Genomic DNA, 57,671 nt, shown 5'->3' with positions numbered 1-57,671 from the left:
ATTAATCATCGTTATATTCCCCCAATATAGCGGCTATATGAAATAACAATTATTACTATATCATACAGCTGCGCTATTCTAGACAAAAGCATTTGAGAGAGATAGATAGGGGGGAATAAGCACTCATGATGATGCAATTATCTTTGTATGCCATGTTTACAATGAAATCATTCCAGCAACATTTTGTTTACCGTGCAAATACATTAATTCTTATGCTTGGCTCATTTCTTAAGCTGTTTGTACTCATTAGCGTTTGGAGGGGACTGTTCCACGGCCGCGAAGAAATTGGGGGCGTAACGTATGACCATATGATTCTATTCGTCCTCATTAATCTGCTCGTTGGAACGCTAACGCACTCCCGAATTGGCGATACAATTGGAGAAAAAGTCATTAGCGGCAATATTAGCACCGACCTACTTAGACCCATTTCCTTCAAAACATACATCATTGCAGATCAATGGGGTGAAAATCTATTCCGATTTCTGTTCAGCGCTATCCCAGCTTGTGTCATCTATTTTGTATTTATGAGCATTCCAACCGTTCCAAGCGAACCTTCACGAATCATACTTTTCCTCATCAGTGTAACGAGCGGCATCATCATCATTTACCATATCCACTACTTGCTTGGTTTAACGAGTTTCTGGACTGGAAACTCCTATTACGTCGATTGGTTCATGAGGGCCTTCTTTGAACTATTTGCAGGCACCTTCGTCCCCCTATGGTTTTATCCGCAGTTTCTGTTGCAAATCGGCACCTTTCTTCCATTTCGCCTTGTCACCTTTGAGCCAATTGCTATATTGGTTGGGAAAACGAGTATTTCGGGAGCTATTGGCATCATCGCCTTGCAATGGGGCTGGATTGTAGCTCTTGTGCTACTGGAGAAATGGGTTTGGCAAAGGGCACAAAATAAAGTGTTTATACAAGGAGGTTAGTTATGGAGCATCTGTCCCTTTACTGGAGATTTGTACAGATCAATATAAAAGCCAAAACCGAATATCGTGCTGCATTTCTACTCACATTCCTATCCAGAGGGGTGCTTTGGAGTACGGAATTTGCCCTGCTTTGGGTACTTCTGTATCAATTCAAATCAATTGCGGGATGGGGACAATATGAGGTTATGTTTCTGTACGCACTAAATTTGACATCCTATTCGCTTGCCGCTTTTTTCTGCTTCCATCCTTTTACTAAGCTGCCCGCCAAAATTCAATCCGGCGAGTTCGACGAGCTGCTCACAAAACCGCTAAATCCGATGCTATACCTCATGAGCAGAGAGTTTACCGCATCTTATTTCTCAAATGTTACATTCGGACTGCTTTTTATTGGTATCTGTCTCTATAAGCTGCAACTAGCACTACATGTATGGGACTATCTGTTTCTAGTAGTGGTGCTGCTTGGCGGAACGCTGATTCAAGCTTCAGCCTTTATCTATACCGCCATTCCATCCTTCTGGATGGTTCGCAACAATAGCTTGATCAATCTATTTATGAACGATTTCAAAAGCTTTATTCGTTACCCGATTTCCATCTATCCAGCATCTATTCAAGTTTTGTTAACGATAGTGGTTCCTTATGCATTTATTAACTTCTACCCTGCACAATATTTTTTGAAAAAGGATAACTTTCTTATGTTCCACCCATCATTCCAATATTTATCCATTGTCGTCGGCGGGATCATGTTTGTAGGCGCTTGTCTATTATGGAAATTTGGCATCAAACATTACCACAGTACAGGTTCTTAGGAGGGAATGCGGCAATGATTGAAGTAAACGGCGTATCTAAGGATTACAAAATGTATCACAGCAACAACGGCTGGCTTGCATCTGTCAAATCGTTATTTACGAGAACCCATTATTGGAAAAAGGCTGTGACGGACTTAAACTTTCACATTCAAGAAGGCGAGTTGGTCGGCTTCATTGGGCCAAATGGTGCGGGCAAATCAACAACGGTAAAGATGTTGTCCGGCGTACTTACACCTACACGCGGATCTATACGTGTGAATGGAATTATACCTAGTGATGACCGTAAGCATAATGCGATGCATATTGGAGTTGTTTTTGGACAACGGTCACAGCTTTACTGGGACTTGCCTATGGAGGACACTTTCCAGCTGTTTCAACGTATGTACCACATTCCTGCACCTGAATTCCGTAGAAACACGGAGTTTTTTGTGGAATTGCTTGAGATGCAAAGCTTCTACCGCACACCTGTCAGACAGTTAAGCTTAGGACAGAAAATGCGAGCTAATTTGGCGGCTGCTCTGCTCCATGATCCGAAAATTTTGTATTTGGATGAACCTACGATTGGTTTAGATGTCATCGCTAAGACGAAGATTCGTCGATTCCTAAGGGAGCTAAATGAGGAGAAAAAAACAACCGTCATCCTGACCACACATGATATGGACGACATTGAAGAGGTATGCGATCGACTCATGATGATCGACGATGGTCGTATTATTTATGATGGAGGACTGCCCGAATTTAAAGATAGATTTAGCGGCGGAACGGTGCTTGAGGTGGATTTTGCTACGGATGACTTTGTACTTACGGATGATCGCATTCAAATAGTCGGCAAAACGGATTCCTCAGTCACCTTTATGTTCCACAAAAGAGACATCGGCGTAGGCGAAGCAATCAGCCTTATTACTCGCAAGCATGATATACGAGATCTTCGGTTGAAGGAACCCGAACTAGAAAAAACGATTGGAATGATCTACGAAAATAACAAAAGGGGACGGGAACAATTGTAGAGGGGGCATCCTCCCCCCTGATACTGCAAATAGCTGCTGCTTTCATGAGAAGACTGCTACTTTTTAAAGAAGACTACTGCTTTCTAGGGAAAACTGCTACTTTTTAAAGAAGACTGCTACTTTCTATCGCCTGCCGGACGAACCAGCTATGTCTCTTTCTCATCCTTGTTTCCGTCTCCTTGCCGAGCCCCCAATGGGACAACTGTGAAGCTGGTCGAAGGGCAGCACATAAATCCCAATAAGGCAGATGATTCATATCAATATTAGGCATGAAACGAGTATAAGCTACTGTGAATGCAGCCATCGCATCATGCCCGAACGCCCATAGTACTTCCAATCTAGCGTTACCAACATCAGATAGCGGATCTCCCCATGCTGCATCCTCCCAGTCAATAATGGCGATCAACTCCCCATTCTTCCACAGGATGTTCCCCGGCCAAAAGTCACCATGCAGAAGACAATCTCTATTTGTTCGTGACAACGGCCACACTGAATTTAAAACATTTCTAATGATGCCTTCATCCAATGTTTCATCTAGTGCTACAGGTGGCGTCTCTAATTTATTCGCAATCGCAGACTGTTGGTTGCCAAGAAAAGACACCTCTTCCCTTGTACATTCAACGCCATGAATCCGAGCTAATCCCATTGCTAATTTCTCTACATAATCGCGCGTTTGTTGGGGATTGACGTTTGTTTCTCCTTGGGCAAAAGACATGACGATATAGGGATCAGCGAACACTTCCCCAGAATCATCAACAAAATAAGGCTCTGCTACAGCAATTCCCTGCTCCCTTAGCATACTTAGCAATTGAAATTCGTGACGCGCTATATGCGGGTCTCTCTGGCGATCCGCTATTCCATGTCTGCGCACAATTAACTTCACATTTTGATTATCCCAAGTTTCCATCTCAATCGCTGTTACCTGAGCGGACACTCCTCCATCCATATGCCAGAATCGGAGCAATTTGCCGCGTGCATCCATTTTAGTTACGATTTTTTTATATGGTGTAGCATTTTCTTCCTGCATATCTCCGTCTCTCCCTGCAGAGTTGTTAATTGTTATTTCTATAATAACCGACTTTCAACCCGCTGTACTCGTAATTTCGATAGTTGCTCGTCCACCACGTAATACACCAATTTCCGCGAATATCCAATACCTGAATCTGTTTTAGAAACCCATTCTCCACTAGCTTTCAGTTAACTTGCCTTTCTATATCCTTTCTATTACAACCATGTTTGTATTATACTTTGCAGTATGAACAGAACAGGAGCTGAGCTATCAATGTCTATGAAACAAGAGCTAATATCAAGGTTTACTACATATGTTAAAGTTGATACCCAATCCGATGAAAATAGCACGAACTGCCCTTCTACTCCGGGTCAACTCACTTTCGGACTTATGCTTGTTGATGAGCTGAAAGCTATTGGTATGAGTGATGTTACCGTTGACGAAAACGGCTACGTTATGGCTACATTACCTTCCAACACCGACAAAGATGTTCCAACTATCGGATTCCTTGCACATCTGGACACAGCTACCGATTTCACTGGAACGGATATTAAGCCGCAAGTAGTAGAAAATTACGATGGACAAGACATCGTTTTGAACAAAGAGCAGCGCATCGTGTTGTCGCCTCGTGATTTCCCAGAACTTACTGGCTACAAAGGGCATACGCTCATTACTACTGACGGCACAACGCTGCTTGGTGCTGACGACAAAGCTGGCATGACAGAAATTATGACGGCACTCGTTTATTTGATCGCTAATCCCGACATTAAGCATGGGAAAATTAGAGTTGCCTTCACACCCGACGAAGAAATCGGAAGAGGTGCACATCGATTTGATGTCGAGGCATTTGGCGCGGCATATGCTTATACGATGGATGGTGGCCCGCTTGGCGAGCTGCAATACGAAAGCTTTAATGCGGCTGGTGCACGCATTACGATTAAGGGCGTCAATGTTCACCCAGGCACTGCAAAGGGCAAGATGGTGAATGCTACTAAAATCGCTATGGAGCTAAACGGCAAGCTACCTGTTCAAGAAGCACCTGAGCATACTGAAGGTTATGAGGGCTTCTATCACTTATCCTCTCTAGAGGGTGATGTTGAGCAAGCTCTGCTTAAATATATTATTCGAGACCACGACAGCGAACTCTTTAACCAAAGAAAAGAAACGCTTCGAAGGATCGTAAACGAACTGAAGGCAAAATACGGCGAAGATCGCATCGAGCTTGAGATGAATGATCAATACTACAACATGCGCGAGCGCATTGAACCCGTTATCCAAATCGTGGATATCGCTCATGAAGCTATGGTGAACCTCGGCATTACGCCAATTGTTGAGCCTATCCGCGGCGGTACTGACGGTTCTCAGCTTTCCTTCAAGGGGCTGCCTACACCAAATATCTTTACCGGCGGAATGAACTATCACGGTCGTTACGAATATGTATCTGTTGACCATATGGAGTTAGCTGTTAACACGATTGTAGAAATTGTGAAGCTATACGAACAAAAAGCGTAAGAACATATCCTATTTATAGGATGTTTGAACCGAGTAATGATTGTAGATAATAAGGGTGTTTACAGGGTTGTCGGTAAATCCCAACTATGATAAACTGTATGTAATTTTATGAGGGGAGTTGAACGGATACATGTAGAACTTTCTTGCTGCGAGATTAAGAATAGAATGGACACAGCCATCGGCTGCGTTTATTTATTCGTCTCTGCAAGGAAGGTCTGCATCCCGTTTGCTCTCCAATACGGACTAGTTGTTCGGTCTCTTTAATGAGGCTGAATTTACTCGTATGGATTTGAGCCGCGAGAGGGTACCTTTCTTGCGGCTCTTTATTTTTCCATATGAAAGGATGACTGCCATGACTGCCATTCAAGTATCCAATCTCACTTTTGCATATCCGGGCAGCTACGACCCCGTTTTTGAAAATGTTCATTTTCAAATCGACACTGACTGGAAACTAGGGTTTACAGGGCGGAACGGCCGAGGCAAAACGACATTTCTAAACTTGCTTCAAGGTAAATACGAATACAGCGGAACAATCTCAGCACCCATCGAGTTTAATTACTTCCCATTTTCACTAGAACATCCGGAGTCTTTTACCGTCGATGCCGTCGAAGAGATTGTACCAGGTTATGAGCCATGGAAGTTGTTGCGCGAGCTAAACCTGCTGAAGGTATCGGAAGACGTCTTATACCGCCCTTACCAAACGTTATCCCAAGGCGAGCAAACTAAAGTACAACTAGCAGCATTGTTCATCAGGGACAACAACTTTTTACTGATTGATGAACCTACCAACCATCTTGACTTGCATGCCCGCAAGCTTGTTGGCGATTATTTAAATAAGAAGCGCGGTTTTATTCTTGTATCCCATGATCGTTCATTTCTCGACCGCTGCGTCGATCACATTTTGTCAATAAATAAAACGAATATAGAGATCCAAAGGGGCAACTTCTCGAGTTGGTGGACGAACAAAACCCGGCAGGACTCGTATGATTTGGCGCAAAATGAAAAGTTGCACAAGGACATTCAACGGCTCTCCGATGCTGCCAAACGTACTAGCGGCTGGTCGCACGAGATTGAAAAATCGAAAAATGGTACACGCAACTCCGGCTCCAGGCTAGACAAAGGTTACGTCGGGCACAAAGCCGCCAAAATGATGAAACGTGCAAAATCCATCGAGCAGCGGCAGCATACTGCAACAGTAGAGAAATCTAAATTGTTGAAAAACATCGAGCAGGCAGAAAACCTTGCGATTTCGCAGCTTGCGTATTCAAAATCCGAGCTATTCGCATTGGACGACGTCACGATTTATTACGGGGACAGACCAGTATGCGAGAACATTCATTTGACGATCGAGCAAGGGGATAGGCTTGCGATATCAGGTCCAAACGGATCGGGGAAGTCAAGTCTGCTGCGCCTACTTTGCGGAGAGGAACTATCCTATACTGGCACGTTCCGGCGGGAACCACACCTGAAAATTTCGTATGTATCCCAGGATACATCTCATCTGCGTGGTTCGTTAAGCGATTATGCTGCCGAGCACAATGTCGACGAAAGCTTATTCAAGGCTATTTTGCGGAAACTCGATTTCGCCCGAATTCAGTTCGAAAAGGATATGGGGGCGTTAAGCGGCGGGCAGAAAAAGAAAGTGTTGCTCGCGAGGAGCCTGTGCGAAGAGGCACATCTGCATATTTGGGACGAACCACTCAACTTCGTTGATTTGATTTCCCGGATGCAGATTGAGGAGCTCCTGCTCCAATATGCGCCAACTATCGTGTTCGTAGAGCACGATTCGGAATTTCGCGACCGTGTCGCTACCAAAGTGATTGAGCTAAGCTGACAGTGTCGCGAACAAGAACAGTCCAACTTTTTATACGTGCAACTTAACACACAAGGCGCTGACTTCTAAGTAGAGAATTCTACCTAGAAGTCAGCGCCTTGATCATTTTTTATATAAGATTAGGACGGGATAATGACTTCACTACTAGCCTTCATTCCTACGATAGACCCGTTCCGGTCTGCCTACCGTTCCGTACGAAATATCAGCGATTAATATACCTTTATCGACAAAATATTCTAAATATCTGCGAGCAGTCGTACGACTAAAACCACCTCTTCTGCCTAACTCCTCTGCTGTCCATACTTCTTCTCTTCCCTCTATATAAGAGAGAATCTTTTCACTCGTAATTTTATCAATTCCTTTGGGCAAATATGTTTCCTTATCCACTCGCTCGCCAGCTGTGCCCCAAAGCAGTTGGTCGATCCCTTGCTGATCCACATGTTTGTTCGCACCGCCAAGTAGGTTCATCTGCTCATGGTACTTTTGATAAGTTTTTAGCTTTTCTTGGAACCTATCAAATACGATCGGCTTGATCATAAAGTCGTAGACGCCACCACGAATCGCTTCACGTACCGTTTCGAATTCCTTCGCCGCTGTTATGATCATCACTTCAGTTTTCGGATAATTCCGATGTATATGCTGAAGCAGATCAAGACCGTTCATATCCGGGAAAAATATATCGAGAAGAACCAGATCTGGAATTAGTATTTCCAGATGCTCGTACGCCTGCTGCTTATCTGTAGCGATACCTACTACTTCAAAGTTTTCAACTTTCTCAACAAACCGTTTATTGATCTCAGCTATACGAACATCGTCCTCAATGATTACGACTCGAATCATGAGAAACCCCCCTCACCTTTGGAATGACAACCGTAAATATAGCGCCACCCTGATTGGCATTTCTAAAATGGATCTTACCACCGAGTTGCTGCACAGCCCCGCTTACAATCGAAAGCCCAAATCCCCGATTACTCTCTTTCTTCGTAGAAAACCCTAGTTCAAATACACTATGGGCAACTTCTTCAGAAATACCTTCTCCACTATCAGCCACTTCAATCAACAACGTGTCCCCTTTATCGCAAAACAACGTATCTACCCATTTGTCTCGTGAACTAGAAGCAAGTGTGGCCTCTAATGCATTATCAATTAAGTTACCAATTATCGTAACTAGATGATTTCTACTAATAAAACTCGGTATATCTTTAAACGTACTATTTTCGTCTATTTCTAATCTTACCTTAAGCTCTTTAGCGCGATTAAATTTTCCAATCACTATTCCCCCAACGATTGGATCGGGAATTTCCTTCATTAGAAAATGAATCAGATTCTGGTGCACATTAGATTCATGCGTGATGAGATCCATCGCTTCCTGATAAGATTCTAACTGAATAAGCCCATATATTGTATACAGTTTATTAGAATATTCATGTGTCTGTGCCCGAAGCGCCTCCGTATAGCGCTTAACCTGCGACAGTTCCTCTGTCAACCTTAGCAGCTCAGACTTATTTCGGAAGCTGGATACTGCACCAACAACCTGATGCTGATGGTCGAAGATCGGCAATCGATTAACAACAACGACGCTGTCTCTAATCATCATCTCTTGATCCTTTTCTGCTTTCCCAGATTGAATGACTTCGAGCAGTCTTGAATCAGGAATCACATCTCTAATATGCTGTCCTGTTACTTCCATACTCTCTAGAGGATCAATTAGTTTCTTCGCTGTTTGGTTCGCTTGTGTAACGATTCCTTCCAAGTTGATAGCGATGATTCCTTCATGAATCGTTTCTAGAATCGCCCGTTTCTCTTGGTACAGCAATCCGATTTCCTTCGGCTCAAGACCGTGGATCGATCGCTTCACTCTTCCCGAAATCCAGATCGCACCTAAACTTCCCAGCAGTAATGCCATTCCCGCGAATAAAATAACTCTAGTACGATATTCATAAGCCGAAGCTTCTACATCTTCTAATAGTATACCGACGGAGACGATACCAATAACTTCATTTTTATCATTATAAATTGGTGTTTTCCCTCGCAGAGAAGGTCCCATCGAGCCGACAGCCTTAGAAATGATCGACATTCCATCGAGAACTGGACCATTGTCTCCCCCAACCATCTTTTGCCCTATTCGTTCTGATATCGGATGTGCATATCGGATACCATCCTTATTCCCAATTACGATATATTCCGCATCTGTCTCCAACCTAATCTTCTCAACAATAGGCTGAATTGTATGCGACGGATTTTCATCATTAAAGGCGTCCCGGATTACATCCATTAGCGCAACCGTCTTGGCCAGCTTCAATGCTGAAGTTCCAATATTTTTTTCTAATGTATTCACAAGTAACCGTTCAAAGCTGAAAGTTAACGCGATTATGACGATAAACAGAAGACTTCCAATTAGCAAAATCAGCCTCGTTTGTAACCGCATTCATTCGCCCCCGTACTCAATATGCAAAACTCAACTTCCTTATTGTATTCTACATACTTCTCGGAACAAAGCAATTATATATTATTATAACGTAAATTTTATGAACAAAATTAGTAAAATGATCATTTTTCAACTTATGCGGGTATTCTGTTCATTAATAATTTCCAATGATAGTATAAATATATTCCATACGAAAGCGCTTTCAGAAATGTCACGGAAGCGACATTGTATTGATTCCAAAGGGGGCATTTATCTATGAAAAAGATGAACGGTTGGAAAATGATAGCTGCAGCAGTAGTTCTTGTCGTAAGTTTAACTGCTTGTAGTTCATCAGGCGGTAGCGGTGGAAGTTACCCAAGCAAACCATTTGTCGTAACAGCACCATCAGGCGCTGGCGGTGGATGGGACAAAACTGCAAGATCCCTAGTAAAAGTTTTGACGGAAACAAAGCTTGTTGATCAAACGATGACAGTAGAGAACAAACCAGGCGGCGGCGGTACCGTATTCCTAGCAGAATACGTAGCGAAAGACAGCAAAGACCCTTACAAACTGTTCGTTAGCTCACCACCAATCTTAATTAATAATCTTAAAAAAGAAGGCAACAGCCCTTACGGGTACAAGGATGTAAAACCTCTTGCACAACTGACAAAAGATTTTGGCGCTATCGCAGTTGCGGCTGATTCCAAATTCACAGATCTACAATCACTTATCGATGCATTGAAAGCTGATCCAAAATCACTAACGCTTGCTGGTGGATCTGCTCCTGGTTCAATGGACCATTTGATCAGCGTATTGCCAGCATTCAAATCTGGCGTTGATCCTAAAGCAGTAAACTACTTGTCCTATGATGGCGGCGGCGAAGCTATCGCAGCCCTACTTGGCAATAACGCAGATGCAATCGGAACTGACATTTCTTCACTTGGCAGCTACTTGAAAGCAGGCAAGATCAAAATTCTTGCTGTTACTTCCCCTGAACGTCTAGGTGGAGATTTCGCAGATGTTCCAACTATGAAAGAGCTAGGTTTGGATGCTGAGTTCTTGATCTGGCGCGGCGTATTTGGACCAAAAGAAATGACTGATAAAGAACTTGCTTACTGGGACAAAACGCTTAAATCTCTTTCCGAAAACGAAGCTTGGACGAAAGAACTTACTGCAAACGACTGGGCAAGCGAGTACAAAAATTCAGCTGACTTCTCAGCTTACCTAGCTGAGCAAGAAAAAGATGTTCAAGAATTGCTTACAGCTCTAGGCATGCAAAAGTAAAAATAAGCATAGTGCCTTGAGGAGAGGGCCTTGTTCTCTCCTCTTCTTTATCCTTAAGGAGGTGTCACTTATGAATAAGACTTTCGATCGATATGCTAGCTTTGTCTTCTTACTTCTCGGAATCGGATTCATGTGGCAGAGCGCGGAGATCAGCTCCTCCGCCTACGGAAGCTCAGTTGGTCCAAATATTTTCCCATTTGGACTTGGGCTTGCGCTAGTACTGCTTAGCATTCGGTTGTTTTATGAGGTGCTGAAATCCAAAGCTCCTAGCAAAGAAAAAGCTAATTTGGATTACAAACGGTTTTTCATTATTTTTGGTGCAGCTTTCCTCTATGCCTTCTTCCTTGAATTCATCGGTTACATTATAGGTACGTTCCTTTTCCTATTAATCGGATTCCAGGTAATCGAAAAAGGGAAAATGCTGCGGTCTATCATTATTGCCGGCTTATTCTCTGCTGGTGTATACGTTATATTTGTCGTTTTACTTGAAGGCACAATGCCAGGCTTCCCGTCTTGGCTATCATGAGTGTGGGAGGAACTTGAATGAGCATCTTGGATTATTTAGCAGACGGTTTCGCCACAGCCTTTCAATGGCATAATCTCCTTTTTGCCTTAATTGGTGTAATCATTGGCACTTCCGTTGGCGTTCTACCTGGTATCGGTCCTATGAGCGGTGTCGCTCTATTGATTCCGGTTACAGCTTCTATGACAGGCGGGTTGCCCGCAGAGGCAGCTGCAACAAGCTCCATCATTTTGCTTGCTGGTGTATATTATGGCGCTATGTACGGAGGTTCAACGACCTCAATCTTACTCAATACCCCCGGGGAATCATCATCAGTTGTGACCACCCTCGATGGTTATCAAATGGCGAAACAAGGTCGTGCTGGAGCAGCATTGTCCATTTCCGCAATCGGTTCGTTTGCAGCAGGACTATTTTCCCTTGTTGCCCTTATCGCACTTGCTCAGCCGTTATCGGAACTTGCGATCAGGTTCGGACCGGCAGACTACTTTTCTCTAATGTTGCTTGGACTTTGCGCAGTTAGCGGTCTAGCAGGCAAATCCATTACGAAAGCATTAATTATGACCGTATTTGGTTTATTGCTCGCTACAATTGGCATGGATACTGTATCGGGTGTAGCCAGATTTACATTCGATATTCCTATACTCTACTCCGGTTTAGAATTTCTAACGATTGCTGTTGGTCTATTCGCTCTCGGTGAAGTATTCAAAACAATTCTTGAAAAAGACTATTCAGCAGGCCCTACTGCAAAGATCGGACGTATTCTTCCAACTAAAAAGGATCTTAAGGACAGCGCAGCTCCAATTGCTCGTGGTTCCGTTCTTGGTTTCTTTATCGGTATATTACCTGGTGCTGGTGCAACGCTAGCTTCCTTCTTCAGCTACATTTTGGAGAAAAAAATAAGCAAAAACCCTGAATCCTTCGGAAAAGGCAACATTGCAGGTGTTGCTGCACCAGAATCAGCTAATAACGCTGCATCTGGCGGTGCGATGATTCCACTTCTTACACTTGGTATTCCTGGTTCGGGTACAACGGCTATTCTAATGGGTGCCCTAATTATGTACAACGTTCAGCCAGGTCCCTTGTTATTCGAAGAGCATCCACAAGTTGCATGGGGATTGATTGCAAGTATGCTAATCGGTAACCTGTTGTTGCTCATATTGAATATGCCGCTTGTAAAAGTGTTTGCAAAAATTATTCAAACACCACCAAAGTATTTGATTCCGATTATTGTTGCTATTTCTATCTTTGGTGTTTACGCAGTTCAAGCACAAATCTTTGACTTGATGCTAATGCTAGGTTGCGGAGTTGCAGGTTTCTTGTTAGCTCGTAATGATTATCCGCTTGCTCCGTTAGTCCTTGGCCTTGTACTTGGTCCAATGATCGAAAACAATATGCGCAGAGCGCTTACAATTTCTAATGGCGACTTTATGATATTCCTGCAGAAGCCAATGTCACTAACTTTTTTAATTATTGCTGTTCTATGGATTACAGTACCGATTCTTATTAAAAGAAAAGGTAAAGAAGTTATTGTTAACGACGAAGGCTAAACGCAACCTATTCCGTATATGTAATGGAGGCAGCCATGAATTCTAACAAACTGGGCGGTAAAAGTATTATCGCAAGGATCGAAATGGATACGAACGAGGCAAACTTCGGTCAAGTTGCTTCCGCTATATTCGAAGCAGGTGGAGATATTGTAGCCATCGACGTTATTCAAACCAGCAAACATATAACCGTCCGTGATGTTACGATCACAGTTGTTGATACCGTTGATATTGATATCATTACCGAAAGAATTCGCAGCATGTCAGGCATTCGCTTAGTCAACCTATCAGACCGTACCTTTTTGTTACATTTAGGCGGTAAGATCGAAACGAAGCTGAAAGCCCCAATTCAAAACCGTGATGACCTATCACGTGTGTACACACCAGATGTTGCGCGCGTATGTATGGCTATTCACGAAGAGCCTCGTAAAGCTTTTACATTAACTGTTAAACGCAATACGGTCGCTGTTATATCTGATGGCAGCGCAGTTCTCGGGCTAGGCAATATTGGTCCGTATGCTGCTATGCCAGTAATGGAAGGAAAGTCGATGCTGTTCAAGCAATTAGCAGATGTTGACTCCTTCCCAATCTGCTTGGACACACAGGATACAGAAAGTATCATCGCTACTATTAAAGCGATAGCTCCTGCATTCGGCGGAATCAACCTTGAGGATATTTCCTCACCGCGTTGCTTCGAGATTGAAGAAAGACTTCGGGAAGAGCTTGATATTCCGGTATTCCATGATGACCAACATGGCACAGCTGTTGTTGTATACGCCGCCTTGATTAATGCACTGAAAGTCGTAGGGAAATCCCTTCCCGACATAAAAGTTGTATTCTGTGGAATTGGCGCAGCTGGTATAGCTTGCAGCAGAATTTTATTGTCCGCAGGAGTAAAAAACATTATCGGTGTTGATCGTCACGGAGCACTCTCCGCAGATGTCACTTATGATAATAAGATGTGGAACTGGTACGCTCAGAATACGAATCCTGAACGCATTCAAGGATCGTTACAAGAACTTATTCAAGGAGCAGATGTGTTCATCGGGCTCTCGGCTGGCGGGTTGTTGAAGCGTAAAGATGTAGAGTCCATGGCAGATCAACCAATTGTATTCGCAATGGCTAACCCAACACCTGAAATTCAACCAGATGAAGTTGAAGATATTGTTGGTCTTATCGCAACTGGTCGCTCAGATTATCCGAACCAAATTAACAACGTATTATGTTTCCCAGGCATCTTCCGTGGGGCTCTGGATTGCAGAGCTACCGAAATTAATGAAGAAATGAAGCTGGCAGCAGCTGAAGCGATTGCATCTGCTATCTCCGATGATGAGCGAAGCAAACATTATATTATTCCTAGTGTGTTCAACCAGCAAGTCGTAGCCGGCATAAGAGATCTGGTAATCAAAGCTGCGATACGAACAGGGGTAGCACGTAGAATTCCAAGAGAGTTCAGATAACAGGAATATTCCATAACTGAAACGGAGGATTATTTTATGGGCAGCGGTATTCGAGCTATTGTGGATATTAACATGAAGGCTAATGAATTTTCTTCCAGCATCGTTCTTGTCGTTAGCCCAGACCATTTCATCGATGCAAAGAGCATTCTTGGTCTGAGCATGACCTTGTATCAAAATCAAGAGTATCGCCTTTATGTGCATGGCCCTGATGAGGTTGAAGCAAAAGCAGCTTTGCTTGAGGTGTTTGCCAAACATAATCTACAAGTAGTTTTGCACAAAGAATAAACTAATCTTCTTATTACAGGGAGAGCCTGCCGAACTCGGTTCAGCAGGCTCTCCCTTTTTGTTGTACCCTTTTATTAAAAGTAAGTGGTGCTACATTGTCCTTGCTTTCCCTACATTGCCTGATACTTGGCGTATGTGAAATGAAAATCCAGCAATACTAGCCGCAATGAGCAACTGTGCACTAAAATATGTCGCCATAATCCAAATGCCGGAATTCGCGACTGGTGTAGCAAATTTGTTCCATGCCAAGATTGAGTCCGAGACGACAAATAGTGCTGCTCCAATACCAGCTAATACATTTCCGCTCATTATTGCTGTCCAGCACATTGCCGCGATAACGATAATGTACACAAGAACCGGAATCCATAATCCACTATTATTGCTGTCTTCAATAATATATCCATGAAGCTGACTGCCAAGTACAAATGAATAGGTGACGATTGGAATGACTGATAACCTCGTCAGCCATGAAGCTTTCATGTGCTTCAACATCGCTATCGTATAGAACACATGGCCAATGAGGAACGAAGCAAGTCCAAACGTAAACCATTCATCATCTGGCATCAGCAAGAATGTATCTCCACCAATACTAAAAACAAGTCCAGTCACAATTAGACCTTTATAGGTTATTGGAGCTTCTGACTTAGGTGTGCTTACTGCTAAAACAATAATAAGAATCATTGGGACAAGCTTGAAAATCCAGTGAAGCAGCTCACTATCGAGAGATAACGTCGCCAGATGAACTGACCCTGTCACGATAATAAGTGCTATCAACCACTTTGACAAAACAATTCCTCCTCCATCTCTTAGCTCTTTCGATGCTAGTCTAATCTCTACTAATATATCGAGTATACCTAATACCATTAATTAATGATAGCGTTTTCACGTTGCTGTTGGCAAACAATGAAAATACCCCTGTACTGAGATTATTCCAATAATCTCAACCCATGGGGCATATTTTTAGGGAGCTAAAGCATCCTCTGTATTGGGATCACTATAGGTAATTTTATACCCACTTAAGCTAGAGACATAACCTTTGATCTTCTATACGCAGACACTATTCTGGAACAAACGGATTATCTACTTTTGTCTTATGCTCCATTAGTTCGGTAATGGTAACTAAGCGATAACCTTGATCGTAAAGAGCAGGCAATATTCTCTCAAGTGCTCGCACCGTTTGTGTCGACCCGTTAACATTATCATGCATCAATATAATGTCTCCATTACGGGCATTCTTCAGTACTTTGTTAACGATACGATCCACACCAGGTGTGTTCCAATCCTGTGTATCCTGATGCCATGACCACATAATAACCGTGTATCCATTCTCGCGAGCAACATTAATAACTGTATCATTATAGTAACCGCCAGGAGGTCTAAACCATTTCGTATGTTGCCCTGTCAGCTCCGTTATCTTTTTTTGTGTATCGATGATTTCATTCGCTATTACCGATTTACCTATTCTTCTTGTAAAAAAGACATGATTATATGTATGGTTCGCAACTTCATGTCCTTCAAGCGCTTCACGCTTAATAATCTCTGCATATTTATCCATACGATTACCCACTACAAAAAAAGTCGCTTTCGCATCATATTGCTTTAATAAATCCAGTATTTGAGGTGTTGTATTCGCATTAGGACCATCATCGAACGTAAGAGCAATCAGCTTGTCATCCATGGGTACTTCCCATACAACTTCTTTGCGAGCTTCATAATAACTTCTATCATGTTTCTCAGGCTGCTGGGAAAATCCTGTCATGAGAACAAAACTGGTCAAACAGACTATCCCCTTCAAAAGCTGATTCATATCGTGCTCCCCTCAGCGAGTTTTAAGTAGTGTGCTCAAATGAGGGGCTGCTAATGTATTCATTGCTCAAAACAATATAAGAATTGTGACTTTACCCATCTTATATACGTAAAGCGCTAGTGACTAAGCGATTTAAAGTAGCTATATATCTGGTCTAGTTTCTTATCATGTTTACCTTTTGGACTCTCCATATTGCCGAACTCGAAAAACTTCACTTTTTTGATCCCCACATAGTTAAATAACGCCTTTCTCATAAGCACCTTATGCGAATTATTGAGCCAATATAGTGGATACAGTGTCGGTCCCTTCATTGAAGAAATACAAACAACCGACTTTCCTTTCAGCAGTCCCACAGGCAACATCTTGCCGACCTCGCGATATGCAAAATTTGACGAAAACATTTGATCAATATAACCCATTAGCATAGCAGGAGGACGGCCCCACCAAATTGGATATACGAACACCAATTGATCTGCCCATAGTAGCTGTTCGCGATATTTCTCTAACTTGGGATCACGGTGCATATCTCTTCTACGTTTATTTTCATTAAAAACGAGTACAGGATCAAATCCCTCCTCATACAAATCGAGCACTTTTATATCCTTTATTTGCGGATTTTCTTTGCTGCCCTGAATGACCTTTTGCAAAAATGAATAGCTTAGGCTTTTGTGATTTGGATGTGTATAAATGATTAATGTTTTCATAACTTCCACCTCTTTAGTTGTCATATGATAACTAAAGAGTACCACTGCATTATTTAGTTGTCAAATGATAATTGTTTTATGATAATTAATTTGCTATTGTTCAATTAAGAGGTGTTTGCTGTGGACAACAAAAAAGAGCTTTTCCAAAAATTTATAGCTTTAACGACTTCCGTACATCAAGTTACTTATGATTTCACAAAAGATATTAAATACGATGACATTACTCCACTTCAATATCGCATTCTTGAATACATGGCTGTAAGTCAGCCTTCAACCCTTAGTGAAATTAGTCTGTGTATGCATATGTCCATGCCTAACACTAGCCGAGAGATCAAGAAGCTGAGTGAAAAGCAGCTTATCGAAAAATTTGATGCAGCCGATGACAAGCGCAAACAATATATTCAATTATCCAAAAAGGGACAAGCGTTAATGGATGACGCCTTCCTGCATATTGAAACACTCTTTCTGGAGCGTATTAATACTGCCAGTGAAGAGGACCTAGAACAGCTAAGTAAGGCGATAGATATCCTTCAGGCTAAAGTATTTTTTTGAACCATATGAACAAATAAGCCAACACCCCTCACAAATGCGGAGGTGTTGGCTTATTTACTCTATCGCTTAATCAGCTTTATTACTCGTTGAGAGAGCTCTTAACGGTATAAAAAATGAATCCTCTACTTCATCAGCCGGAAGAGGTTTACTATAATAATATCCTTGAATTTTTTTGCAATCGTAGTCAGTAAGAATATCGAGCTGTTCCTTCGTTTCAATTCCCTCAGCAACAACATCCATACTAAGATGCTGAGCCATCGAAATAATCGTCGCTACGATTGCCCTATCATTTGTATTCTCAGCGATATCGCGGATAAAGGAGCGATCAATCTTCAGTTTATGAATGGGAAGCAGCTTTAAATAACTTAGCGAGCTATATCCCGTACCGAAATCATCCAAGCTTATCCGCACGCCGAAGTCCGTTAATTCATTCAGAATACCGCTGGACACCGTCGCGTCCATCATCATACTTTCCGTAATTTCCAACTCCAAATAATGAGGCTCAAGTCCTGATTCCTCTAGTATGTTCTTAATGAAAACAATCAAATCGGGCTGATGGAATTGTTGTGAGGACAGATTCACCGAAATCGGAATAAGCGGTCCACCTGCTTCATGCCATTCCTTCATCTGACGACAAGCTTCACGAAGTACATAGCTGCCAAGCTCAAAGATCATTCCTGTCTCTTCAGCTATAGGAATAAATGCAGCTGGTGAAATGATGCCCTTCGTCGGATGTTTCCAGCGAACTAACGCTTCTATTCCAATCATTTGGCTATCTCCAGCGCGAATTTGCGGCTGATAATGAAGAAATAACTGATCTCCTGTAATCGCTCGGCGAAGATCGCTTTCAAGCTCAATTTTTTGCTGTAGCTGCTCGTTTAGTTCGCTTGAATAAAAGTGATAACCGTTTTTCCCGTTTTTCTTCACCTCGTACATAGCTGTATCTGCATTTTTAAGCAATTGCACTGCGTCTTCCCCATCTTCTGGGTGAATTGCGATACCGATACTCGCAGTAACGAAGAAATCATTATCTTTCAAGCGATACGGAGATGCAATCACTTTTATAATCTGCTCCGCAATTCCCGCAATTTCTCTATGATCATAACAGCCATCACAAATGACTGTGAACTCGTCACCACCCATGCGGGCCAAAGTGACCTTGCTACCTGCTAATTTCTGCACTAGTCGTCTGCTTACTTCCTGTAAAAATAAGTCTCCATATGTATGCCCAAGGGAATCATTAATGATTTTGAAACGATCGATATCGATGACAAGAACTGCAAATCTCCCGCTTTTACTTTCGATCTTCCGGGCTAGCACTTGATTGAACATTCGACGGTTAGGCATACCAGTAAGTTCATCATGAAACGCTTGATGCTGGATTTTCTCCTTACCTATCTTCTCTTCTGTGATGTCCCTAGCTATGATGTAATTACCTACTACTTGTCCATTCACTTCCACAGGCACATTAATGACACTGAGATCAACTCTATGTCCATTTCGATGAGTGATTGCTGTTTCATAACTCTGCATTTCACCACCTAGAGACTTCAGAAACATCTCCCTCGTTCTCTCCCGCTCTTCCTCTACGATGAATCGAGTCACCTCAATAATGCTCTGGGAATGAAACCATTCGTTAGGCAGCCCTGTAAGCTTGGACATTGCTTGGTTGAAGCCAATAATCTGAGATTGCAGATTGACGGTAATAATTCCATCCTTATTATTTTCAAAAAGCGATCTATACCATTTCTCTCCAGCCAACATCTCTGATTCCTTACTTGAAAAGCGATTGGATATGTAAATACTGAACAAAGAAAAACCTAACGTAATCAAAGTGATCGCTGCAATCACATACGCTAGAAACTTCTGGTCAAGTAATACACCTACCATCTTTGATGACTTGTCTCCCAAGTGAAATTCAGAAGCCATCATGCCCGTGTAATGCATACCCGCAACAGCAGCACCCATAATTAATGCACTTAACGCCTTTTTCCACATGATGTCTCTTAAGTTTCCTGAACGGAAATAGAATGACAGCCACAAGGCAGTAATCGAGGCGACGATAGCAATAACAATGGAGAGAATAAAATAATATGGCTTATATGTGATGTCAATTTGCATTGCTGCCATACCTATATAATGCATAGCTGAGATTCCCGACGCAAGCAGTAATCCACCGCTAAGCAGTTGCTTCAGTGATAACTCAGTTCTTCCCACAATCGATAATGCAATTAAAGAAGCAACAATAACAACGACCATTGATAATGCAACAATAATAAGGTCATAGGCAACAGGGACCGATGGCGTAAACGCCAGCATACCAACAAAGTGCATGGACCAAACGCCCATACCCATCGCTACTGCACCAAAGATCAGCCAAATTAAGCGGCGTAACCCACCTGTTGTACTGATCCTCCCAACCAAATCTAGTACTGTATAAGAAGCTACTACTGCAACGATGTATGAAAATATGACCAGGACCATATCGTATGTACCGTATACATGCTCCATATGATGCTCCATCTAACTTCCTCTTCTCTATTAGCTCTACTTATGATTATCGGCTATCGTAAACCGTTCTTGTAGTAATTGACTGAGCTTTTTGAGCTTCGAAATTTCGGTATCCACCTCATCAGCTGACTTAATTAAGCCCTCGCACTTAACCGTCAGATCGCCCATTGAAGTCATGCCTTCCTCAATAACTGCTGATATTTGATTCATATCTATCGCAACTTCGGATGTCCCATTCTTGATGACATGCATTCTATCATTCATAGAGTGGATATAAGCAATTAATCCACCCATCATGACCTGTACTTGTTCAAAATCATTGCTGAACTTCTCGAAGTGCAGTTTGGATTGCACAATTAATTGCTGACCCTGCTCTACTTGCGAAGAAGATTCATTCGTTTCACGATGAATAGCAGACATAATCGTTCGAATTTCCTCAGCGGCACTACGACTCTGAACGGATAGCTTTCTAACCTCACTTGCAACAACCGCAAAGCCTGCACCATTCTCACCTGCTCTCGCTGCTTCTATCGAAGCATTCAGCGCGAGAAGATTAGTTTGATCAGCAATATCTTGAATCATTCCGCTTATGCTCTCGGCTTGAGCCGCTGAATTTTTCAAAATATGCAACGTTCCTGACACACTCTCTATAGCAGCTAACACTTGATTATTCTGTTTCTCGATCAATAACAACGTATCGTTGCTATGTGAGACTTCTTGCTCTGTACTTGCGATGTTGCTCTTTGTGTCTTCAGAAGCCTCAAGTGCACTTTGAATAGAAAGATGAATAGCTCCTAAATTATGTTCAATCGCTTCTATCGTTGATATTTGATACCCTAATCCATCAGAAACCTCGCCAAATGCGAGTCTCATTTCTCCATTTACAACTACATTAGTCGCTGACTTAGCGGATACGGCCGAAAGTCCTGAATCCATATTTTTGGACATTAACTCAACTTGTTGGACAAGCTCAGCCAGTTTATTATCCTTTTCCACCTTTTCTGATTCAAGCTGGCGAGTAATTTTTTGTTTTGAAATAATTTGAAGGATGGTTGCACTAGATGTAAGTAACAAGAAGACAGCATGAATAACTAACATCAAAAAGGGATAAGAGCTAGTTCCGAATACGAGCTCAGGAATAAAAAAGAAACCTGCAATATGTTGAACAGCGAATAACACGGTAATCATCAATATTAATCTAGTATCTTCATAATAGGCTACAGCTGCAATGACCATGAAGATAGAAAAGTGAAACTCTACTCCACCACCACTTCCGCTGATGATTGAAAAGCTGGCAAATGTAAGTGCGAGTGTATTGACCCATGGCAGCCATGCATGTACTTTGTCCTTGAAATAAAACAAATACACCCCTGACGCCCAAACAAGTAGTGAAAGTACAAGCATAATTCCTTGTGACCATAGAATAGAATCTGTTAGTTCTACTTGCACCCCGTGAGCGCCGTTCTCGTGTCGAAATGGGTCAAGCCGCATAGTTAATACATAAATTATAATATTTAAGCTTGTGGCTGCTGTCGAAAGCTTTACCATTAGCCCGTTTTTCCTGTCGATCATTGTATTAAACTTCCTCTCAAAATAGTCTAAACTTCCTATTGCACAATCCTTCCTTTTATTTTACACCATTTGTTTGAAACAATTTTGAAAATAACAAAAAATGTTTTGTACATACTCTCTTCTAGCTTAAAGAAGTACGAAAAACGATACGAACTAACAAAAGGAATCACACTGCTGGTAGTCCAGCTCGGTGATTCCTCTTGTTAATACATGTTATTTTTTCGAATAATAGATCTCCAATTTCCTTTGACAAAGATGAATTCATTTCTATTGAGAGGACTGTAATAGAATCTATGTTCCCGTAACATAATTCTGTAGTTTTTATGGGTATTATACCCATCTTATCCATAACCGTGATATGCTACTTCTAGGAGGGGATCAACGATGAATAAAGCAGCACTATTAGAAGTATTTAATAGGGAACAACGAATCGACATTGAATATCCGGGCAGTATGCGGGAAGTGGATGGACCTGTTGTACGACAAGTATCTCTTACTGGGACGAGACATTATATCACTTACTCGAATCTGAACGAGGAACAGGCAGATGCTATTATCGATGCGCAAATAGCGTATTTTAAAGCTCGCGGTGAACAATTTGAGTGGAAGTTATATGACTATGATCAGCCTACCAATTTGCAAGAGAAGCTTCGGGCAAGAGGATTCGATATAGGAGAAGCTGAGGCTTTGTTAGTTATGGAACTCCATGAAGATCATCCACTGCTTGCTGTAGACATACCTGATACGATCCGTCCCATTAGCGATGATGCTGGCATAGATGAGATTATGGCGATGGAAGAAGAAATATGGAACGAGCCGCACGATGTATTCGGAATGGGATTAAAGGCTGATCTAAAAAATGATCCTGAGAGCTTAAAGATCTATGCTGCCTATAATGCTGATGGTCGAGTAGTTAGTGCCGCATGGATGTATTTGCAAGAGGGAACGTCATTCGGAAGTTTATGGGGAGGTTCAACCTTACCGAACTATCGCGGCAAGGGACTATATACTTCACTTCTTGCAGTACGTGCACAGGAAGCTTGGAAACGGGGCTATACTTTGCTGACCGTAGATGCCAGTCCAATGAGCCGTCCGATCTTAGAAAAGCGCGGGTTCCTTTGTCTAGGCATAACGTATCCTTGCTTGTCTCCAGAGTAATCATTTCGAGGGTTCATTTCGCTGTTTCAGCAGCAGAATGAGCCCTTTTTCCACATAACACTTTAATCGAGAGTTTTCAAATTTGCTCGTTTATGAGAAACAGCACTCACTAGCAGCACTACAACTATAATAATTGAGAGATAAGGGATCTCATCTGAAGTTAAAAGTGTATAGGGAATATCAACTATATTAATACAAAAAACTGCAAAAATGAGATAGCCAAAAGCGTTCTTTTTCAATGAAAACCCTCCTTTACATATATTAAATATTGTATCATATTTAACATTTTTTTGTTTATTGTCAAAATCGATGTAGATTCGCTTAGAACCCTAAATGTCCTGTAAAGCAATGGCCATCAGCGCCGAATCTGGCTGAGATACGAAAGAGGTATGCGCTTCTTTAGTTACCATTACTTGGGGTGAACTACATAAGTCATGTGGCAATAAAATATGATCATAATGGTAGAGAAAATATGGTGTACATGATCAGCTGTGAATCCAATAGATGCAACGGAAGAATACACTGACAAAAATTAATAATCATGAAGCAAAAAAGAGTGCTGCGTGTTATCGTAGCACTCTTTTTTTGTTACGTTATAACTGCAAGTCTTCTAATTGTAAAGTGAAGACATTACATGAAAGCTACCCGAAGCAGATAACACAAATCTGTATTGGCCAGCTGGTTGACCTGTTGCTAGAATAAACGGAGCAGGAGAGCTAGGAGTATCAGGATAGTACGATTGCCCTGGATTAAGCGTTATTGTTTTACTCGTAATATATGTCGTTCCACGATACAGATCAATCTTTAGATCATCTCTATACTTTCCAGTATTAACTATAACACCATTACCAAACTTGATTGTTCCAGCTGAAAGAGTTTGAAATGGGCTAGTATAGCTAAATGCGGCAAATACAGAAGTTGAAAAGCTTAGAACAATAGCGATAATTAACGTGATTGAAATCATTGATTTTTTCATCATAACATCTCCCTCTTAATTGAAATTTATGTTGCGGTATTCTAATTGTGAATTTGAACAACTACTTGACGGATTCCTGATGCTCCCAACCAGTCGATATGTAAACGCTTACTAATTGACTGGTTGCTAAAACAAAAGTAAAACTCGTTCTTACTCTGCATATAACCATAGGGATCTCTGTTAGGTGTGTATATTACCAATTCTCAGCATAAGCCTTAACATTCCAACTTCCCGAAGCAGTAAGTACATATCTGTATTGGCCCGCAGGTTGATTTGTTGCTAGAGTAATTAAGGGAGTAGTAGTACTTCCTGGATAGAGCCATTCTCCCGGACTAAGCGTTATCGTTTTAGTCGCAACGAATGTCGTTCCGCGATACAGATCAATTTTCAGATCATCTCTGTACGTTCCAGTATTAGCTATAACTCCATGACCGAACTCAATTGATCCGCTTGAAATATAATAACTTTGACTGGAAAAGTTGTATGCGGCAAGCACCGAAGTTGAAAAACTTAAAACAATAGCGATTATGAGACCAACGGAAATCATCGACTTTTTCATCATTACACCTCCTTTCTTACATAGAAGATTAGGAACATGTGTATGAAAATATCTGTCCACAAGAGTATAAGGTCAGTTGTTCGGATAGTGAAAGGGGGAAATTTCTATTATGTTACTTTTATGGTAAGAGAAAAGTTCACTTTCTTTTTCTGGAATTTGTAATATACTACCATTATTCTTAACAAGATCGTTAGATTGCCGATGCTAAGCGATCCTCGTCGTTTAAGCAATGAACTACGATCCTTTCTATCTTCGCTGTGAAGCATAATAGCTATCTCCTAGATCGTTTCCGACCCTTGGAGATAGCCACTTTCATTATTTATGGATTAAGAGCTCTCGCCATTGCATCTATATAACTTTCACTGGCACGCTGACTTATTTCCGCTTGCGGTACGATAGATTCAAAGCTATGGAAGGCTCCGGGATACAGATGGAATTCGACGTCTACGCCCGCTTGAGCAAGACGGGTTACATATTGAATCGTCTCATCACGGAACAAATCGAGCTGTCCTACACATGTATAAGCAGGCGGTAGACCAGCTAAGCTTTTTGCCCTTGATGGCACCGCATAAGGAGATACCTCACTAGCATTGTTTTGTTCACCCAAGTACATACTCCATGCTGTCAAATTATTTGTACGGTTCCAAATTGCATTACCGGCCGTAATTTCATAACTTGATGCTGTATCATTACGATTATCGATCATCGGATAAAGCGGCATTTGGAAAATGAGGGCTGGACCGCCCTTGTCTCGCACCATTAAAGCAAGCGCTGCGGTTAAACCTCCACCCCCGCTTGCACCAGCAATAGCTAAGCGAGTTAAATCGATGCCGAGTTCTTCAGCTTCGTTCGCCATCCATGTCAGTGCAGCATAACAATCCTCGATCGCAGCTGGATAGGGATGCTCAGGAGCAAGTCGATAATCGACCGACACAACAACGCAATTGGCCGCTTGTACAAAGCGTTCGCTTAAGCTGTCATCCATATCGGGATGCCCCATCACGTAACCTCCACCATGAATCCACAACATAGCTGGCAGCTTAGCTTTTGATCGATTGGCAGGTTCATAGATTTTAACCAATATTTTACCTGCTCCACCCGGAATCATCTGAATCCTTGTAGTTACTTGCTCTGACTGCTCAATAGGGGGAGTCTTTAACATCCTTCTTCCCAGTTCTAAATTCTCCTCCAATTGAAAACCAGGAAACTGTGCTAATGTTGACTTTAACTCTGGCAAAACCCGGTTTTCTATGTTCATTCTTTTCACTCCTATCATTAAATTAGATTGCATTTTCCATCTCAGCTTCCCACTTGCATATTTCTTCACGGACCCGAGGCGCTACCTCAGTTCCAAGCAGCTCAATTGCTCTCATCACCTGATCATGCGGCATCGTGCTTAAAGGCACGTACATCATAAAGCGTGTAACACCTACATTTTTGCGAAGATGAATGATCTTCTGGGCAACCGTTTCCGGATCACCTACATACAAGGCACCATCAAAGCTGCGAGCAGCATCAAAGCTGGAACGATCATAATGCGCCCAGCCCCGCTCCTTGCCGAGCTTATTCATGCCATATTGAGTAGAAGGGAAAAATGTGTCTGCTGCAAGTTCAGTATTTTCTGCAACAAATCCTATCGAGTGTGACCCTACTTTAAGATTCGATTCATCATGACCTGCGTGCGCTGCTGCTTTCTTATAGAGCTGAACGAGCGGTTCAAAATGCATCGGACTCCCACCAATGATCGCCAGCATCAGAGGTAGTCCTAGCAAACCTGCACGGATGGCAGAATCTTGATTGCCACCGCTGCCAACCCATACGGGCAAGGAATCCTGAACGGGCCGTGGATACACACCCAAATTATTAATTGCTGGGCGATGTCCGCCCTTCCAGGTTACTTTTTCGGAACTACGTATTTTGAGTAACAACTCCAGATGTTCTTCGAACAGCTCACCATAATCATTCAAATCATAACCAAATAGTGGGAACGATTCGATAAAGGAACCTCTACCTGCCATAATCTCAGCACGCCCATTGGAAAGACCATCAAGCGTCGCAAAATCTTGAAATACACGTACCGGATCAGCTGAAGAAAGAACGGTCACTGCACTGGTCAACCGAATGTTTTTCGTCTGTGCTGCCGCTGCAGCTAACACCATTGCTGGCGAAGATGCCGCATAATCTTCCCGATGATGCTCACCTACACCAAATACATCAAGTCCCACCTGATCAGCAAGGACGATCTCTTCAACAACTTCACGCAATCGTTGTGCGTGACTAATTAATTCACCTGTGTGAATATCCGGCTTTGTATCAACAAATGAAGTTATACCTATTTCCATTAGTAATCTCTCCTTCTCAATCTCTTACATTTATATACCTTTATTTCAAAACGGCAGCAGTAGCACGAACGGTCATTGCCCAAAACAGCAGTGCTAGAGCACTAACAGCTGCTCCAAGTAAACACACCCCGTGCCAGCCATAATGTGCATATATTTGGGTCGAAGCGATAGAACCAACAGCACTTCCTATGGAATAAAAAACCATATACCCAGCAGTTAGCCGACTACGCGCATCAGCACGCAATGTGAAGATCATACTTTGATTCGTGACATGTACGGCCTGAACCGCTAAATCTAGCAAAACAATCCCAATAACTAGTGCCAGTAATGACTTTTCTGTATAACTGATTAGCCACCAAGATAGTAATAATAGAGTCAACGCTACACCCGTTGTCTTCTGCCCATAACCTCGATCGGCAAGCTTGCCCGCCCTTGCTGCAGCTAACGCTCCTACAACTCCCACGAGACCAAAAGCTCCAATTGCAGTGTGAGAAAGTGATAATGGCGGTGCGCTAAGGGGTAGTACTAATGGCGTCCACAAAATACTGAAAACAGTAAAAATCAGCATCGCCAGAATCGCACGGATGCGCAATATCCGTTCTTGTGCAAACAACATAATGACCGATCTAAGTAATTGGAAATAGGATATATTTGTTACCTTACGCTCAACATTTGGCAACACTCTAAATAATGTATAAACCATAACCAACATAAGCACAGCTGAGAGCAAATATACAAAACGCCAACCAGCAAAATCGGTTATGATTCCTGAAATCGACCTTGCAAGTAGGATGCCTATTACAATTCCACTTGTGATTGTACCGACAACACGCCCTCGTTCAGCTGGTATTGCCATAGTCGAGGCGAACGCCACCAAAGTTTGAGTGACAACGGCAAGCAATCCAACCATTGCCATACCTACAAATAGCGCCGTACTAGAAGAGGCAGTCCCAACAATTACGAGTGCTATCATGGACAATGACATCTGACCAATAATGAGTTTTCGTTGGTTCAGTAAATCTCCAAGCGGCACTAGTAGCAACAACCCCACCGCATAAAAGATCTGGGTGATCGTAATTAGAATACCAATCGTTGAATGCTCTACTCCGAACTCACTAGATAGATTGTCGAGTATCGGCTGCGCAAAGTAGATATTAGCAACAGACATACCGCAAGTAACCGCAAACAATATGGTCATAAAACGAGACATGCGGATAGGATTGGATGTCGATTCCGACTCCTGTGACGAAATAGTCCTTACTACTGAATTGATAGCTATTTGTTCATCAACCTTCTCCATCTCTTACACCTCCTCTGTAAAATGGTATTATGGATTTAAATATCATACCGTTCGGTACGTTAAATCGTTTGGCTAATATAACGCAAATAAATGTGCTATGTCAACCGAAATATTCCTTTTATACTGGATATAAGTTTCACCTCTATCTTTTTGAGTTAAGCAGTGATGTTCTCCATTTGACATTGCAAACAACAAAATATAAAATAATATCATACTGATTGGTAATCAAAAGAAAAGAGTCTATACGTGGCTGAATGCATTGAACGACCAAGAAACCATTCAACGTAATGAGGGGTCTAATTATGGGACGAATCCGTGAATTTGATGAAGAAAAAGTATTGGATGCTGCTATGGAGCTATTTTGGGAGAAGGGGTATGAGGCTACCTCATTAAGCGATTTAACTTCGAGAATGGGAATCCAAAAGCCAAGCATATACTCAACATTTGGGGACAAAAAAGTATTGTTCGAAGCCGCACTGCGCAAATATACGATGTCTCGTGCCTCTCTTGTCCGAACTAGACTTCAGAGCCATCCATCTGTAAAAGAAGCATTTCGTGCTTTCTTTGAAGGGATCGTCGCTGAGGGATATACCGAAAGTCACAGCCGAGGATGCTTTTGTATCAATACAATGGTTGAGCTTGCACCCCATGATGAGAAATTTGAAGTTTTAACCAGGGAGCATCAAATGTACCTAGCCGTTATATTTCAAGAAACGATAGAACGAGGCATACAATCAGGTGAGCTCGAGAGTGGCATTAACGCGAAGGCTTTATCACAGGCACTAATTATAGCGCTTATTGGGCTAACCGTCATGATGAAATCTCGACCAGAGCGATCATTTATTAATAATTCGTTGGAGGTAACACTTACATTACTTAGATAATTGATTACTCCCCAATCTTACGAATTATAATTATTTCCCTTGAAGGCTGTCGCTTCATTACTGTCGGCAGCCTTCCTCCGTCTCAATTAGCTTCACTTTTCACTTAATACGTTTTCCCTATCCGAATCAGTCAATTTCCTTGTAGGAACTAAGTCCGCTACAGAGTCGAAATAAAACAATCGTCGATCCTTTTTCACAATTACCAACAAGACATGTATGATAAGCACTGCCCATATGGTAAGGTTCACTAAGATAAGCACTAAGGTTACTAATACATGAGTAATATAGAAAGCAGAACTCATTGGGATATCCAGCTGATTTGTTTCTCCGAGCAACGAGATCGTCAGCCACGTCAAATACAATGCAAGAAACCTCCGCCCGATATAACTCCAAAACGGTTTTTCCGAGCCCGCATTAGTAAGGCGATATCGCATAAAGTTGGTCCCAATTGTTTTCCCATTCCAACAAAGCGGTATAACGAAAAACACGATCAAATACAACATGGAGTAAAGCATATAGTCGTAAAATGTATAGGCTGGGAACAACCAAGACGTCAGAGAAAAGCTGATTCTAACAACGAGTACATCGATCCAAAGCGCTAACAGTTGCGGAATTGGGGTTACAATATCCTTTTCGAAAATGTGATGACGTTTCGATTGAATCGTTTCCTTAGAAGGGAATAGCGCAAGTACAATAGGTGCGACAGCAAATCCGGCTAACGTCCCAAGGCTGTTCAACAGTAGATCATCAACATCGAATAAACGATACGGACAGTTGTATATACCGTATATCCCTGTAACTTGGGTCACCTCGTAAAAAAGTGACAGCATAAATCCAGCTGCTAGCGCATGTTTCCAATAACGTTTGTCCCGGAAAAAGTATCGGATGTACACACCAAACGGTAACAACAACAAAAAATTAAAAGCTGCTTGCCAGAATGCACTTTGTTTAATGATTCCGATATATGTTGCTGGTTGTGACCATACGACTGCACTGTTCTTAGCAACATCAGTGACAAAGGTAAACGGCGTCAGCGAATAATACACTGTATTTGCTGACTGAAAGGAACATGTATCCCGAGTTTCTGGCAAAGGCAGCAACACTAGAAAAAGTGCCGACAACATATAAAAAATAAATGAAAACGAAATAATGGAATACCCTACACTAAAAAAGCCATATTTTCTGTAACTATATAATAGCCACGGAATAACTAAGAAAAAGCTTGCAAATATAAACACGAAAACAGCCATTTTGATTGGCAAAACGTATGTCAACATCATTTACGCTCCCTACATGTCAGTTTCTTGTTGTACGGGCTACAACACATCGAATGCTACATGGGTGGAACCCCACGTTTGGCTATCATTCCCTTCCGGTGGTTTTTTCTATGTATGAAGGTTTTCTTCCATTATTGCTTCGGCAAATGTTTTGCTTTTGCTCGGCGACTCTGTTTCTGCAAGTCATATATCCCCTGTTGATGATATTAAAGTGAATAGCACTGCCGGCAACTATTTGAAAGCTAACGGGGTAGATCCTAAAGCATACAATAGCTACGATTCGAGATTAGGAAATTTGGTTTGCTTAAGTCTCATCTTAAATGAAAAAAATGCAACGAACGAAGTCACTATTGCGACTTTCGCTCGTTGCTTTTTGTGATTTTTACTTGTACAAAACTTTCTCGACGTTGTACTTCGCTCTAAAATTATTGATGAGGTACGTTTCATAGATCTCACGATCTACGGCACTCTCATTCACATAAACCTCGATTTTCGTTACTTCGTCACGATGATTTTTCATTACAGAAACCGTATCTTCGAAATGCTTCTTGATACGTGGTCTTAGCTTTCTTGCTTTGCCGACAAACAAAAGCTCGTCCTTATCATTGTAAAACATAAAAAATCCGCCCTGTTCTCTCGTGATCAGGTGAAAGTCTGTAAAGCCATAAATATTGCTTAACTGCGGGTTTTCTTGCTTCGTTATCGTTACATCCGGTGCGGGTACTGTGATCAGAATCATGATCGTTCACTTCCTCTATTCGTATAGCTCTACATCCTATCATAATTTCCTCTTTTGTACCATTCCATTCTTACAATTACTATTACACTCTAGTAGTAACATTACGAGCAATGATTTCATCCATGAAACATTGCAGTGTACTCGTTAAATATGATTCTTTCTTTCTAATAAATATCGTCGATATTTCACGGTAAGGCTTAGGAATGTCGTATGCGTATAATGTTCCGTTAGCAATCCAATCCACAACGGCTGATTCAGGAATAATCGATAAACCTAACCCTGCAGATACACTGCCAATAATCGTGCCAAACGTGCCAAACTCCATAATTTGTTTAGGAATAATCCCCTCCGCTTTCATGAAGCTTTCCAGTCTTTCACGATATCCACAGCCTTTATTATAGAGAAGCAACGGTTTTGTTGAGAGATCCCGCACGTTAAAATCATTGGTCTTCGATACAAGCACAAGCTTCTCTTGTATAACTTCTATTCCTTCGATTAGCGGATGCATAATTGGCCCTGTCACAAATGCACCATCTAGTCTCATTTCAATAACTTCATTAAGCAAATACTCTGTCACACCTGACTTTAAGGACAATTCCACATTTGGATACTTGTTGTAATAAGCAGACAATATTTCTGGTAAAGAAATTACCGTTTCTACTATACCAATATCAAGAATTCCCGACGGATTAGATTTATCTTGAAAAGCCCGTTTCATTTCCTTAACCTTCGCTAAGATTTCTCCCGAATACTCCAAAAACCGCTTCCCCTCTGAATTCAAAATCATTCCACGCTTATGACGAAGAAATAGCTCTGTATCCAGCTCTTTCTCAAGCAACTTTATTCTTGCGGTCACATTCGATTGTACGTAATTCAGCTCGGCTGCCGCTTTGCTAATACTTCCATGTGCAGCGACTGCCCTAAATATATTTAAATCGTTTAGTTCCACTACGATTACTCCTCACATTGCACAATAAACTTAATTACTCTAGGTATCATTTTAAATGATGATAAACTCTATTTCCAATCATTTTACGGAGAGGATTCCACCTATTACTATGAATGGAGGTTATTTAATTCGCAGATTATTGGGTAAGGAGAGCCTCATGGTTAAAAAACAGCTCATTTTAGGTTCCTTGTTTTGTCTTATCGCAAGCATGTCATGGGGAGCAATGTTTCCAGTTGCACATATTGCCCTACAGAAGATTGATCCGTTTTACTTCTCATTTATTCGTTACTTTCTCGTAGGCATTATCCTCACGGTTATGCTTCTTATGAAGGAAGGGAAGTCAGCCTTCAAACTTGAAGGAAGAGGAAAGGCATTATTGTTGTTGGGCACGATGGCTTTTACAGTTTATAATATGTGCATTTTCCTAGGACAAGATCTTATGGGGGAGCCTGGAACTGTCGCCGCTTCTATTATGGAAGTTATGATGCCGATGATATCTATTATGATCCTATGGATTACGAAAAAAACGATGCCGAAAAAATATATGCTCACAAGTGTTGTGATCGCATTGATCGGTGCATTTCTTGTTATTACGAATGGGAAACTAACTTTTTTCACTACGGCAAGTCAGAATCTGTTTCCATTGTTCTTACTATTCGTAGGTGTTGTAGGCTGGGTTATTTATTCGATGGGCGGAGCTCAATTTAAGGAATGGTCGATTTTGCGCTATTCCACATTAACTTGCCTGCTCGGCAGCGTCGTATCACTTGTTATCGTAGCTGTGCTTTCCATAACTGGATTAGTGCCAGTTCCTACTATTGAAACGGTACTATCCATTAAATATGAAATGGCCTTTATGGTTTTGTTGCCTGGTCTTGCTGCTCTGTTGTGCTGGAATGCAGGCATCAAATTGTTATCGCCGCTAAACGGCATATTGTTCATTAACTTCGTACCTATTACGACGTTTATCGTGATGGCATTCCAAGGTTATCAAATCAGCATTTATGAAATAGCTGGTACGTTACTCGTCATCTTTGCACTATTAAGAAACAATGTGTACCAACGAGGTTCCATGACAAAAACCTCTGCTATAGGTAAGGCACAACTTAATCAAACATAACGAATCTATCGGGGCTGTCTCATTTGGTGTATTTAAACCAACGAGGCAGCCCCGTTGCGATTTAAACAAAATTACGGTCAATTGTCCTACCAGTAACATTACTTTAGCGTTATAATCATCAAAGTAAGTAAAGCACGACGTGCTCTTAATCATCAAGAACGTAGCATCGTGTAAAAGGAGAATAGCTGCATGAAGAAGGAAAGCATCTGGGGACCAAACTATCGGGCATTAACAATTGGCATTATTCTTGTTGTTACAGCTGCCGCTTTTGAAGGATTGGCTGTTACAACCATTGCACCAGCACTGGCGGAAGAATTAAATGGCGAGCATCTTTATGGATGGGTATTCAGCACGTATTTGCTTGCTCAACTTATCGGAACGGTTATTACAGGTCAGCTGGTAGATCGGGGCGGAGCCGCTAAGCCATTTATCATATCTTTAATCATCTTTGGCCTAGGCATTTTGCTTGCTGCAATTTCAAACAACATGATCGTATTCATTATTAGTCGATTCCTGCAAGGTTATGGTGCGGGAGCTATAGTGAACTGTGTGTATACGGCAATAACACTTCGATTTAATGATTCATTGCGTCCGCAAATTCTTGCTGTATTTTCAAGCGCATATATATTGCCGGGACTAATCGGCCCTTATGTCGCTGGTGTTATTGCGGAGCAATTAGATTGGCGTTATGTATTTTGGCTAATACTGCCGTTTGTGTTCATAGCGGCGTTCTTAACAACTCCCTCCTTCCGAGGAATGAATACAACGATAAAAGGGAAGCAAAAGCTCCGTATATTTCCTCCAATTCTACTGGCAGTTGGGACAGGCATTATGATTACTGGTCTTGGCATGATGCCGCATATTTATGGCATAGCACTTGCTGTTGTAGGTCTTATAACGTTAGCTATTCCACTTCGTCAGCTCATACCTGCAGGAACTTTCACAGCACGTTCAGGCATCCCTGCAATAGTTGCCTCCCGCGGACTGTTTGTAGCGGCGTATATTGGGACACAAACTTATCTTGTTCTTGCACTTACAAAGATTTTAGGTTTTACAGCAGATACGGCTGGACTTGCTGTTGCAACAGCTTCCATTAGCTGGTCTATAGCAGCGAACCTTCAAGCTCAGCGTGATCGAAGAGACAATGGCGCAGGACGCAAACGACGGGTACTTGTCGGCCTCTCATTCATGCTTATTGGAGTAAGTGGAGCAATCCCGCTCACCTTTATATCAGATACAACGACAGCACTCAGCATAGCTATCGTGAGTCAGGTCATTGTTGGCTTCGGAATTGGACTAGCTCACCCAACAAGCGCTGCTCTCGCCTTTTCCTACTCAAAGGCAGGCGAAGAAGGCAAAGTATCTGCTGATCTTGCAGTGGCAGATACGTTCACCCCAGCGATTAGTATCGGCGTTGCAGGTGCACTAATTACGATAACGGAAACGACGGGATCATCAACGGAGTTAGGCATTACCATCTCCTTAGCAATACAATTGCTGCTCGTTGTCACAAGTCTCGTCGCAGCTATGAAGTTGTCAAAGCAAAACTTGAAAGCTAACTAAAGAACAAGCTTATAAGTTCACTCGGAATATGCATGTAAAAGGAAAGAGGATCGCCTCAGCAGGCGATCCTCTTCTTTATGTATTCGTTATAGTCTCGTGAGCCTCTTAATGGTCTCATGGGCAATTCACGTACCTTCGTCGACTGCTATTACGTTTTAAAGTGAATGAACGTTATCTAGTATTCGAGACTTACATAAACGATAGATGCATGTTTTCTTTGCTTTTCTTGAAGACGCACCTAATGATTCCCCCAATGAGAATAATCGATAAAATCGAAATCGTTACTGGCGCAAATGTTAGAAACGTCAAAAACGGTGTTAAAGCAAAATTACCATTTATTTTACTAGCAACACTATTTCAATAAGTATTCAATTGCAGGATATGAGATCACGTTTCGGTCTCTGTATGTTGAAGCGATCATGTCACTATTGATACTTAAAAATCCATTTTGCAATAAGACAGGTTTGAAGCCTCTTTCGGTCGCCCCATTGTATGTAAATAAGACGCAATATTCCGCTGCAAACCCAGAAATAATGAGCAACTCTACACCATGACTTTTTAATAGTTGTTCCAGTTCCGTCTGCCAAAAAGCATTCGAAAATTTCTTTGACACTTTAAGGTCTGTATCTGCAATATGAACCTCAGGAATAATATTATACTTATCTTTAGTGGCGTCATTCATACCCTCAATATCTTGAATATGAACGACAACATGTTCCTTAGTCCTCAATAACTTAGAAACATAATTGATATACTGACATGCTTTGTTAATCTCTGTTTTGTCGACTCTATCTTGTACATGGATCGTTTGCAAATCGATAATGAGAAATCCTATTTTCATAAAAAATCTCCTCTACAATGATATTTATCGACTGGACTTATAGGTCGAGCTTAAGCCTTATCATATCCATACATTGAATACCGTTTTCGTATATTTCTTCATCATAATTAGCAATGAAGTAGTTCTCCCATATTTCAAATATGCGATATCCAGAGCGCTGGTAGAGAGCCAATTGAGGCAAGCTCGAATTACCTGTTCCTATTTCGATTCTCTTAACCTTCTGATCTATTCCGAACTGCTTCGCTCTAAGCAGCAACTTCTTCCCTATTCCCTTTCCCTGCCACTCTTCCCTAACCGCCACATTAATAACTTCAAGCGTGTCGGGATCCTTCCGAATAATAACAATAATCCCTACAACAACATCCTCAATTTCAGCAATAAAGGATTCACCTTCACGCAAATAATTGATGACTTTCTGTTCAGAAGGATCAGCCAAGAGCAACAAATCCATTGGTGCTTCATCTATTGATTGTAATGGTTTAATAGTAACTTCCATGCTGTACACATCCTCTTTGCTGATCATAATTTTTCAAATCATCTTCCAATTTTCTATATTATTCTGCGACAGTCTCTGTTATCTCTGGCTTAATGAGCCCTTTTCTAATGACGTTCGCCGAAATAGGCTGTAACCCCATTTCTCTCGACCATATCGAAAGCTGTCCAATATGATGGATCTCATGAGCGATAATATGGCGCATAATAACACCCCATGCTTCTACTTCAGCACTGCCATCCTCACGGGGATTGATTAAAGGACGCTTCTCCATGCTGTCATTCCATGCAAGAACAAATTCCTCTACCTCTATATGGAATTGTTTATCTAATTGCTTGATCTTTTCTAACGTATTATATTCGTCAAAGTTTTCCTGATAGTCTGTTTTTCCTTGCAATACACGGATCCAACTCCATTCCACATCAATGATGTGAAAAAGCGTCTGCAATATGCCCTGAGCTCCGCCTGTACGTTTGCGAACTAACTCTTCATATGGTACTTTCTCACACCATTGGTACCACTCTTCTCTTACCATCCAGTTGTATCGAAAAAACGTTTGCAAATTGCTTCCTCCTTGTGTCCGTATTCTATTCCAAAATTTCTTTTAATTGCTCGATCCCTTGTTTGTTTGGCCTTGTTTTTCAGATATTGCTTTATGAAGTTCCCTACATTCAAATAATCAATCATAATACTAAACGGCTACGCATTCATAATCATAGGGAATCTTTAATTCTAATTAATTTTTATTAACCGCATCGTTCTATTTATGTGGAATTTAAAGTTCCTTCCATCCGATCGCTATACTATTTAATTTCTCAGCGCCAATTTGAGTTATTTTATTCGCGATGATGACCCCACCCATTCTTTCATAGAAACTTTGAGCGGAATTGCCCTCCAATACCCAAGTCATTATAGATCGATAATTCGCTAACTTTAATCCTTTAATTAGTGTATTTAAAAGCAATCGTCCATATCCTATTCCCTGAAACTCTTCCAATAGATATAGAGCAAATAATTCTGCATCGTAATCCAAATCAACTTCACGATTTTAGAAAGTGAAATATATTTAGACCCAAAATCATGATTATAAAAAAAGAAAAAAATGACATAAAAATGACTCGTTGTATACCATGCTTTTCTAAATTTTTTTCTGCTCTTTCCCTAGTTATAAAATAATAGAGCACTACCATTAAAAACAGAGGGCGTAGTAATTCGCTAGAAAATCCAGTTTCGTAGAACAAGTTGCTTATTAATAACAACAATGCACTGATCCCTAGAGAAAATGCTACATAATCAAATTTTTTTACGAATAAAACGGAAGAAAATCTCATATGGCACCTGCTTTTTTTAGCTTAATAATGGGTTTCATAGCAATATACTTTCGTCGAAAGGAGCCCTATATCCTTCTAGTTGAAACAAAAAATACCACTACTCTGCAACCTCTACAAGATCATTTCTAATGACTTCGCAATAGACTATCCAAAAATATATTTTTTTCGCAAGCATAAAAGTTTAAGCGCTTACACTTTTGTGTTGACATCCAATTATGGGAAACTTACAATACTGCTATACACAAGCTAGCCTACTGAATTCGTTGAAGTTATACGAATAAACTTTGAAGAAGAAGGGCAGTGATTTACAATGAAGCTTCACACAGCTAACGGACCATTTTCAATTGTTAAACTAACGATTGTTATAACGGTCATCTTGGCACTAATGATGATTACTTTGCAGCCCGTACACGCTCAATCAGGCAAATCCGGTAATACGCAGAAACCTCTAAGACCATTCCCTCAGCACATGGCTCCAGTCAAAAACACGATTAAACCAAACCATGTTACTCAAAGTCAAATGGATAAAGAAGTTGGCCTTCTCTACAATGAATGGAAGAAAAAATATTTACGTGCGAATCCATACGACGCCAAGCAATATTATGTCTGGTACAATGATGGCGGCTGGAATGGGGATGCTGTTACGGTGTCCGAAGCTCATGGATACGGTATGATCATAACTGCGATTATGGCAGGTCATGATCCAAAGGCAAAAACGATTTACGATGGCATGTATAGTTTCTTCCGTGCTCATCCGAGCGCGCTTGATCCTGACTTGATGGCGTGGCAGCAAGCTGACCGAGGCGGCAAAATTATTAATGTGAACGGTACAGATTCAGCAACTGACGGTGACATGGACATTGCATATTCTTTGTTACTCGCTGATAAACAGTGGGGGAGCAATGGTGCGATCAATTACAAGGCAGAAGCAATTAAAGTAATCAACGCCATAATGGAAAATGAAGTACATCCCAAAGACTTTCATCTCCAGCTAGGAGATTGGGTCAAAGTATCGGATAACGTGCCAAGTTTCGCTCCAGCATCCCGTCCTTCGGATTTTATGCTTCAACATATGAAAGAATTCGGCAAAGCAACAGGAGATGAGCGCTGGACTAAAGTTGTCGACAACACTTACGGCATTATTACTAACATTCATAAGAAGTACAGTCCAAAAACAGGCCTAATGCCTGATTTCGTCTATAAAGACGCAAAAGATGGAACGTATAAGCCGGTTGATCAATTCAAATGGCCAACAGAAGACGGCTACTTCCTAGAATCGGAGTTTGATGGTGCGCACAATTATAACTCTTGCCGTACACCATGGCGAATTGCAACTGATTATTTGCTAACTGGCGATGCTCGGGCTCATGATCAACTAACTTCGCTTAACACATATCTAAAAGCTAAACATAAGACACCTGCTGAAATATGGTCAGGTTATACGCTAGACGGCAAGAAGAAGCTTAGTGAGTGGGACGGCGGAATCGACTTTACTGCACCATTCATGGTTAGTGCTACGATTGATTCCAGCAACCAGCAATGGCTGAATGATCTTTGGGACTATCATACCGATGCAGTAAATCCGACCGCTGTAGAATGGAAATATTACTATGGCAACACGATCAGACTTCTTAGCATGATCGTTGTTTCTGGCAATTGGTGGTCACCAACTGGAGTGGCATCCACAGATATAGCTGGACATTCAGCCGAAAAAGAAATTGTTGCTGCACTATCAGAAGGAGTTATTAACGGCTACCCGGATGGTACGATTAAGCCGGATGAAACTATTAACCGTGCTGAGTTCATCGTGATGATTGCTAAGAAATTAAAACTAGAAGGTGCTGGTTCTGAGCTTACGTTTATGGATGCACGGAAAATCCCTTCATGGGCAAAGCAATCGGTCGCTCAAGTCTCTCAATCAGGCCTGTTAAGCAAAGTAGCTATTGATCTTTTTCACCCTAAAGCAGACATAACGCAAGGAGAAGTTGCAACTATTTTGGAAGCTGCTGGACACAAGCTAGAGGAAGTAAGTTCTGATACATTCGATAGCGAAGCTAGCATAACTAGGGCGAAAGCCATTTCTGTCTTGGTTGGCTTAGAGGATAAACAATAGTATATAACTTCATACTTCTTGATGACCGTGGACTGCCAACTTGTTACCAAATGTGATATGTTTGTATGAGAAGCGGTTATTTTTCAAGGAGAGTAGCGAAGATGAAGGTTAGTATCTTTGATGTAGCACGTAAATCTGGACTGTCTGTTGTAACGGTATCTAGAGTTATCAATAACGCTGGAACGGTTCGAGAGAAAAATCGAGCTAAAGTGCTGCAAGCGATGCAGGCACTTAACTATCATCCCAATGCGGCAGCAAGAAGTCTTGCTAGAGGGAAAACGGGAGTCATCGGGATAACCATCGCTACATTGAATGACTCCTTCCTTGATGCCGTAGTAAAAGAAATTAACGATAGAATGAAAGCACATAACTACTTGCTTGCCTTGTTCATCTCAGATGATGAAGAGTCGGATCTCCATCATGCCATCTTCCAAGAGGATCGAGTCGATGGAATGATACTCCTGTCTCCTATTCACGAGGTGCGCTATGTAGAAGCACTGATGCGTAAACAAATTCCCTTTATTATGATAGATAATCAACAGGAAGATATCGTTGCTCCATCTGTCCGGGTTGATAATTTTCAAGGGGGATATTGGGCGACTAAACATTTAATCGATCTCGGGCATACGGATATTGCGCATATAAGCGGATCAACCCCGTTTCTTAGCAGTAAGGAGCGAGTTGCTGGATATATACAGGCAATGACTGAGGCTAATCTTCACACAAGAGTAGTACCTGGACAATTCACAATCGAATCAGGATATGAAATCGGAGAACAATGGGTACACTCGGCTACTGTGCCTACAGCTGTGTTCGCTGGCGATGATATGATGGCGTATGGCGTGATGGATGCGTTCAAAAACAATGGACTGCGCATCCCAACAGATGTATCTGTAGTCGGCTATGATGATCAGCTGTTCGCCACCCAACTTCGTCCGCAGCTTACGACAATTAGGCAGCCCGTTGAGCAAATTGGTGGCAATGCCATTGAGCTACTGCTGCGTTGCATAGAAGATCCTGAGAGTCATATGTCTTCAAAGCCTATAAAACTGCAACCAGAGCTATTAATAAGGCAGTCGACTTGCCCGCCAATCCATGCAAGACAAAAGTGAAATAATTTGAACCAGCTAATTATAATTAAGGCAGAATCAGCGGATGCTGGCTCTGCCTTCTTTTTGTTCATCTATTTATTTCGCAGAAGAATGTACGATTTCACGAACCAGCTTAGGAAACCATTCTTGTAGCTGCATAAATGAAAATCCTGCGGCGCTCGCTTTCGTTATATCCAACATAAATGGCTCTGGAATACCAAATGGGGAGCTGTTCTTCTCATTCACTTCATCTGTAATTCGTGGATGCTTCCCTGTTTCCTGCGTTAACATCTCCAATATCTCGCGGAGCGATAGTTCACCATGAGAGGATGCATTGAACGGACCTTTCAAATCAGTCTGACCAAGCCAAGCAAGCAAAGCAGCAGCTTCATCGGAACGAATGTAGGTCATCTTCGCATCCAAATTTGGTATACCAATAGGAAGCTCCTGCTGGACATGCTCAATATGGAAGTGAAGTCGCCTTGTATAATCGTCGTGACCGAGCACGATTGGGAATCTGACCGCGGCGACTGGGAAGGAAGCCTTTTGCATAAAGACGGCTTCAACTAAACGTTTAGCTTCCGCATAATCAATATCCTGTTCATACGCAGGTGGAAGAGCGTAATGATACGGATCAAAGTCACTCTCCACTAACCTTTGTTCTCCGAATGTGTACACACTGCCTGATGAGGTTAATATATATTGGCCAACCCGATCTGCAAACAGCTTAACTGCTTCCTCTGCATCTTGTGGCTTGTAGCAAATGTTATCGTAAACAACATCAAATGATGATGTGCCAAGCGCAAGCTTTAGAGCCGTTGAATCGGTACGATCTACCTTTATTCGCGTAACAGATTGACCGAAGGAGTCATCGTTATTACCCCGAGTAGCAATTGTGACATCATGTCCCTCATTCAAAAGTTGTTCAACTAACCTCTTACCGAAAAATCTTGTTCCACCGAGCACAAGTATCTTTTTCAACATTATGACCTCCTGTTTGAAGTAGTCGCTGATAATCACAAATCGTTTTAGAGCTGCAGCTATGCAACACATCAACTACCATTTCGACAGGCTCGACCTTTCACCCTGCTATTTCCATCAGAAAAAGAAGCCCTATTATCCTGTAGAGTAGGTTCTCCACATCTCTCAATTCACCATATCACTAACTATACTTTTGTAACAATATATTATATAGTAAATTAAACAAGCTTAAGGAGGCGAACGAAGTGTCTGAATCTAATGTAAAGATGGAAATAGGAATTAGCACCTTTCTAGAAACAACCCCAGACCCTGTAACAGGGAAACTTATTAGCCATGATGAGCGGCTTCGCCAAGCTATTGAAGAAATCGTATTGGCCGATCAAGTCGGCCTTGATGTATATGGAATCGGTGAACATCACAGGCCCGATTATGCAGGATCAGCGCCAGCCGTTGTGCTTGCGGCTGCTGCTGCGATGACGAAGCGAATTCGTCTTACTAGCGCTGTTACCGTCCTTTCATCGGATGATCCAGTTCGTGTCTATCAAGACTTCGCTACTCTCGACGGCATTTCTAATGGTCGTGCAGAAATAATGGCGGGTAGAGGTTCATTCACGGAGTCATTTCCGTTATTCGGGCACAGTCTTGATGATTATGATGAATTATTTGAAGAAAATTTGGAGCTGCTTCTCGCCATTAGAGATTCGGAGAAAGTAACGTGGCGCGGCGGACATCGTCCAGCGATTAACAACCTTGGCGTATATCCTCGATCTGTCCAAAGTCCGCTTCCAGTCTGGATTGCAAGTGGCGGAAGTCCGCAATCTGCTGTGCGAGCAGGCATGTTGGGACTTCCTATTGCCTTCGCTATTATTGGCGGCATGCCTGAGAAATTTGCTCCATTAGTTGCTCTCTATAAAAAAGCCGCAGCTCAAGCGGGGCATGATCCTGAGAAGTTATCTATTGCGACGCATTCACATGGGTTTGTGGCAGATACAACCGAAGCTGCTGCCGAAATGTTCTACCCTTCAACACAGGCACAGATGAATGTGATTGGTCGGGAGCGCGGCTGGGGCAATCATTATGACCGAGCTACCTATGACTTTTTGCGTAGTCTCCCTGGTGCACTCTATGTCGGTGACGCTGACTATGTAGCGGAGAAAATCATTTTGCTGCGCAAAAACTTGGGAGTAACTCGATTCTTCCTTCATCTAAATGTTGGAACGATGCCGCATCATGATGTATTGCGAGCTATTGAACTATTGGGCACAAAAGTAGCACCACTTGTGCGCAAGGAGCTTGCTCGGATTGAGAACAGTAAATAAAAAGACGTACAAATAGATTTCGTTTCTCAATAAATCAGAGTTCCCCTTCGAGCGGATTTTTTAACCGCCTTTAGGGGAACCTTTATTTTTTTCCATGACCAGTTTATGGTACTATTCAGTATAGTATTATGTACTTCGAAGAGGAATGGAGACTTGTGGGATGAGAATGTATACAGACCCTAGAGGCGAAGCTTACCAGCAAATAATAGATTTGGCTATAAGGAACTCAGAATCTTTTGTGCTTGCTGAGAGAAATTTGTATGATATGTATGATATGGAACCACGCCAACACACACATGTTTGGGAAGCGTTACAACCTTATCTAGTAAAGACAATTGTAATACATCCAGATGATATGGATACGGCTGAACAAATAAGAAGTACCTATCGTAGTCATGCCTTTTATAGTATAGGGACCTACTATTTTTATAGATGCTGTGAAGAAAGCGGGAACCTGCTTAAGCAATTTGCGAACCGCTTGTCGGATTGGATTTGTCCTAACTTGCCGGAAGACTTATGTTTCTTGAAAGAAGATGGCACAGACTACCTTTACTCCGTTGTACATGAACATATGTATGGTATAGACGTGTCTGAGGAAGAAGCAATTGATCTGATGGATCAAATTATAGGACTATTTTTGCGAGTGAAATCTCACCTGGACCTGGAGCGACTTCTAGATGATGCCATTAAACATAAAACCGACTTACTGTATATAAGTGGGCATCGGCTGGTAGAGCTACCTGAGAGAATCCGTGACCTTACAGAGCTGCGTGATCTAGAAATTTTCGAACAGGATCTTTATCGACTACCAGAAGAGCTCTTCGAGTTAAGTAAGCTGGAACGCTTAAAAATTATGACGGCTGATTTGGAGGGTATCCCTGCATCCATAGCCAAGTTAAAGAATTTGAAAGAGCTTAGTATCCATTGTGGAAGCTCGGATCGGACCACCCCCGGATTTCAAGTCAAGCCGAAACAAGAGATCAGCCTAAAACGCATCCCACCGGAGATTGGTGAACTGAAACAACTGGAGCGTCTTACGATCCAATACACCTCGATCCATGAGCTGCCACCCGAGCTGGAAAAGCTGAAGCGCCTGCAATCCTTGAACATAGATGTGTGCATGATTAATCAGATACCTGATTTCCTCTCCCATATGAAGCAACTCACACACATTAATGTGTCACCTAAGTCGTTTTGGGAAAAGATTCAACCTGAACAGTAATTTAAATAACAAACAAATGTATTAAGCGATCAAGGCACGATCCGTTCAACAACAAAGCAATAATCTTGAACGATGCCCCCCTTAATTGTCTATGTAAAAAGGAGCTGTCGCTCGGGTCACATTGACCCTTTGCAACAGCTCCTTCTTTAATGCAACTATTCCCTAATACATGTTACTTCGAAATGTCTACAAATCCTTCACCGAATACGTTTCGAACATCATGAATCGTAATAAACGCATTTTTGTCGATAGCTTTGACGATTTTCTTAAGTGCGCTTACCTCTTGCTTTGTGATGACAATATACAAAATATCCTTCGGAGTATTCGTATAATTGCCCTTTCCGTAGAAGACAGTAACGCCACGATCCATCAATGTATTAACCCTCTCCGCAATAAGCGCCTGCTCATTCGATACAATCATGACAGCTTTCTGCGAATTGAGTCCTTCAATGATGAAGTCCATTACTTTTGTTCCAATATAGAGCATAACTATTGTAAACATAAGCGCTTCCGCACCAATAATGAAGTATGAGGAGAACGCTACGATTAAATCGAAGAACAATAGTGCATAGCTAACGTTCCAGTCCAAATATTTATTCATAATCCGTGCCAAAATCGTTGTTCCAGCCGTCGTTCCGCCAACCCTTATAATCAGTCCGATACCCACACCGGTGAATACTCCTCCGAAAATCGCATTAATAATTAAATTATCGGATAAAGCGCTCCAACCTGCGGTAAAGTGCAGGAATACGGAATAAAATGTGACCGCAATAATGGTATATATCGTGGCTGTCCTATCCAAAAATCTGTAACCGACGATTAACAATAAGGAGTTAATAATAATACTGACGAGCCCCGGCGACCACTGAAAGACGTAATAGAGGATAATCGTAATACCCGTAACTCCGCCCTCGCCAAAATGATTCGGAATAACAAACACATTAATAGCAAAAGCAAATATAAATGATCCAATCAAAATCGTAATAATGTCAATTATTCTTTTTTTCATGTTAATTCCCTTCCCGACTTAAGCACCCAACAACCAAAAAAAACGCACACCGAAAGGTATCCGCCAGATTGTCGATCTGTCATACATTGCGTGTTCTTATGATGTCCTAGACGATTATAACAGATGCATAATTATGGGGTCAATTTAATTCCGATCTTTACATTATTTATATAATTGTAGATTTGAAAAAAACAATATTTTATAATAAATTGAATGCAATCATATATAGTTAGGGGTGTTTTTATCATCATTACACATCAAAAGAAAAATTTAGCTTATTTTATCGGCGTAAGCTTACTAATCATTCTGATTGACTTGCTTCTTGTTAATTCTATTTTATTTCAACAAAATGATAATCTTTTGATCATTGGTGTTTCTTTAGATTTTGTTGTTGTACTGCCCTTATTGCTCTATTTTTTTATTTTTCGGAAACGTAACAAAAATTTGTTATCAGTCCTCCCCTTCGCTCTTATAGGCTACATAGCTTTAGTTTTGATCATACCGGGCACAGGTCAACAACCGCTAGAAATTATCAAGTACATTTTAATACCTCTAGAAGTTATGCTCGTACTTTATCAGTTCCACAAAATATACCAAGCTATAAAAAAATCTAAGCGCAGTCATCTCATCCATGCTCACCCTATCGAGACACTTCAACAAAACCTCAGAACTTCAATGGGCTCATCTACATTAGCATCTTTGATTGCTCATGAATTGTCTGTCATGTACTACACTATATTTTCTTGGAGGAAAAATCCGTACACACGCTCAGGCACTACCTCATTTACATACCACACTAATTCAAACTGGCTAATAACTGTATTGATATTATCTAAATTGCTGATCATTGAAGGGGCAGTTGCTCATATTCTCCTTATGCAATGGTCACATATCGCAGCATGGGTGCTCACAATAAGCAATCTATATGTCATACTATTATTGACGGCTGACTGCCGTGCTACTCGGTTAAACCCAATTTTAGTTTCTGGGCAGGAGATACGGATACAGTATGGTTTGCAGCTGTTAGCTTACATCGATATCCATAATATTGAGTCCCTCTCCGTCGTTACGGAAGCTAAATTAACGAAGGATCAATACAAAACATCGTTTACACCACTTTCTGTGGAACCTAATGTTCATATTAAACTGAAAGACAGCATTCAAGTTATTCGTATGTTTGGCAGTCGACAGCATATAACAGACGTTTATCTATTTTTGGACGATCCACGTAAGTTTCAAACGGAATGTCTTGCAATAACGGGGTGATTCTTTTGTGAACTACGACAAACAAGAAGGAGTATTTCATTATGGTTACCACAAAAGATCCCTTTAATAGAAGCTTCGAAAACTTAGAAGCACTGGCCGATACAATAAGTGATGTCCTGAATAACCCAGTTACAATTGAAGATGACAATCATCGTCTGATCGCGTATAGTTCACATGATTCACAGACAGACGCCGCCCGAGTGGCAACCATTATTGGTCGCCGCGTTCCAGAAAAAGTGATTAGCACATTATGGCGTGATGGTATTATGCATCACCTTCATGAAAGTGAAGAACCTATTTCGATCTCTGCTATTCCCTCGATCGGTTTAGGCAGTCGACTTGCTGTTGCTATTCGTAAGCAGCAGACGATTCTCGGCTATATATGGGTGCTGGAGACAGATAAACCGTTCGATGAAGATGCAGGAAACAAGCTTAAGTTTGCAGCACACGCGGCTACTACGAAGCTATTACAGCTTCAAGTCAAGAAGCGTAAAGAAGAAAAGGGGCATGAATACTTTTTCTGGCAGCTGCTTACCGGACATCTAAAGACTAGTGCCCCTATTATGGAGAAAGCAGCTATGTTAGGCATTGATCTACCTCAGCGTTATCAAATTTTCGTATTAGAATTTGATTTCGACATCAATGAGAAACAACAACAGATTGAATATATGTTAACGACTACTCATCGCATTCATATTCTTTTTCATACCGTACATCGCAATCAACTTATTCTCCTATATGGCTTAAAACAGAAGCATGAAAAACTAAAAGATCACATTCTCTTCTTTGACTATATATCTGAGCAAATGGCGATTCGATTCGGATTCTCACCTTCTAGTGGTGGAGGAGGCTCCTTCTATGATGATTATGTCTTGGTCGAACGTAGCTATAGGGAAGCCCTCATGACACTCCATCTGAAAGAACGATTTCCGAATGAAATGCGAAACATATACTATTATCCCGATCTTGGATATTATCGCTTGCTTCCTTCTATGCTCTCTGAAAGCAATACGCATCATGTCGAGAATCCATGTTTAAAACGGTTGCGCCTTTATGATGAGGAACATAATAGCAACTTATTACATACGTTAGAGATTTTTCTATCCGTAGACAGCAATGTAAAAGAAGCAGCGCAATCGCTGCACGTTCACTTCAATACGATGAGTTACCGTTTAAAGCGTATTGCAGAGATTGGCGGCATCGATTTTGATAGTATGGATCAGAAAGTAACTATTTATCTTGATCTCAAGATGAGCAAATTAGGCGGAGCATCTACCCCGTTTGTTGATACACACAATCAATCCCGATAATTTTGTTAATTTCAAACAATGAAATAAAGCGTTTCCACCTTTATACTTGGCACTAGAGTTCATGCAAACAGGGGGAAATATCATGATTATCGGGGTTCCTAAAGAAATTAAAAACAATGAAAATCGCATTGCAATTACACCTGCTGGTGTCGTCTCATTCATTAACGCAGGTCATACTGTATATATCGAACGTCATGCTGGCATCGGAAGTGGATTTACGAATGATGACTACGAAGGTGCTGGAGCAATTTTGTTGGATGATGCTAGTGAAGTGTGGGCTAAGTCCGACATGATCAAGAAGGTAAAAGAACCGCTGTCCTCGGAATATCATTATTTTAGAGATGGTCTAATCTTATTCACCTACTTACACCTAGCAGCTGAGCCTGAACTTGCCAAAGCTCTTACTGAATCAGGCGTAACCGCAATTGCTTACGAAACGGTAGAAGTGAATCGCACGTTGCCCCTGCTAACACCGATGAGTGAAGTTGCAGGCAGAATGTCAGCTCAAATTGGTGCTCAATTCCTAGAGAAAAATCACGGCGGCAGCGGTATTCTATTAGGCGGCGTACCCGGCGTAAAGCGAGGTAAAGTAACCGTCATTGGGGGTGGAGTAGTTGGTACTAATGCCGCTAAGATCGCTATTGGACTTGGTGCTGAAGTAACAATAATCGATCTTAGTGCAGACCGTCTTCGCCAATTGGAAGATATATTCGGATCGCAAATCAGCACGCTCGTTTCAAATCCATTCAATATTGCAGAAGCAGTTGCTGAATCTGATCTTGTTATTGGTGCAGTGCTTATTCCTGGTGCTAAAGCGCCGAAGCTTGTAACAGAAAAGATGATACAGGCAATGAGGCCTGGTTCCGTCATCGTTGATGTAGCGATTGACCAAGGTGGTATTTTTGAAACAGTAGATCATATTACAACTCATGACAACCCTACTTATGTGAAGCATGGCGTCGTTCATTATGCTGTTGCCAATATGCCTGGCGCTGTACCAAGAACTTCTACAATCGCACTTACAAATGCGACATTGCCCTATGCAATTCAATTAGCAAATAAAGGTGTATTAAGGGCTGTTCACGACAATCCTTCTTTGAAGCTTGGAGTCAATACGGCGTCAGGTGCTGTCACCTATGAAGCTGTAGCTAATGATCTAGGTTATACTTTCGTTTCACCCGAAAAAGCACTTCGTCCATCTCTTTCGACGAATTGTTAACGAAAAAGGATAAATAATGGAGAGCCTTCACAACCAAAACGGGGTATTTTCGAACCCCTATTGGATATGAGGGCTCCTTTTCGTTGTAGTCACTTTATACCTTTGCCAAATCAACAACCTTCGATCATGACGATTTTGTAACAAACTTATATCCGATTCCCCACACGGTTTTAATATATTTCGGTTCTTTCGGGTTATCTTCGATTTTTTTTCTAAGGTTAGCTATATGTACATCTATTGCTCGCTCGGTCACAAAGGAATCATATCCTCGCAATTCATTGAGCAAATCTTCTCTGCTATATACTCTTTCTACATTCGTCATAAACAACCTCATAATCTCAAATTCAGAAAAAGTTGCCTCAACATAACCGTTGTTAACTCTGATTACCCGCTTCTCCAAATCCAGCAAAATCGCACCCTCTTGCCTAGCAGTACTTCGTTCAGACTTTACCCTCTCTATGCTCCTATCCTGATAGAGATGGGTACGTCTTATCATTGCACTAATCTTCGCGGTCACTTCTCTTAGGCTGAACGGCTTGCACACATAATCATCTGCACCTGCTGTCAGGGCCTCTACTCGCTCCGCTACCCCAGTTTTCATTGATACGACGAGAATGGGAACCACAGTGAACGTCCGTAGTTCTCTGCATAATTGAGTACCTGCCTTATCAGGTAGAACCATGTCCAGAATGATAACATGAGGAGAGAACTTCTTAGCCAACTCCAATCCCTCGTCACCCTCCACAGCCCGTTCTACCTGAAAGCCCTCTTCTTTTAAATACATCGCTAACATTTCTCCCATTATCCGATCATCTTCTATAATTAATACTTTATACATCTTATCCCTCACTTTTCAAAGCTTTAATGCTCTTCCATCTCCTGATGAGCGTTATAACTTCATCTAACTGCTGTTGTACACTTCTTACACATTCCTGATACTCTGTTGATTCTGCGGTTAAAAGCAACATAAACTCCAACTTCTTCGAGGTGGCAAAAAGCCGCTCTGCCGAGAGATTACCAGCAACTCCGCTTAGCGTATGTATCAATCTTGCAGCTCTAGAGTATTCGCCATCTTTTAATGCCTCATTCAGTCGATCACAAAAATCTGAGTATTCTCGTTCAAATGTAATAAGAATATGCTCATAAATATGCCATTTGCCCGCTACTCTATCCAAGGCACTATTAAGATCCAAATACGGCACTGGAATGTAGTGGTCCAGCATCTCCACTACTTCTTTCATATCAATCGGCTTAGTCATAACGTCATTCATTCCGGATCGGTAACAATTATCATGTTCTTCCGCAATAATGCTGGCTGTCATCGCAACAATCGGCATCCTATCGTAACGCTTATCCTGACGAATGAGACGTGTTGCCTCGCAGCCGTCCATCTCAGGCATATGAACATCCATTAAAATTAAGTCCCAACGGTCAGTACTTAATTTCTGAAGCACTTCCTTACCGTTTCTTGCGACGGTGACCGAATAATTAAGACCGATGAGCAGTTCCATCGCTACTTTCTGGTTAATCTCATGGTCCTCTGCAAGTAGTATTTTTCCTTTAGAACCGCTTATTACAATCTCCTCTTTAAGCTTCTTTTCTGGAGTTGCAACATGTCTCGTACCACCCTGCTCTAATGCCGCTTGAACAACTTTATACAAATTGATCCGATTGATCGGCTTCGTCAATACTGCATGCGGTTGATCGCGTTCTTCAATAGTCGCAAATTCATCCCTTCCATACTCAGTTGTTAATGCAATCGTTATACCACTGCTTCCCGCTAATGATTGCAGCCTGCTCAGCGCTTCTGCACCATACATATCGTCTGCTTCCATGTCTACTAATATGAGTTTGTATTTCTGCACTCCAGATTGTGCTTGCCTCTCCAAACGCCGAAATAATTGCTCCCACGTAGATACACTTACAGGAGCTAACGCAAAGGATCGCAGCAACCGGACTATATGATCTCTCATCCTCTCATGATCTTCTACAACTATTACGGGAAGACTCTCGTATCCCTTGGAGAGATGAAAGTTAAGACGATTTCTCATATCAATTACTTCAAAGCTCAGTGCAAACGAAAACGTGCTGCCTTTCCCTAATTCGCTGCTTAATTCCAGCCTTCCACCCATCATCTCAATCAGATTTTGAGATATGACTAGACCTAGGCCTGTCCCGCCAAATCTCCTGCTAGTCGAGCCATCACCTTGCGTAAAAGGCTCAAATAAATGGTCGATCTGTTCGGCAGACATACCTATTCCTGTATCTTCTACTTTAAACCTAATTCGCATCTCAGCAGGTCCCTGACTCTCAAGCTTGATGCTCAAAGCGACAAAGCCATGTTCCGTAAATTTAATCGCATTGCTGCATAAGTTTAATAAGATCTGCTCCAGACGATGAGGATCACCTAGTAGCTCAACATTCACATTAGGCGAAGTATCCATAATAACCTCGATTTGATTGCCCCCAAGGTAAACACCGAGCATATCGGATACCCTTCTCACAACCTCTTCTATATAAAAGCTGACCTTCTCAATTTCCAGCTTACCCGCTTCAATCTTCGAGAAATCGAGAATTTCATTAATTAAACGTAATAATACATTGGAAGACGACAATATCTTCTCCTGGAAATCTTGTTGTCTTCCGGACAACTTCGTCTTCTGCATCAGCTGCGAGAGTCCGATAATACCATTTAAAGGTGTTCGAATCTCATGGCTCATCCTAGCAAGAAACAGCGTTTTCGCTTTACTTGCTTCCTCCGCCTCATCTTTTGCTCGCCTTAGTACCCTTTGAATTCGTTTTTGCGTATTCAGTAAGTTTCTTAGCAATAAATACAGTAAACTGACGAGAATAACTGTTGCTGCAACATAGATACCAACAGAGAGACTGACTACTGAAGATAATTGTTTTAGTGCCTCCTTTGTTGGCAGAACAGCTGCGACCGACCAGCCAGAGTAAGGAATCGGAGCATAACCTATATACTCCTTTCGATCATTGATCGATACAACTTGCAGCCCGCTTTCACCTGCAACCATCCGTTCAGCTATGTGACCTAGCTTACCAGGTTGTTCCGTCAATTTTTGCTTTACAACCATCTCTTGATTAGCGTGATACATAATAGTTCCGTCTTTAGAAAGCAAGATCGGATAACCGGTCTGACCAATTTGGTAAGACTCCAAGATGCCAGGTATATTATCTAAGGATAAATCGATAGCGACAAAACCTAATACATGTCCATCTTCTTCAATTTTCAACGTGCCGCTTATAACCATCTTCCCTGTTATGTAATCGACATATGGTTCTGTGAATAACACATTTTCTTCTTCCAGAGCATCTTTATACCATGGTCGTTCCTGAAATTGAAAGTCGGAACTCGTGAAAGCCCCTCCATTTCCGATAACAAAGTTCCCTCTTTTACTGCCAATCCACACTAATCCTACATTTGCATCCAGCTCTTTAATCGCATCCAGTGCCATCGTTACATCATCGTAGTCGGGATTGGAGCTTGCTTCTTCTCTTGAGCTCGCCGTCTTCAAATAACGTAGAACAGCTTGATTAGTACTTATTTCTTGTATCAAAAGTCCTTTTTGATTAAAAAACACATTCATCTTGTCAGCCAGCATATTACTTTGCAACTTAATTCTACTTTCAATTTCATTTTTAATAATTTTGTTCGTTTGTGACAACACCGTATATCCCGTTAGAAAAAAAGCAACCACAATCGTAATCAGCATTAAGAACACGAGTTTTTTTGTGTAGCTTCTTTTGAACTTTCTCATTCAATCCTTCTCCTGTCTAGGCGTTACTTCATTGCTACTTTGCCTAATTCGGAAGCCCCTTAACTTAAGTTAATGAAAACCATCCTTGCCTTGCATACAGTATAGGTAAAACATATAGAGTAATTGGGTCATACAGTACTCATTACAGGTGGAGCTTCTGGCATCGGGCTTGCTCTTACAGAAGACTTCCTACAGCGAGGAAACCATGTCATAATCATCGGTCAAAACGAGGAAAAGCTTAAGCAATTAAAAACTAAACATCCTAGTCTATCCACATATTCCACCGAAATCGTCTAGAAGTGCCCTTTGTAAAGGTTAAGCTGCTTAAAATGATCAATCGCCTATTTCCTCGCTAGCAGAGTCAATTGTTCGTATCGCTTGAGCCAATTTTGTACTAACGAGAAAAAAGCCTGCCGAGTATTCCCTCGGCAGGCATAGCTTGTTATATGCAACCAGCGCTATTATATTGCTTTAATTTCAAGCAATTCGTATTGAATAATTCCCATTGGTGCGTTGACATTAATTTTATTTCCTACTTTTTTGCCCAGCAATTCTTTCCCGAGCGGGCTTTCATAAGAAATTTTAAAGTCTGCTGCGTCTGCCTCTGCAGGACCAACGATACGATATTCAATTTTTTCATTAAATTCGATATCATTAAGAATAACGACAGACCCAATTACAACATCTGTTAAGCTAATGCTTTTCACATCAACAACCCGAGCAATCTTGAGCATCCGCTCTAGCGATAAAATTCTTGTTTCCATAAATGCTTGATCATCCTTAGCGGAGTGATATTCGCTGTTTTCCTTCAAATCGCCGTAGCTAATCGCAACTTTAAGTCGTTGTGCCAGCTCCTTGCGCTTAACAGTCTTTAGTTCCTGCAATTCCTGTTCAATCTTATCCAAACCCTCTTGCGTCAATATCAATTCCTCTTTAGCCACTGCTAGTTCAGCTCCTATTTCTCTATCTTCGTTCTATTGTAACCCAAACGTTTATGATCGCCATCGATCAATCGAATATTTTTTATCAACGGTATGATTCCGATTGAGCACCCCGCCTGTACGCCATTTTAAAAGTAATCCAGCAAGGCGACATCTTCTCTGCTCCTATTCATACTCTAAGTATATAGGAAAGAGCTAGCAATATATATAGCGGTTCGATATGAGCGGTGGCGAATCCGTTGTAGATCAGATGCATAGCCATGGAAATAGTGGCTTCAGTCATGAATTCTGTGTAGCTTTTGAGCCTCTTGAGCACTGTTTGCGGTAAATAAAGCCAACCAGAAATAGGCTAACGAACCCAGTAACTCTTATTTCGTCAAAAAGTAACGATTTCGTATTAGAACGAACTATTGCTTCGCTATTCCATCAAAAGAAGCTCTGTTCGGACTATAAATGGAGCAATAGCGCCATTAGGATTCGTTAGAACAAAAAAGGGTGCTTTTTTCGCATAATAGGCGCTATACAGTTCGTTAGAGAGACAAGTTCCTAGCGGTTTTCTGTTTTCAGCTCATGAAATGGAGTATAATGGAACTTGTAAAATATAGCGAAGGCGGTGTACGTAATGAAATTTAACGATTATCCTTACGAACGACCAGATGTACTCACATTTGAGCAAAAGTTCAAGGAACTGCTTGCCGCATTTACGTCAGCAAGAAGCTATGAAGAGCAAGATCAAACGATGACTGGATTAAACAAGATGCGCAGCGAATTCGATTCGATGCAAACAATTGCAAGTATACGACACTCCATCGATACGAATGATGACTTCTACAAAGCCGAACAGGATTTCTATGACGAAAACGGTCCAATCGTTCAGGAGTACATAACTGACTATTATCGCGCACTCGTTGGCTCTACATTCCGAACAGAGTTAGAGAGTAAATGGGGTCGCCAGTTATTCCAGCTCGCTGAGCTATCACTCAAAACGTTCAGTCCTGAGATCATTGAAGACCTCCAGCAGGAAAACAAGCTTACAACGGAATACTCGAAGCTAATTGCTTCAGCTAAAATTATGTTCGAAGGTGAAGAGCGTACACTTTCACAGATGACTCCATTCCAGCAATCGACCGATCGAAACACGCGGAAGCTTGCTGCAGAAGCCTCCTCCGGGTTTATGTCGGAGAATGAAGCGCAATTCGACCGCATCTATGATGATCTCGTCAAGACAAGGACAAAAATTGCGAAGAAGCTTGGCTTTAACAATTTCGTAGAGCTTGGTTATGCCCGTATGAACCGTACTGATTATAACGCCGAGATGGTTGCGAATTTCCGCGATCAAGTACGGGATCATATCGTTCCAGTTGCAACGAAGCTCAAAGAGCGTCAACAAAGTCGCATCGGGGTAGATCAGCTGTTTTACTACGATGAGCAGCTTGCGTTCCTGTCTGGCAACGCAACACCGAAAGGTGATCCAGATTGGATTGTCAAAAATGGTGCCAAGTTATATGCAGAGCTTTCTCCCGAAACAGACGAGTTCTTTACATTCATGCAAGAAAACGGATTAATGGATTTGGTTAGTAAGAAAGGTAAACAAAGCGGAGGCTACTGTACGTATATTAGTGAGCATAAAGCTCCTTATATTTTCTCTAACTTCAATGGCACATCGGGCGACATTGACGTTTTGACGCATGAGGTAGGACACGCTTTCCAAGTATTTGAGAGCAGAAGCTACTCCGTGCCAGAGTATAGCTTCCCTACCTACGAGGCTTGCGAAATTCATTCGATGAGTATGGAGTTTTTTACTTGGCCTTGGATGGATCTATTGTTCGAAGAGGATGCTGACAAGTATCGCTTCAACCATCTAGCGGGTTCACTCAGCTTCCTCCCTTATGGCGTAGCTGTCGATGAATTCCAGCATTTCATCTATGAGAACCCGGATGCAACTCCGACCGAGCGGAAACAGGCTTGGAGTGCACTTGAGAAGAAATATTGGCCACACCGCAATTATGAGGATAATACTTACTTGATTCAAGGCGGATTCTGGCATAAGCAAGGCCATATTTTCAACTCGCCATTCTACTATATCGATTACACGCTAGCGCAAATTTGTGCATTTCAATTCTGGAAAAAGATGCACGAAGATCGGTCAGCAGCATGGGCTGATTACTTGAAACTGTGTCGCCTTGGCGGCAGCCTATCCTTCACGGAGTTAGTTAGTGCCGCAGGGTTAATTTCTCCGTTCGAAGACGGCTGCGTAACTTCCGTCATTGGATCAATTGAGAACTGGCTGAACAGCGTGGATGATACCGTACTTTAATTGACTAATTGTACAGCGATAAGGGGCTCCCAGTCAGGAGAGTCCCTTTATTTCGCTACTATTAACATTCGTTCAATCGCTTCACATCAACTATATTCCTTGATTTCTTTTTTATAAGACCCATGGCTTTCTTACCAAAATAACTGCTTGAGGAAGCAATAACCAAAATCCCGAAATTGGCATCATAATGACGCCAATCAGTCCCACAAAACATTGTTACGATGCTTATCCCTATTGCAGTTAATCTCATGTTCTTTCGTTCTTTCGTTCTTTCGTTCTTGCACATTTGTACCATGCTCATTGCCACAACAATTATGACTACTCATCTCAGCATCATTTCACTTTACATTCCATCACGACACCTACAACTGGACCATTATCATCGATTGCCCCCGTTAATCGGAATCCGAATGATTCATATAATTTCATTGCTCGCTCGTTGTCTGGATGCAGACTCAAGTTTATTTTTTGAACTACATACTCCGCTTGCATATGATCGAGCAGTTCTCGAATAAATCGCTTCGCATATCCTCTTCCTTGATACCCTTGATCAATCATGAATCGATCCAGCCATATGCTGCCTTCAGATGCTAAATACCAGCCATACATCGCATAGCCAACGAGTACTTCTCCATCATATAATCCTACTGAGATACCTTTTCCTTCAAAAAGTGATTCTGCCATCGAAAACGAATTACTTTCAATAAAATGATCTTGCTTTTCTGCCACCTGCAAGGCAGCGACCGCACGCCAATTGTCTGCTGTTATTGCTCTTAGTTGTAAACTCATCATTCCATCTCACTTTCGATTCATTAACTGTCCTCCTCTCATTATAGACTTTTCGGGCATCGTTTAGAAATTCGGGATACCCCCTGTTCAAAGGGGTTGTGAATTTACCGAGCTTGGAGCCCATGTAGAACAGCTGGAAGACTGCATTATATTAAGCGAACCTGCTTATATTTTCGCTGTATTATTTGGACTTATCGTGAAAAATCGGCAGCTAAAAGTGTCCTTCATTTTATAAAAATCGTGGATTATTCATATAGATAACCCCTCTATAATTTACTATAATTGTAAGTGGAGTAATGGAACCACAATCGGAGGAAGAGCATGAAAACGAATTCAGCTCGGAAGGTATTCATTTATGTCATTGCAATTGTACTATCGATCATAGTTGTACTCCTATATTTTAGGTCGGATATTGTTACAGCTCCCTCTGATGATGAGGCGCAATTGCCTTCGTCAAGCTCCTCGCCGAATATAGTAGTTAATACAGAAAAAGGTGGTAATGAAGTGCTGCACTTAGATGACTTAGCGGTAGGGGAAAGTCGCGTTCTTACCGATCCCCAAATTCAGTCCATGTGGGGAGGAATAGATCCCCAATATTCACCAGACAATGCTGTTGCTGCTGTAGAAAACGCTTTGCCTCAGATCGAATATGAACAACTATTCCCAAAACGGATCGGAACGGAAGAATGGCAAACCATTGTCGATAGTGTGCCTGGTCTTAATTTTAAAACGGAGCAAGCCGACTATTTCTCGTATAGCAACTTAATTGCTGCCATTACGGACGTTGCGAATATCAAGTACAAGGTCGAATATCGGCAGGCAAATCCAACGCATAGTCGCATATACCGACTAGATAAAGAAACGAAAACAGAAATGCTCATTTACCAACATGCCAACTTTAAAGCATCTTACAATTTAACGATTCCTGTCATAACCCAAATTGAAGATTTTGGCTCCTTTATTAAAGAAGGTACTGTCACGAACAGAAAGCGTGAACTCGCAGCATTTTTAGCTAATATTTCTCACGAAACGGG

General features: G+C 41.6%; 54 protein-coding genes (2 of these 54 running past the window's edge). 25 read left to right on the top strand and 29 right to left on the bottom strand.

The genetic code is table 11. From position 1 onward, the window contains the following. A protein-coding gene (locus MFF31_RS09575; protein ID WP_238187786.1) for a LysR family transcriptional regulator crosses the window boundary here: on the bottom strand, positions 1-9 show its 5' portion. It extends 882 nt beyond the left edge of the window; the window shows 9 of its 891 coding nt (coding positions 1-9); its start codon is at positions 7-9; its stop codon lies off the left edge, out of view. A 116-nt stretch (positions 10-125) separates the two neighbouring features. Here MFF31_RS09575 and MFF31_RS09570 point away from each other — a divergent pair, with 116 nt between their 5' ends. Genes MFF31_RS09570 through MFF31_RS09560 form a run of 3 tightly spaced genes read left to right on the top strand, consistent with a single transcriptional unit; the run spans position 126 to position 2,745 of the window. Next, positions 126-932: an ABC transporter permease gene (locus tag MFF31_RS09570; RefSeq protein ID WP_238187785.1), complete on the top strand. Its 807-nt coding sequence runs from the start codon at positions 126-128 to the stop codon at positions 930-932. Between the two features lie 2 nt (positions 933-934). Then, positions 935-1,738, top strand: coding sequence for an ABC transporter permease (locus MFF31_RS09565; protein ID WP_238187784.1), 804 nt, complete (start codon positions 935-937; stop codon positions 1,736-1,738). A 14-nt stretch (positions 1,739-1,752) separates the two neighbouring features. Next, positions 1,753-2,745 (top strand): ABC transporter ATP-binding protein, encoded by a 993-nt coding sequence (locus MFF31_RS09560; protein ID WP_238187783.1) that lies wholly within the window; start codon positions 1,753-1,755, stop codon positions 2,743-2,745. Positions 2,746-2,848: 103 nt separating this feature from the next. Here MFF31_RS09560 and MFF31_RS09555 read toward each other — a convergent pair whose 3' ends face one another. Then, positions 2,849-3,772: a phosphotransferase family protein gene (locus MFF31_RS09555; protein ID WP_238187782.1), complete on the bottom strand. Its 924-nt coding sequence runs from the start codon at positions 3,770-3,772 to the stop codon at positions 2,849-2,851. 261 nt (positions 3,773-4,033) lie between these two features. On the opposite strand from MFF31_RS09555, the gene pepT reads away from it, so the two are divergent. Next, positions 4,034-5,266, top strand: coding sequence for a peptidase T (gene pepT / locus MFF31_RS09550; protein WP_238188551.1), 1,233 nt, complete (start codon positions 4,034-4,036; stop codon positions 5,264-5,266). A 352-nt stretch (positions 5,267-5,618) separates the two neighbouring features. Then, on the top strand, positions 5,619-7,100 hold the full coding sequence (gene abc-f, locus MFF31_RS09545; RefSeq protein ID WP_238187781.1) for a ribosomal protection-like ABC-F family protein: 1,482 nt from the start codon (positions 5,619-5,621) through the stop codon (positions 7,098-7,100). 144 nt (positions 7,101-7,244) lie between these two features. On the opposite strand, the gene MFF31_RS09540 is transcribed toward abc-f, so the two are convergent. Together MFF31_RS09540 and MFF31_RS09535 are read right to left on the bottom strand one after the other, a co-directional pair. Next, entirely contained in the window at positions 7,245-7,940 is a 696-nt protein-coding gene (locus MFF31_RS09540) for a response regulator (RefSeq protein ID WP_238187780.1), read from the bottom strand. After that, positions 7,918-9,528 (bottom strand): ATP-binding protein, encoded by a 1,611-nt coding sequence (locus tag MFF31_RS09535; RefSeq protein ID WP_238187779.1) that lies wholly within the window; start codon positions 9,526-9,528, stop codon positions 7,918-7,920. Before MFF31_RS09535 ends, MFF31_RS09540 begins: the two co-directional genes overlap by 23 nt. A 255-nt stretch (positions 9,529-9,783) precedes the next feature. On the opposite strand from MFF31_RS09535, the gene MFF31_RS09530 reads away from it, so the two are divergent. The 5 genes from MFF31_RS09530 (at position 9,784) to MFF31_RS09510 (ending at position 14,603) form a co-directional block, all read left to right on the top strand. Next, on the top strand, positions 9,784-10,791 hold the full coding sequence (locus MFF31_RS09530; RefSeq protein WP_238187778.1) for a tripartite tricarboxylate transporter substrate binding protein: 1,008 nt from the start codon (positions 9,784-9,786) through the stop codon (positions 10,789-10,791). A gap of 70 nt (positions 10,792-10,861) precedes the next feature. Continuing rightward, positions 10,862-11,317, top strand: a complete 456-nt coding sequence (locus tag MFF31_RS09525) for a tripartite tricarboxylate transporter TctB family protein (protein WP_238187777.1) — start codon at positions 10,862-10,864, stop codon at positions 11,315-11,317. Between the two features lie 17 nt (positions 11,318-11,334). Next, the gene (locus MFF31_RS09520) at positions 11,335-12,861 is read left to right on the top strand and encodes a tripartite tricarboxylate transporter permease (protein ID WP_238187776.1); all 1,527 of its coding nucleotides are present in this window, start codon (positions 11,335-11,337) and stop codon (positions 12,859-12,861) included. Positions 12,862-12,896: 35 nt separating this feature from the next. Beyond that, on the top strand, positions 12,897-14,318 hold the full coding sequence (locus tag MFF31_RS09515; protein WP_238187775.1) for an NAD-dependent malic enzyme: 1,422 nt from the start codon (positions 12,897-12,899) through the stop codon (positions 14,316-14,318). A gap of 36 nt (positions 14,319-14,354) precedes the next feature. Next, entirely contained in the window at positions 14,355-14,603 is a 249-nt protein-coding gene (locus MFF31_RS09510; protein ID WP_238187774.1) for an HPr family phosphocarrier protein, read from the top strand. A gap of 90 nt (positions 14,604-14,693) precedes the next feature. On the opposite strand, the gene MFF31_RS09505 is transcribed toward MFF31_RS09510, so the two are convergent. From MFF31_RS09505 to MFF31_RS09495, 3 genes are all read right to left on the bottom strand, one after another. Further along, positions 14,694-15,389 (bottom strand): lysoplasmalogenase, encoded by a 696-nt coding sequence (locus MFF31_RS09505; RefSeq protein ID WP_238187773.1) that lies wholly within the window; start codon positions 15,387-15,389, stop codon positions 14,694-14,696. Positions 15,390-15,660: 271 nt separating this feature from the next. Beyond that, positions 15,661-16,410, bottom strand: a complete 750-nt coding sequence (locus MFF31_RS09500; protein ID WP_238187772.1) for a polysaccharide deacetylase family protein — start codon at positions 16,408-16,410, stop codon at positions 15,661-15,663. Positions 16,411-16,526: 116 nt separating this feature from the next. After that, positions 16,527-17,114, bottom strand: a complete 588-nt coding sequence (locus MFF31_RS09495) for an NAD(P)H-dependent oxidoreductase (RefSeq protein WP_238187771.1) — start codon at positions 17,112-17,114, stop codon at positions 16,527-16,529. Positions 17,115-17,234: 120 nt separating this feature from the next. Here MFF31_RS09495 and MFF31_RS09490 point away from each other — a divergent pair, with 120 nt between their 5' ends. Then, positions 17,235-17,666: a MarR family winged helix-turn-helix transcriptional regulator gene (locus MFF31_RS09490; RefSeq protein WP_238187770.1), complete on the top strand. Its 432-nt coding sequence runs from the start codon at positions 17,235-17,237 to the stop codon at positions 17,664-17,666. 66 nt (positions 17,667-17,732) lie between these two features. Here the strand turns inward: MFF31_RS09490 and MFF31_RS09485 are convergent, their stop codons facing one another. Both MFF31_RS09485 and MFF31_RS09480 read right to left on the bottom strand, forming a co-directional pair. Next, complete coding sequence (locus tag MFF31_RS09485; RefSeq protein WP_238187769.1) at positions 17,733-20,189, bottom strand: EAL domain-containing protein; 2,457 nt, start codon at positions 20,187-20,189, stop codon at positions 17,733-17,735. Between the two features lie 24 nt (positions 20,190-20,213). Further along, on the bottom strand, positions 20,214-21,749 hold the full coding sequence (locus MFF31_RS09480) for a methyl-accepting chemotaxis protein (RefSeq protein ID WP_238187768.1): 1,536 nt from the start codon (positions 21,747-21,749) through the stop codon (positions 20,214-20,216). A 384-nt stretch (positions 21,750-22,133) separates the two neighbouring features. Between MFF31_RS09480 and MFF31_RS09475 the strand changes: the two genes are divergently transcribed. Further along, entirely contained in the window at positions 22,134-22,907 is a 774-nt protein-coding gene (locus tag MFF31_RS09475) for a GNAT family N-acetyltransferase (RefSeq protein WP_238187767.1), read from the top strand. A gap of 62 nt (positions 22,908-22,969) precedes the next feature. On the opposite strand, the gene MFF31_RS09470 is transcribed toward MFF31_RS09475, so the two are convergent. The 6 genes from MFF31_RS09470 to MFF31_RS09445 all read right to left on the bottom strand — a co-directional run bounded on the left by MFF31_RS09470 (position 22,970) and on the right by MFF31_RS09445 (position 28,084). Then, positions 22,970-23,146: a hypothetical protein gene (locus MFF31_RS09470; RefSeq protein WP_238187766.1), complete on the bottom strand. Its 177-nt coding sequence runs from the start codon at positions 23,144-23,146 to the stop codon at positions 22,970-22,972. A 371-nt stretch (positions 23,147-23,517) separates the two neighbouring features. Continuing rightward, entirely contained in the window at positions 23,518-23,886 is a 369-nt protein-coding gene (locus MFF31_RS09465) for a hypothetical protein (protein WP_238187765.1), read from the bottom strand. Positions 23,887-24,076: 190 nt separating this feature from the next. Then, the gene (locus MFF31_RS09460) at positions 24,077-24,445 is read right to left on the bottom strand and encodes a hypothetical protein (protein WP_248565440.1); all 369 of its coding nucleotides are present in this window, start codon (positions 24,443-24,445) and stop codon (positions 24,077-24,079) included. A gap of 316 nt (positions 24,446-24,761) precedes the next feature. Then, complete coding sequence (locus MFF31_RS09455) at positions 24,762-25,700, bottom strand: alpha/beta hydrolase (RefSeq protein WP_238187763.1); 939 nt, start codon at positions 25,698-25,700, stop codon at positions 24,762-24,764. 22 nt (positions 25,701-25,722) lie between these two features. Then, on the bottom strand, positions 25,723-26,784 hold the full coding sequence (locus MFF31_RS09450) for an LLM class flavin-dependent oxidoreductase (protein ID WP_238187762.1): 1,062 nt from the start codon (positions 26,782-26,784) through the stop codon (positions 25,723-25,725). 40 nt (positions 26,785-26,824) lie between these two features. Beyond that, complete coding sequence (locus MFF31_RS09445) at positions 26,825-28,084, bottom strand: MFS transporter (RefSeq protein WP_238187761.1); 1,260 nt, start codon at positions 28,082-28,084, stop codon at positions 26,825-26,827. A 302-nt stretch (positions 28,085-28,386) separates the two neighbouring features. Between MFF31_RS09445 and MFF31_RS09440 the strand changes: the two genes are divergently transcribed. Next, positions 28,387-28,968, top strand: coding sequence for a TetR/AcrR family transcriptional regulator (locus MFF31_RS09440; protein ID WP_238187760.1), 582 nt, complete (start codon positions 28,387-28,389; stop codon positions 28,966-28,968). A gap of 92 nt (positions 28,969-29,060) precedes the next feature. Here the strand turns inward: MFF31_RS09440 and MFF31_RS09435 are convergent, their stop codons facing one another. From MFF31_RS09435 to MFF31_RS09425, 3 genes are all read right to left on the bottom strand, one after another. Further along, positions 29,061-30,245, bottom strand: a complete 1,185-nt coding sequence (locus MFF31_RS09435) for a VanZ family protein (protein WP_238187759.1) — start codon at positions 30,243-30,245, stop codon at positions 29,061-29,063. 382 nt (positions 30,246-30,627) lie between these two features. After that, positions 30,628-30,984, bottom strand: a complete 357-nt coding sequence (locus tag MFF31_RS09430; RefSeq protein ID WP_238187758.1) for a GIY-YIG nuclease family protein — start codon at positions 30,982-30,984, stop codon at positions 30,628-30,630. An 82-nt stretch (positions 30,985-31,066) separates the two neighbouring features. Continuing rightward, entirely contained in the window at positions 31,067-31,933 is an 867-nt protein-coding gene (locus tag MFF31_RS09425) for a LysR family transcriptional regulator (protein WP_238187757.1), read from the bottom strand. 157 nt (positions 31,934-32,090) lie between these two features. Between MFF31_RS09425 and MFF31_RS09420 the strand changes: the two genes are divergently transcribed. Then, a complete protein-coding gene (locus MFF31_RS09420) occupies positions 32,091-33,053 on the top strand; it encodes a DMT family transporter (RefSeq protein ID WP_238187756.1) in 963 nt (320 codons plus the stop codon). 189 nt (positions 33,054-33,242) lie between these two features. Next, positions 33,243-34,616, top strand: a complete 1,374-nt coding sequence (locus tag MFF31_RS09415; protein WP_238187755.1) for an MFS transporter — start codon at positions 33,243-33,245, stop codon at positions 34,614-34,616. 352 nt (positions 34,617-34,968) lie between these two features. Here the strand turns inward: MFF31_RS09415 and MFF31_RS09410 are convergent, their stop codons facing one another. The 4 genes from MFF31_RS09410 to MFF31_RS09395 form a co-directional block, all read right to left on the bottom strand. Next, positions 34,969-35,457 carry a cysteine hydrolase family protein gene (locus MFF31_RS09410; protein ID WP_238187754.1) on the bottom strand — a complete coding sequence of 163 codons (489 nt, stop codon included), beginning with the start codon at positions 35,455-35,457 and terminating at the stop codon, positions 34,969-34,971. 37 nt (positions 35,458-35,494) lie between these two features. Continuing rightward, positions 35,495-35,953: a GNAT family N-acetyltransferase gene (locus MFF31_RS09405; protein WP_238187753.1), complete on the bottom strand. Its 459-nt coding sequence runs from the start codon at positions 35,951-35,953 to the stop codon at positions 35,495-35,497. 58 nt (positions 35,954-36,011) lie between these two features. Continuing rightward, positions 36,012-36,512, bottom strand: coding sequence for a DinB family protein (locus MFF31_RS09400; RefSeq protein ID WP_238187752.1), 501 nt, complete (start codon positions 36,510-36,512; stop codon positions 36,012-36,014). Positions 36,513-36,725: 213 nt separating this feature from the next. After that, a complete protein-coding gene (locus tag MFF31_RS09395) occupies positions 36,726-36,983 on the bottom strand; it encodes a GNAT family N-acetyltransferase (protein WP_282570438.1) in 258 nt (85 codons plus the stop codon). 608 nt (positions 36,984-37,591) lie between these two features. On the opposite strand from MFF31_RS09395, the gene MFF31_RS09390 reads away from it, so the two are divergent. Beyond that, on the top strand, positions 37,592-39,394 hold the full coding sequence (locus MFF31_RS09390; protein ID WP_238187751.1) for a glycosyl hydrolase family 8: 1,803 nt from the start codon (positions 37,592-37,594) through the stop codon (positions 39,392-39,394). Positions 39,395-39,495: 101 nt separating this feature from the next. Then, positions 39,496-40,506: a LacI family DNA-binding transcriptional regulator gene (locus MFF31_RS09385; protein WP_238187750.1), complete on the top strand. Its 1,011-nt coding sequence runs from the start codon at positions 39,496-39,498 to the stop codon at positions 40,504-40,506. A gap of 75 nt (positions 40,507-40,581) precedes the next feature. Here the strand turns inward: MFF31_RS09385 and MFF31_RS09380 are convergent, their stop codons facing one another. Further along, a complete protein-coding gene (locus MFF31_RS09380; RefSeq protein ID WP_309296666.1) occupies positions 40,582-41,469 on the bottom strand; it encodes an NAD-dependent epimerase/dehydratase family protein in 888 nt (295 codons plus the stop codon). A 263-nt stretch (positions 41,470-41,732) separates the two neighbouring features. Between MFF31_RS09380 and MFF31_RS09375 the strand changes: the two genes are divergently transcribed. Both MFF31_RS09375 and MFF31_RS09370 read left to right on the top strand, forming a co-directional pair. Beyond that, complete coding sequence (locus MFF31_RS09375) at positions 41,733-42,785, top strand: LLM class flavin-dependent oxidoreductase (protein WP_238188548.1); 1,053 nt, start codon at positions 41,733-41,735, stop codon at positions 42,783-42,785. 160 nt (positions 42,786-42,945) lie between these two features. Next, positions 42,946-44,007, top strand: a complete 1,062-nt coding sequence (locus tag MFF31_RS09370; protein ID WP_238187749.1) for a leucine-rich repeat domain-containing protein — start codon at positions 42,946-42,948, stop codon at positions 44,005-44,007. Between the two features lie 172 nt (positions 44,008-44,179). On the opposite strand, the gene MFF31_RS09365 is transcribed toward MFF31_RS09370, so the two are convergent. Beyond that, positions 44,180-45,016, bottom strand: a complete 837-nt coding sequence (locus tag MFF31_RS09365) for a YitT family protein (protein ID WP_238187748.1) — start codon at positions 45,014-45,016, stop codon at positions 44,180-44,182. 213 nt (positions 45,017-45,229) lie between these two features. Between MFF31_RS09365 and MFF31_RS09360 the strand changes: the two genes are divergently transcribed. The 3 genes from MFF31_RS09360 to ald all read left to right on the top strand — a co-directional run bounded on the left by MFF31_RS09360 (position 45,230) and on the right by ald (position 48,811). Beyond that, positions 45,230-46,282 (top strand): hypothetical protein, encoded by a 1,053-nt coding sequence (locus MFF31_RS09360; RefSeq protein WP_238187747.1) that lies wholly within the window; start codon positions 45,230-45,232, stop codon positions 46,280-46,282. 41 nt (positions 46,283-46,323) lie between these two features. After that, a complete protein-coding gene (locus tag MFF31_RS09355; RefSeq protein ID WP_238187746.1) occupies positions 46,324-47,592 on the top strand; it encodes a PucR family transcriptional regulator in 1,269 nt (422 codons plus the stop codon). Between the two features lie 82 nt (positions 47,593-47,674). After that, on the top strand, positions 47,675-48,811 hold the full coding sequence (gene ald / locus MFF31_RS09350) for an alanine dehydrogenase (protein WP_238187745.1): 1,137 nt from the start codon (positions 47,675-47,677) through the stop codon (positions 48,809-48,811). Between the two features lie 124 nt (positions 48,812-48,935). Here the strand turns inward: ald and MFF31_RS09345 are convergent, their stop codons facing one another. Both MFF31_RS09345 and MFF31_RS09340 read right to left on the bottom strand, forming a co-directional pair. After that, a complete protein-coding gene (locus MFF31_RS09345) occupies positions 48,936-49,649 on the bottom strand; it encodes a response regulator transcription factor (protein ID WP_238187744.1) in 714 nt (237 codons plus the stop codon). Position 49,650: 1 nt separating this feature from the next. After that, positions 49,651-52,590 carry a response regulator gene (locus MFF31_RS09340; protein ID WP_238187743.1) on the bottom strand — a complete coding sequence of 980 codons (2,940 nt, stop codon included), beginning with the start codon at positions 52,588-52,590 and terminating at the stop codon, positions 49,651-49,653. Between the two features lie 123 nt (positions 52,591-52,713). Between MFF31_RS09340 and MFF31_RS09335 the strand changes: the two genes are divergently transcribed. Beyond that, on the top strand, positions 52,714-52,887 hold the full coding sequence (locus MFF31_RS09335) for an SDR family NAD(P)-dependent oxidoreductase (protein WP_238187742.1): 174 nt from the start codon (positions 52,714-52,716) through the stop codon (positions 52,885-52,887). Between the two features lie 164 nt (positions 52,888-53,051). Here the strand turns inward: MFF31_RS09335 and greA are convergent, their stop codons facing one another. After that, complete coding sequence (gene greA / locus MFF31_RS09330; protein WP_238187741.1) at positions 53,052-53,531, bottom strand: transcription elongation factor GreA; 480 nt, start codon at positions 53,529-53,531, stop codon at positions 53,052-53,054. A 622-nt stretch (positions 53,532-54,153) separates the two neighbouring features. Here greA and MFF31_RS09325 point away from each other — a divergent pair. After that, the gene (locus MFF31_RS09325; RefSeq protein WP_238187740.1) at positions 54,154-55,848 is read left to right on the top strand and encodes a M3 family oligoendopeptidase; all 1,695 of its coding nucleotides are present in this window, start codon (positions 54,154-54,156) and stop codon (positions 55,846-55,848) included. A gap of 111 nt (positions 55,849-55,959) precedes the next feature. Here MFF31_RS09325 and MFF31_RS25395 read toward each other — a convergent pair whose 3' ends face one another. Both MFF31_RS25395 and MFF31_RS09320 read right to left on the bottom strand, forming a co-directional pair. Next, the gene (locus MFF31_RS25395; protein WP_375541283.1) at positions 55,960-56,055 is read right to left on the bottom strand and encodes a DUF6463 family protein; all 96 of its coding nucleotides are present in this window, start codon (positions 56,053-56,055) and stop codon (positions 55,960-55,962) included. Between the two features lie 126 nt (positions 56,056-56,181). Continuing rightward, positions 56,182-56,637, bottom strand: coding sequence for a GNAT family N-acetyltransferase (locus tag MFF31_RS09320; RefSeq protein ID WP_238188547.1), 456 nt, complete (start codon positions 56,635-56,637; stop codon positions 56,182-56,184). A 321-nt stretch (positions 56,638-56,958) separates the two neighbouring features. Between MFF31_RS09320 and MFF31_RS09315 the strand changes: the two genes are divergently transcribed. Further along, a protein-coding gene (locus tag MFF31_RS09315; protein WP_238187739.1) for a chitinase crosses the window boundary here: on the top strand, positions 56,959-57,671 show its 5' portion. Its footprint extends 553 nt past the window's final position; 713 of the gene's 1,266 nt are visible here — the first part of the coding sequence; it begins with the start codon at positions 56,959-56,961; the stop codon falls past the right edge of the window.

Origin of the sequence: Paenibacillus sp. L3-i20, assembly GCF_022180385.2 — a bacterium.
Taxonomy (GTDB): Bacteria; Bacillota; Bacilli; order Paenibacillales; family Paenibacillaceae; genus Pristimantibacillus.
The sequence above is the reverse complement of the archived record's forward strand: the minus strand, read 5'-3'. Positions and strand labels throughout refer to the sequence as shown.

Coding starts and splice junctions, on each gene's coding strand:
- MFF31_RS09570 (WP_238187785.1), top strand. CDS start 126: ATGATGATGCAATTATCTTTGTATGCCATGTTTACAATGAAATCATTC.
- MFF31_RS09565 (WP_238187784.1), top strand. CDS start 935: ATGGAGCATCTGTCCCTTTACTGGAGATTTGTACAGATCAATATAAAA.
- MFF31_RS09560 (WP_238187783.1), top strand. CDS start 1,753: ATGATTGAAGTAAACGGCGTATCTAAGGATTACAAAATGTATCACAGC.
- MFF31_RS09555 (WP_238187782.1), bottom strand. CDS start 3,772: ATGCAGGAAGAAAATGCTACACCATATAAAAAAATCGTAACTAAAATG.
- pepT (WP_238188551.1), top strand. CDS start 4,034: ATGAAACAAGAGCTAATATCAAGGTTTACTACATATGTTAAAGTTGAT.
- abc-f (WP_238187781.1), top strand. CDS start 5,619: ATGACTGCCATTCAAGTATCCAATCTCACTTTTGCATATCCGGGCAGC.
- MFF31_RS09540 (WP_238187780.1), bottom strand. CDS start 7,940: ATGATTCGAGTCGTAATCATTGAGGACGATGTTCGTATAGCTGAGATC.
- MFF31_RS09535 (WP_238187779.1), bottom strand. CDS start 9,528: ATGCGGTTACAAACGAGGCTGATTTTGCTAATTGGAAGTCTTCTGTTT.
- MFF31_RS09530 (WP_238187778.1), top strand. CDS start 9,784: ATGAAAAAGATGAACGGTTGGAAAATGATAGCTGCAGCAGTAGTTCTT.
- MFF31_RS09525 (WP_238187777.1), top strand. CDS start 10,862: ATGAATAAGACTTTCGATCGATATGCTAGCTTTGTCTTCTTACTTCTC.
- MFF31_RS09520 (WP_238187776.1), top strand. CDS start 11,335: ATGAGCATCTTGGATTATTTAGCAGACGGTTTCGCCACAGCCTTTCAA.
- MFF31_RS09515 (WP_238187775.1), top strand. CDS start 12,897: ATGAATTCTAACAAACTGGGCGGTAAAAGTATTATCGCAAGGATCGAA.
- MFF31_RS09510 (WP_238187774.1), top strand. CDS start 14,355: ATGGGCAGCGGTATTCGAGCTATTGTGGATATTAACATGAAGGCTAAT.
- MFF31_RS09500 (WP_238187772.1), bottom strand. CDS start 16,410: ATGAATCAGCTTTTGAAGGGGATAGTCTGTTTGACCAGTTTTGTTCTC.
- MFF31_RS09495 (WP_238187771.1), bottom strand. CDS start 17,114: ATGAAAACATTAATCATTTATACACATCCAAATCACAAAAGCCTAAGC.
- MFF31_RS09485 (WP_238187769.1), bottom strand. CDS start 20,189: ATGGAGCATCATATGGAGCATGTATACGGTACATACGATATGGTCCTG.
- MFF31_RS09480 (WP_238187768.1), bottom strand. CDS start 21,749: ATGATCGACAGGAAAAACGGGCTAATGGTAAAGCTTTCGACAGCAGCC.
- MFF31_RS09475 (WP_238187767.1), top strand. CDS start 22,134: ATGAATAAAGCAGCACTATTAGAAGTATTTAATAGGGAACAACGAATC.
- MFF31_RS09465 (WP_238187765.1), bottom strand. CDS start 23,886: ATGATGAAAAAATCAATGATTTCAATCACGTTAATTATCGCTATTGTT.
- MFF31_RS09460 (WP_248565440.1), bottom strand. CDS start 24,445: ATGATGAAAAAGTCGATGATTTCCGTTGGTCTCATAATCGCTATTGTT.
- MFF31_RS09455 (WP_238187763.1), bottom strand. CDS start 25,700: ATGAACATAGAAAACCGGGTTTTGCCAGAGTTAAAGTCAACATTAGCA.
- MFF31_RS09450 (WP_238187762.1), bottom strand. CDS start 26,784: ATGGAAATAGGTATAACTTCATTTGTTGATACAAAGCCGGATATTCAC.
- MFF31_RS09445 (WP_238187761.1), bottom strand. CDS start 28,084: ATGGAGAAGGTTGATGAACAAATAGCTATCAATTCAGTAGTAAGGACT.
- MFF31_RS09440 (WP_238187760.1), top strand. CDS start 28,387: ATGGGACGAATCCGTGAATTTGATGAAGAAAAAGTATTGGATGCTGCT.
- MFF31_RS09435 (WP_238187759.1), bottom strand. CDS start 30,245: ATGTTGACATACGTTTTGCCAATCAAAATGGCTGTTTTCGTGTTTATA.
- MFF31_RS09430 (WP_238187758.1), bottom strand. CDS start 30,984: ATGATTCTGATCACAGTACCCGCACCGGATGTAACGATAACGAAGCAA.
- MFF31_RS09420 (WP_238187756.1), top strand. CDS start 32,091: ATGGTTAAAAAACAGCTCATTTTAGGTTCCTTGTTTTGTCTTATCGCA.
- MFF31_RS09415 (WP_238187755.1), top strand. CDS start 33,243: ATGAAGAAGGAAAGCATCTGGGGACCAAACTATCGGGCATTAACAATT.
- MFF31_RS09410 (WP_238187754.1), bottom strand. CDS start 35,457: ATGAAAATAGGATTTCTCATTATCGATTTGCAAACGATCCATGTACAA.
- MFF31_RS09405 (WP_238187753.1), bottom strand. CDS start 35,953: ATGGAAGTTACTATTAAACCATTACAATCAATAGATGAAGCACCAATG.
- MFF31_RS09390 (WP_238187751.1), top strand. CDS start 37,592: ATGAAGCTTCACACAGCTAACGGACCATTTTCAATTGTTAAACTAACG.
- MFF31_RS09385 (WP_238187750.1), top strand. CDS start 39,496: ATGAAGGTTAGTATCTTTGATGTAGCACGTAAATCTGGACTGTCTGTT.
- MFF31_RS09380 (WP_309296666.1), bottom strand. CDS start 41,469: ATGTTGAAAAAGATACTTGTGCTCGGTGGAACAAGATTTTTCGGTAAG.
- MFF31_RS09375 (WP_238188548.1), top strand. CDS start 41,733: ATGGAAATAGGAATTAGCACCTTTCTAGAAACAACCCCAGACCCTGTA.
- MFF31_RS09370 (WP_238187749.1), top strand. CDS start 42,946: ATGAGAATGTATACAGACCCTAGAGGCGAAGCTTACCAGCAAATAATA.
- MFF31_RS09365 (WP_238187748.1), bottom strand. CDS start 45,016: ATGAAAAAAAGAATAATTGACATTATTACGATTTTGATTGGATCATTT.
- MFF31_RS09360 (WP_238187747.1), top strand. CDS start 45,230: ATGCAATCATATATAGTTAGGGGTGTTTTTATCATCATTACACATCAA.
- MFF31_RS09355 (WP_238187746.1), top strand. CDS start 46,324: ATGGTTACCACAAAAGATCCCTTTAATAGAAGCTTCGAAAACTTAGAA.
- ald (WP_238187745.1), top strand. CDS start 47,675: ATGATTATCGGGGTTCCTAAAGAAATTAAAAACAATGAAAATCGCATT.
- MFF31_RS09345 (WP_238187744.1), bottom strand. CDS start 49,649: ATGTATAAAGTATTAATTATAGAAGATGATCGGATAATGGGAGAAATG.
- MFF31_RS09340 (WP_238187743.1), bottom strand. CDS start 52,590: ATGAGAAAGTTCAAAAGAAGCTACACAAAAAAACTCGTGTTCTTAATG.
- MFF31_RS09325 (WP_238187740.1), top strand. CDS start 54,154: ATGAAATTTAACGATTATCCTTACGAACGACCAGATGTACTCACATTT.
- MFF31_RS09320 (WP_238188547.1), bottom strand. CDS start 56,637: ATGAGTTTACAACTAAGAGCAATAACAGCAGACAATTGGCGTGCGGTC.